This is a genomic window from Rhizobium sp. PDO1-076 (assembly GCF_000247475.1).
Taxonomy (GTDB): Bacteria; Pseudomonadota; Alphaproteobacteria; order Rhizobiales; family Rhizobiaceae; genus Allorhizobium.
The window spans coordinates 56,682-112,422 of sequence record NZ_AHZC01000111.1 but is presented as its reverse complement, the minus strand read 5'-3'; the positions used below and the strand labels follow the sequence as shown (position 1 = coordinate 112,422).

The following is a 55,741-nucleotide window of genomic DNA, read 5'->3' as shown; positions in this document are numbered from 1 at the left end:
CAGCACGACCGGCAGCGCTATCTTGGCGCGCCGATAAACGACAGGTGGAAGCAGGACATACGGCGCGCGATATCCTGATCGATATCGACGATAGTCGCATGCCGCTGAACTTTACCCGTAGGTCTGCGGCAGTCATCATGCGCCGGATCAGTCGGGGGAGACAAATGCAGGAGAACCGGATCGAACTGCTTTGCGCCGACGGCGTTCGGCTCGCCGGGGACTGGTGGTTGCCGGTGGCCGACGCACCGGTCGCGACGGTCGTGATCAATCCTGCAACCGGCGTGCCTGCCCGTTACTACCACTACTATGCGCGCTTTCTGGCCAGGCACGGCTTTAACGTCTTTACCTACGACTATCGCGGCATCGGTCAGTCGCGACCGGCCGATCTCCGCCGCGTATCCTATACATGGCGCCAATGGGGGCAGCAGGATTTCGACGCAGCGCTTCGCCATGTATTGGATCGTGACGAGACCGGGCGCGTGCTGGTCGTTGGTCACAGCATAGGCGGCTTCCTTCCCGGCTACGCGTCCAAGGCCAATTGCATAGCCGGTCTTCTCTCCGTTGGCGGACAGTATGGCTATTGGGGTGACTATCAGTTGAGTAAGCGCCTGCCCATGGCGATCAAGTGGCATCTGTTGATGCCCGCAATCACCGCGGCACTGGGTTATTTCCCCGGAAAACGGCTAGGCTGGCTGGAGGACCTGCCAAAGGGCGTGGCGCTGGGATGGGGTTTTCAACAGGGCAGAGCTGAGCAGGGGCTGATGACTGACGAATCGATCGAGATGCGCAGAGGTTTCGCCGCTCTCACAGCACCAATTCTCGCCGTCTCGATATCGGATGATCCGATTGCAACGCCCAAGGCCATCAATAGGGCCATGGCCTACTACACGGGTGCGTCAATCGCCAAAGTGCACCTGTCGCCTGCGGATCTTGGCTTCGATCGCGTTGGCCATTTCAATCTATTTCATGCCCGCCACGAACAAGGCTTCTGGAAGAGCAGTCTCGACTGGCTGCGCGAAGGGAGCAACCCCTGGCCACAGCGGATCTACCTTTAGTAGACCCGCCAAGGCTTGGCCTTGGATCAGGCCATCGGATCAGAAAGGAAACTTCATGCCAGGCGGCAGGGGGATGCCGGCCGTGATGGAAGCCATCTTTTCCTGGGCCTGGACCTCGCCCTTGTCCTTGGCGTCCTTGTGCGCGGCGACGATCAGGTCTTCGAGGATTTCAGAATCCTCTTCCTTGAAAAGCGATGGATCGATCTTGATGCTCTTCATCTCGCCCTTGCCGTTCAGGACGATGGTCACCAGGCCGCCACCGGATTTGCCCTCGATTTCAAGCGCGGCGATTTCCGCCTGCGTCTTTTCCATCTTGGCCTGCATTTCCTTGACCTTGCCCATCATGCCCATGATGTCGCGCATCGTCATCTCCTTGGTTTGTTGTCTTCTTGTCTGGCTCCGGTTCGACTGTTCTGCACAGTCCACCGTGCTTGAAAGCGGTCTTGCGTCCGGAATTGGCGGTAAACTCAGGCGTTCTAGAATTCGATATCGTCGCCCGGCAGGATATCGCCTTCGTCGTTCTCGACAATCGCCGGCGGTGGACGCGTATCTTCATCCTCTTCCATTGTTCCGGCCTTGATGCGGACGTCGGTGATCTTGGCGCCGGGAAAACGCGCAAGGATCGCTGCAACATCCGGGTCTTGCCGGGCATCGCGCAGCCGCGTCTCGCGCGTGGTGTTTTCCACCTCGACAAGGGTAGGCGCCCCTTCCTCGCGGCTCAGAATGACCATCCAGCGGATTTCGGTCCATTCCTCCAGTCGTTTCTGCAGATCGCCGACCAGTGTCTTCGGCGCGTCTGGCGGCAGATTGATCTCCAGCCGGCCCGGCTCCAGTCGCACAAGACGGACGAAGCCACGCATCAACGCCTTCAGGCGCGGATCGCGGTTTTTGCTGCAAAGCTCGGCAATGTCTTCCAGCGACTTGATCTGGACCTTGGGTGTCGGTGCTTCTTGTACCTTCGGCTGCGCCCGCTCCATGGCGATAGGCAGCGCGTCGCCGGCCGGCACGCTTTGAAGATGGGCAACAGGTTGGCTGGATGCAATCCGCGGCGCACTGTCTGCTGACGGCTGGGCAACCGCCTGAACCCGCATCGCCATCGACGCACCACCACCGCCGCCGCCGCCGCCATTCGGGCGTGGCGCAGACGCTCCGCGCTCCGCCGGCTGGCCGTCGGACATCTCGAGCAGACGGCGGGCCGCATCTTCCGGCGATGGCAGATGCGCCGCGTGCGCCAGGCGGATGATGACCATTTCGGCAGCACCTGCAGGACGCGACGAGCCTTCTGCCTCCGGGATCCCCTTCAGGAGCATCTGCCACATGCGCGAAAGTGTCGTTACGGCCACGCTTTCGGCCAGCGATGCGCCGCGCACGCGCTCGACTTCGCTCAGCGAAGCATCCTGTGCGGCCGATGGAATATATTTGAGCCGGGTCACCAGATGGGTAAAATCGGCCAGATCCGTCAGCACTACGGTCGGGTTGGCACCCGCCTCATACTGGCCGCCGAATTCTTCAAGCGCCGCCGCGACATCGCCGCGCACAATATGGTCGAAAAGATCGACAATGCGAGCCCGGTCGGCAAGTCCGAGCATGGAGCGCACGGCATCGGCATGCACCGCGCCGCTGCCATGGGCAATGGCCTGGTCGAGCAGCGAAAGACCGTCGCGCGCCGAACCTTCGGCAGCGCGTGCGATCATCGCCAGCGCATCCTCGTCAGCCTGGATGCCCTCTTTGGATGCGATGGTCGAGAACAGCCCCACCAGATCGCTGGCGCTGATCCGGCGCAAGTCAAAGCGCTGGCAGCGTGACAGAACGGTAATCGGAACCTTGCGGATTTCCGTCGTGGCGAAAATGAACTTCACATGTTCCGGCGGCTCTTCGAGCGTCTTCAGGAGGCCGTTGAAGGCCGCCGTCGACAGCATGTGCACTTCGTCGATGATGTAAACTTTGTAGCGCGCCGAAACCGGGCGGTAGCGCACCTGCTCGATGATCTCGCGGATATCGTCGATCCCGGTATGCGATGCTGCGTCCATCTCGATGACGTCGACATGGCGACCTTCCATGATTGCCTGGCAATGCTCGCCGGGAATGCGAAGGTCGATCGTTGGCTTGTCGATTTCGGCTGTCTTGTAGTTGAGCGCGCGTGCCAGAATACGGGCCGTGGTCGTCTTGCCGACTCCACGGACACCGGTCAGCATATAGGCCTGGGCAATGCGGCCGGTCTCGAACGCATTGGTCAGCGTGCGAACCATCGGCTCCTGGCCGACCATCAGGTCGGAGAAATCCTTGGGGCGATATTTGCGGGCAAGCACGCGGTATCCGCCGGGGGCGGTTTTGGCCTCTGCAGTGGGCTCCAAATCGCTCATCGCGTTGCCAGCTTCCCCGTCCGCCCGGCTCGGGCATGGCGCGGCCCATGGTTTTGGATCACGGGCCGGAAATGATGATGAGGTGGGAGGCTGGCACGATGACCCGTGCCGCGCTCGTTAGGGCTGCTTCCTTCCGGATCTGACCCGGTTGGCGAGTGGCTCGTCCACCACCAACCTCCCGAGGTGACATATCGGCAATAACGACGGCAAATGCAAGCCAAGCCCGTAAAAAACTGCTACAGCATGGAAAAACAACAGCGGAGAAACACCTTGGAGCCATTTCTTCTCGATGAGCGTATTGCGCGCGACAGTCAGTCCATCCTGAAGCTGGGGCTTTGCGATCTGAGGCTTGCCCACGATAGCCGCTGGCCATGGTTGATCCTGGTGCCGCAGAGATCGGGCATGATCGAAGTTTTCGACCTGACTCCGCTCGATCAGGCCATGCTCACCTTCGAACAGGTGACGGTTGCCGCAGCCTTGAAGAAAGTGACCGGTGCGACCAAGATCAACATCGCGGCAATTGGCAATGTCGTGCGACAACTCCATGTCCATGTCGTTGCCCGCTTCGAGGATGATCCGAACTGGCCGGGTCCGATCTGGGGCCATGGATCGCCAATTGCCCATTCCGACGATACATTCAACGCGCTCAAGTCCCGGATTCTCGAAGCCCTGCAATGAAAAAACGATCCATTTTTGACACATCCGCGCCTCATCCAGAGGCCAGCGCACTCACCGCCTTTTCCGGCAATGGTCTTGATCGCAATGCCGAGCATCGCACGGAGGATAGCCTTGCCCACGCCATGGCGGTGGAAGGCACGCACCTTCTGGCCTTTGCTGGCAATCGCCTGGTGTTCAAACACGACGGCCAGATCCTCGATCCGCTCTTTGCACCATACGAATTGGTCGGGCTTGAGCCTGATCTCGACGGTGCGGTCCTGCTGGGCCACAAGCCGAATGGCGAGCCGCGCATTGCCGTGCCGGTGAATGCCGGCGAAGAACAGCTGGCTATGAATTACAAGGCGCTGACCGCGCGCGAACTGTTCCGGGAATCAGGCGTTGACGAGGAACTCGTCGGCGAAGCGGCGCAAGGATTCAGCCTGCTGCACTGGAATGCCGAGAACCGCTTCTGCGGCAGCTGTGGTCACACGATGGAAATGCGCATCGGCGGTTACAAGCGCGAATGCCTCTCCTGTGGCCGTGTCGCCTTTCCCCGCACCGATCCGGTTGTCATTATGATGACCGTGGATGAGGTGAATGACCGCTGTCTTCTGGGACGCGGCGCCCATTTCCCCGAAGGCATGTATTCCTGCCTGGCCGGCTTCATCGAGCCTGCGGAAACGATTGAGAATGCCGTACGCCGGGAGACCTTCGAAGAATCGGGCATCACCATAGGTCGGGTCCGCTATCACGCCACCCAGCCCTGGCCGATGCCGCATCAGTTGATGATCGGCTGCTATGCCGAGGCCCTGTCGCTTGATGTGACGCGCGATGAGGCCGAACTGGTCGATTGCCGCTGGTTCTCGCGTGCGGAAGTGCAATCGATGATCGATCTCACCAATGAAACCGCCAAAGCGCCTGCCAATGGGACTATCGCCCATCGGCTGATGAGCGATTGGCTTGACTGGGCGCGCTGAGCGCCCGGTCGTGTTTGGCGTCAAAGCTTGCCGCGCATCGCATGCGCCTTGTAGACGCCGAGAATGCGAACCTTTTCCGAGAAGAACCGCAGTTCTTCCAGAGCCCGCTTTACCGGCGCGTCGTCCGGATGCCCCTCGATATCGGCATAGAATTGGGTGGCGATGAACTTGCCGCCGATCTGGTAGCTTTCCAGCTTCGTCATGTTGACGCCATTGGTGGCAAAGCCGCCCATCGCCTTGTACAGAGCCGCCGGCAGGTTGCGCACATTGAACACGAAGGTGGTGATGAAAATCTCGTCGTCGCTCTTGCGCTTGGGCTCGTGCTCGTCGCGGGACAGGACAACGAAACGGGTGACGTTGTTGTCGGAATCTTCGACATTTTCCGCGATGATATCGAGACCGTAGAGCGAAGACGCCAGCCGCGGCGCGAGAGCCGCCATGCTGCGGTCTCCCTGTTCCGACACCTGCTTGGCGGCCCCGGCGGTATCGCCGGCGACGACGGCCTTCCAGCCATGGCTGCGGATGATCTTGCGGCACTGGCCCAGCGCATGGATATGGCTGTGCACGGTGCGGATCTCGTCAAGCTTCACCCCCGGCAGGACCATCAACTGGAAGCGGATCGGCATGAAATATTCGCCGCTGATATGCAGTCGCGACAGCGGCAGCAGATAATGGATGTCTGCGACGCGGCCGGCCAGCGTGTTTTCGATCGGGATCATCGCCAGATCGACGTCGCCGGTCTCCAGCGCCACGAAGGCATCCTCGAAGGTCGGGCAGGGCAGCGGCTCCATCGAGGGAAACATGTCCCGGCAGGCCATGTCGGAATTGGCGCCAAAGTCGCCCTGGAAGGAAATCTTGTTGGTCGGGGCCAAGGGTATGCGTCCTTAAATGGAGTGGGCCGAAAGAATGCGGCGGGCTTTTTCGAGGTCGGCCGGCGTATCGACGCCGAGCGGCACGGTTTTCACGATCTCAACATCGATACGCATCCCCGCCTCGAGCGCTCTCAGTTGCTCCAGCGACTCGCGCTTTTCCAGCGTCGAGGGCGATAGCTTGACGAACCGCTCCAGCGCGCTTCGGCGATAGGCATAAAGGCCGATATGGTGGTAAAGCGGTCCGGCGCCATGCGGCGCAGTCGTGCGGGTGAAGTATAGTGCCCGCAGTCGCGTATCGCTGAGCGGCGACCCAACCACCTTCACCACGTTGGGATTGGTCTTTTCGGCCTCGTCCTCGATTTCCACCGTCAGCGTTGCGATGTCGACGGCATCGTTGTCCAGCGGGCGGAGTGCGGCGCGGATGGTCTGCGGATCGATGGTCGGCAGGTCGCCCTGCACGTTGATGACGATTTCGGCTTTACCATCGGGATCGACCTTGCTCAAAGCTTCGAAGATCCGGTCCGAGCCGGATTGATGATCGACCCTCGTCATCACGACTTCGAAACCGGCTGCGGCAACCGCATCGAATGTCCGCTGGTCGTCGACCGCAACAATGATTCGTCCGACATCGGCCTCCTGTGCCCGCTTGGCCACCTGGACGATCATCGGCAGGCCGCAAATGTCCGCCAAAGGCTTGCCGGGAAGGCGGGTCGAGGCCATGCGGGCGGGAATTAGCACCACGGTTTTCCCGCTATCGTCTTTATTCATGCCTAACCCCTTCAAATCGCCGCGCAGAAGTGTCAATAAGTCCCAGTTGCGGGGACCATAATCGTGTTGCATGTGTTATGCAAAAGACATAGGTTCCGCGCGATTTCAAGATCGCTCGGTTGCTGATCGGCCGGCTGCATGGGGAGCTTTGCAGATGAATTCTTACGTGAATATGGGCGTGGGTGCCTTTCTGGGCACCGTCTTCGTCCTGATGTCTGTGTCCATCGCCTCGGAAGGGATTTTCCATTCGGAACATCCCGAGAAGGAAGGCTTCGCCATCGTGGCTGAGGCTGCTGAAGGCGAAGCTGCGCCGGAAGCCGCAGCGGCTGTGCCGATCGCGGTTCTGCTGGCCAGCGCCGATGCAACCGCTGGCGAAGGCGTCTTCAAGAAATGCGCGAGCTGTCACACCGATACCAAGGGCGGCGCCAACAAGGTTGGCCCGAATCTCTTTGGCCTTGTCGACCGTCCGATCGCAACGCATGAAGGCTTCAGCTATTCGGCTGCCATGAAGGATTTCTCCAAGGGTGGCACCGAACTCTGGACCTGGGATCACCTGAACGCCTTCCTGACGGCGCCGAAAAAGCATATCCCAGGCACCGCCATGGGCTTTGCCGGCATCAAGAAGGATGAAGAGCGCGCAAACCTAATCCTGTATCTGCACACCATGGCAGATGCTCCGGTCGCTCTGCCGGCGCCGCCGGTGACCAACTGATCATTCAGATCATTCCATTTGATGCCCGGCCTCGCGCCGGGCATTTTTGTTTGGGTCGGAGAGTGGGTTCGGATCAGGCTCTTCCTCAGAGCAGCAGCAGGGCCCAGAGCGAGACGCTGATCACGCCGATCGCCGTCGATTGAGTGATGATCGAGGCCGCAAGTCCCTGGCCCACGCCAAAGCGGCTGGCAATCAGCCAGGCATTGATCCCGGTCGGAACGGATGATGTGAGGACGAGCGCGGCGGTCCATTGCGGACTGAGGCCGAGCATTGTGGCGACCAGCCACACGGTTGCCGGCATGACGACCAGCTTGATCGCGGTCATGACGCTCGCGAACCGCACATTGCCCGCCATGCCATATTTTGTCAGCGTCATGCCAAGCGAGATCAAGGCCGCAGGTGCTGCCATCCCGGCCACCTGGCCGACGATACCGTCCAGCATCTGCGGCATCTTGAGACCGATGATCTGCAGCACCAGCCCCGCCATCAGGCCGATGATCAGCGGGTTGCGGATGAGATTTGCTCCGACCTGGCGCGAGACGGCCAGAATACCTTCCGATGGGCGGCCCGTAGTCTTCTGCTCCGCCCTTTCCATCGCCACGGTACCGGCGATCATCATCAGCGGCAGGTGCACGGCCAGCAGGATCGACATGGCGACGATCCCGTCCGGGCCAACCGTGCGGTCGACCAGTGGCAGGCCGATGAAGACATTGTTGGCGAAAGCGCCCGAAAGCCCCGCCAGAACGCCGATGCGCTGATCGCGACCGAAAAACCGCGTTGCGATGATGTGGCCCAGCGTCCAGGCGACCGCAACGCCGGCAAAATAGGCAATCCACAACCGGAATGGCGAGGCGCCATGGAAATCTGCATTGGCGATGGTGCGGAACATCAGCATCGGTACCGCCACCCTGAACACGAAGTCGCCGAGTCCGTCTCCAATGTCTGCCTTGAGGATTTTCAGCCTTACCAGCGACCAGCCGAACAGGATGAGAATGAAGATGGGCAAGACGTCTTGGGCAACGGATGACATGAAATGGGCGACTCGCAGGAAAAAGACAGGCTCTTTCTTAGACCCTGAAATCGCCGGCGACCAGCCTCGGAAGGCATGGCTTGGAACGACAAAAAGCAGGCAATGCCTGCTTTTACGCCCGGTTGAGCCGGGACCTGTATCCGCGCCGCCAGTACATCCGTGGTCGGCTTGGCCAGGTTGTGGAACCTGTCATGGTTCTTCGGATCGGCGCTGGGGAGCTTATGCCGTCCGCACAGGCATCCACTAGCCCGCCAAGGTAACAGCCGAATGACAACGAAGGTTTTCACCGCCCCCTTTCAAACCCGGGAAAAAAGGCTATGACCGTTCGGCCAAGACAACGGAGCCCAAGACCATCATGAGCCGATTCGACGTCCTCACTGTCGGTAATGCCATCGTCGACATCATTTCCCGCTGCGATGACCACTTTCTAATCGACAACGAGATCACCAAGGGTGCGATGAACCTCATTGATGCCGATCGTGCCGAGCGGCTCTACAGTCTGATGGGTCCAGCCGTCGAGGCATCTGGCGGCAGCGCCGGCAATACGGCCGCCGGCATCGCCAATTTCGGTGGCAGGGCCGCTTATTTCGGCAAGGTCGCCGAAGACCAGTTGGGTGAGATCTTCACCCATGACATCCGTGCCCAGGGCGTGCATTTCGAAACCCGCCCGCTGGGCAGCCAGCCGCCGACCGCGCGCAGCATGATCTTCGTCACCGAGGACGGCGAGCGTTCGATGAACACCTATCTCGGTGCCTGCGTCGAGCTTGGTCCGGAAGATGTCGAGCCGGAGGTTGTTGCCCAGTCCAAGGTCACCTATTTCGAAGGTTATCTCTGGGATCCGCCGCGTGCCAAGCAGGCGATCCTCGAATGCGCCCGCATTGCCCATGACAATGGCCGCGAAATGTCGATGACCTTGTCGGACAGTTTCTGCGTCGGCCGCTACCGCGAGGAATTCCTCGATCTGATGCGCTCCGGCACCGTCGACATTGTCTTTGCCAATGAGCAGGAAGCGCTGTCGCTCTATGAAACGGATGATTTCGCCGTTGCGCTCGACCGGATTGCTGCCGACTGCAAGCTTGCCGCTGTCACCATGGGCGAAAATGGCGCGGTCGTGGTCAAGGGCGACCAGCGAATCCGTGTTCCGGCGACCGTGGTTACCAATCTCCTGGATACGACTGGGGCCGGCGACCTTTTCGCTTCAGGTTTCCTGTTCGGCTACACCAATGATCGTTCGCTTGAGGATTGCGCCCATCTGGGCTGCTATGCCGCCGGCGTTGTCATCCAGCAGATCGGACCGCGTCCGATGAGCTCGCTGGACAAGGGCGCGCGCGCCGCAGGCCTGCTCTAAGGCAGGCCTTATTTGAAGGCCTCGCCGGGATAGGCACCCCAGATTTCCGCCTGCGCCACCCAGCCGGAAACCCCCTTGGTCTCGGCCTTGCACCAGTTGCCGTTGCATTCGTCGATCTTCAGCACGACGCCGGGCTCGAGTTTCGCGATGACGGCAGCCGACGACATGGAATCGCGCCGCATCATGACATAGACATTGTCGCCATTGGCGCGCATCCAGGGTGCGGCGACGGCGGTACGCTCGCCCGAAAGCAGCGTCTGGTTGACCCAGCCCTCGGTCCCGTCGGCATCGCGGATCTGCCGCCAGTTTTCGTATTCGCGGATGATCTCGACCGGCAGTCCCGATTTGAGATAGCGCCAGGAGACGGCGTAGTCGGTGCTCGGTCCGATACGCAGGTTGACCTTTTCCGCCTTCAGGCTGACAAAGCGAGGCAGAGGCAGTCCACTGGATCCCTTGGTCATCGCCTGGGCCACGGCACTCTCGGCCGCAGTCAGCAGCGACAGGAGCAGGATGCAGGAAGCAAAACTGATTCGGAGCGCGTTCTGGTTCATACTGGATCCGACTATGCGATGATGGAAGGGCATTCCGCGACTCCTGAACCTGTTCCGGCAGGCATTGAGACAAATCCGGAGTGGCGAGCGAGTTTTGTTTGTCTTCGCCAGCGGGTTTGGTAGAAATTGCTCTTTGGGGGAGTATCCCCCGTCTTGGTTAACGAGTTCTGAATAAGGCATTGATCCGTCCCATGACGAACAGGAAAAGACCCAAGGTCTATATTACCCGAAAATTGCCTGACGCTGTGGAAACGCGCATGCGCGAACTGTTCGACGCGGAGCTCAATATAGACGATGCACCGCGCAGCCGCGAAGAGCTGATTGCCGCGATGAAAGGCGCCGACGTTCTGGTGCCGACCGTCACCGATCGCATTGATGCGGCACTGATCGCAGAAGCCGGCCCGCAACTCAAGCTGATCGCCAGTTTCTCCAACGGTACGGATCACATCGACATAGATGCGGCGGCCCGCAAAGGCATCACCGTTACCAACACGCCGAATGTCCTGACCGAGGACACGGCCGATATGACCATGGCGCTGATTCTCGCCGTGCCGCGCCGGCTCGTCCAGGGTGCGCGCGTGCTGATGGACAAGCCGGGCGATTGGGCTGGTTGGTCTCCGACCTGGATGCTCGGCCGCCGGATCTCGGGCAAGCGCATCGGTATCATCGGCATGGGGCGCATTGGAACGGCCGTTGCCCGCCGTGCTAAGGCCTTTGGCCTGTCGATCCACTATCACAACCGCAAGCGGGTAAGCCCGCAGACCGAAGACGAACTGGAGGCGACCTATTGGGACAGCCTCGATCAGATGCTGGCAAGGGTTGATATCGTCTCGGTCAATTGCCCCTCGACGCCGGCCACATTCCATCTGTTGTCGGCGCGTCGTCTGGCGCTGCTGCAGCCGACGAGCTACATCGTCAACACGGCGCGTGGCGATATTATCGACGAGGATGCGCTGATCCAGTGCCTGAAGACCGGCAAGATCGCCGGCGCCGGGCTGGACGTTTTCGAGAACGAGCCTGCCGTCAATCCGAAACTGGTCAAGCTCGCCAATGAAGGCAAGGTCGTGCTTTTGCCGCATACCGGATCGGCGACGATCGAGGGCCGGATCGACATGGGCGACAAGGTGATCATCAATATACGCACTTATTTCGACGGTCACCGTCCGCCGAACAGGGTGCTGCCCAATCGTCCCTGAACGTTCAGGGCAGCCGTTTGCACATTTCAATCGAGGTCGTCCGGGTGAAGCCCGGATGGCTGTTTTCGGCCGTCTTGACGAACCCCCATGCGGCAAAGCGCCGGTGATTGCCGGCAAGCTCGATACGTGTCTCCAGTCGCAGCATGTCGCGCCCGAGATTCCTGGCGATCGTTTCGGCCTCGGTCAGCAGCCGATAGCCGATTCCGTGACCTTGCATATCGGCGGCCACAGCAAGCTTGCCGACATAGAGTGCCCTGGCTTCCGGTTTGACGAAAGCGCAGCCGACTAGCCTGCCGTCGAGGAACGCGGCCAGTCCGATCTCGTCCAGCGCCTTCTGCTTCAGCCCCTCCAGGCTCAACCGATGTGCCGAAGACGGCGGATCGATCACGCCATCCATATAGGCGAACGATCGGACGATCAGGTCGAAAAGCGCTTCGTAGTCGTGATATCCGGCTGCCCCGACCCGCCGGATTTCGACGCTGCCGTCCTCGCTCTCGTTCCCGTTCCCGTTCAAGGACGCGGCTCCCGACGGCGATAGCGGATAGTGTCGAATTTCGCCGTCAGCGCATCGTAGAGCAGCAGGCGCCCGATCAGTGGCTCGCCGGTGCCGGTCACCAGCTTGATTGCTTCCATCGCCATCAGCGTTCCGATGACGCCGGTCAGGGCGCCGATGATCCCGGCTTCGGCGCAGGACGGAATGAGGCCTTCCGGCGGTGCCTCGGGAAACAGATCGCGGTAGCGCGGGTTCTGCCGCCCCTCGGCATCGGTCAGGTGTGGAGCCAGCACCGTGACTGAGCCGTCGAAGCGGCCGACTGCCCCCGTCACCAGCGGAATGGCGCGTATCTCGGCCGCGTCCGCTGCGGCGTAGCGCGTTGCGAAATTGTCCGATCCGTCGATCAGAAGGTCGAAGCGTCCCAGATGGTCGCGGGCGAAGTGAGCGTCGAAGCGCGCCTCGTATTGCACCACACGGCAATGCGGATTGAGCCGGGCGATCGCCCGCGCAGCACTTTCGGTCTTCTTTTCCCCGATAGTACCGGTGTCGTGGATCACCTGTCGTTGCAGGTTGGAGAGGGAGACCCCGTCGTCATCGACAATCCCCATCGTGCCGATACCTGCGGCTGCGAGATACTGCAGCACGGGCGCGCCCAGCCCGCCGGCACCAATCACCAGCACGCGGGCGGATTTCAGTAATTGCTGTCCATGGCCGCCGATTTCCGGCAGCAGGATATGGCGGTGATAGCGGGAAAGTTCTTCGGGGAGCAACGGATCCATCAGGCGATCATGCCATGGGGGAGGCGGGCGGGGAAGAGCGCTCAGCCATCAAGGGTACCATCTTGGACGGTGATGACCTCGGCACGCTCGCCGAGTGCGGAAAACATCGACCTGTCCGTGCCGGTCATGAAGGCCTGCCCGCCCAGTGCGTCGATCCGGTCGAACAGCGCGGCCCGCCGGCCCTCGTCCAGGTGGGCGGCAATCTCGTCGAGCAGCAGAACCGGAGCAAATCCGGTCATCGTTCCGACAAGCCGGGCATGCGCAAGCACCAGCCCGATCAGCAAAGCCTTCTGCTCCCCCGTCGAACAGCGTTCGGCATTCATGTCCTTCTCGATATGGCGGATCTGCAGATCGACACGATGCGGGCCGTCCAGTGTCCGTCCGGCTGCCGCATCCCGGTGACGCGAAGACGCCAGCATCTGGATGTAGCGATCTTCCAGTTCGTAAGCCGGCCTGTCCGCTTCGTCGTCCATGAAGCCGCTGAGCGCAAGATGGGCCGAGGGAAAGCGCGATGTCTGCCGATCCCCCTCGATCAATCCGGCCAGTAGTCCCAGCATTTCCCGTCGCGCCGCCGCCATGGCAACGCCGAGCGCCGCCATCTGCTGTTCGATGCCCGACAGCCAAGCGGGGTCGAAGCGTCCGTCGGACAAAAGCCTGTTGCGGCTGCGCATGGCGCGTTCGAAATCGCCCGCGCGACGCCCATGGGCCGGATCCAGCGAAAGCACCAGCCGGTCGAGGAAACGCCGGCGATCGGCTGAAGGTCCGGTGAAAAGTCCATCCATCGCCGGTGTCAGCCAGAGGACGCGCAGGTGATCGGTCAGTTCGTCCACCGACTTGACCGGCGTGCCGTTGATCCTCAGTCGGCGAACGAGCGCTTCGTCATCGCTGCCGCCCTCGGTGCCGGTTCCGATCTGAACCTCGCCTGCCATGCCTTCGATCTCGGCAAAGATTGAGAAACCCGCAGGCGCGCCGACCCGGGCGATATCGGAAAGGACCGCACGTCTCAGGCCGCGACCGGGCGAGAGGAAGGAAACGGCTTCCATCAGATTGGTCTTGCCAGCGCCGTTTTCGCCGATCAGCACGACATGACGGCCGCCGAGGCTCAAGGAAGCCTGCGCATAGTTGCGGAAGTCGGTCAGCTTCAGTCGTTGGATATGGGTCTTCTGGATCATCGTTCGGATTCGCTCTTGCCTTGAGCTAGGCCGAACCAGACGCCATGGCAAGGGAGCAGCGATGGTTTCTCGTGGCCATCCCGCCTCTGCGACGTCATGCGACATGGCAAGAGGCTGGCGTTGCAGTAATGTGGACCATCTTGAAAGGCGAGGAACACTCCGCGATGAGGCCGGATCCCGACGAACTGACGCCCGAAGAGGCCCGCCGCGATCATTGGGACATGCTGCGCTTCCTGGCGCTCAATGCCGCCTTCGGTGCAATGCTTGGTCTTGTGACATCAGGCGCGATCCTCTGGCTCGATTTCGGAGGTGTGGGCACCTCACTTGCGCGCGCCAGTCATCCGGTCCTGCCGGCCTTGATGATGACTGTACCGCTCGCGCTCACCTTCGCGGCCGCGGTGACAGCGTCAGCCGTGATGTTGATGCCCTACAAGAAAAAGAAGCAAAGATAGCGCCTCCGGTTTGACGCTCCGGCATTCTTTCGGCATGAAGCCGCAGTTCAAACAGTCGGCGGAGAGAGCCATGAGCGACCAGGACGAACGCATCATGCGGCTGGAGGAGATGCTGGCCCACCAGGCGCGGGTGATCGATGATTTGTCCGATCAGCTTGCCGAGCAGTGGAAAGTGGTCGAGCAGACCCGAACCAAGCTTGAGCGGTTGTCGGAACGCTTTTCAAATATCGAGGAGCAGTCGCTCGACGCTCCGGCCATCACCAGGCCACCGCATTACTGATCCATTCTTGTCAGGTGTGCCGAGGCGGTGGACAATTGCGGATGCGATCCGCGCAAGCGGCGCACAAAAAACGGGCCGGAAAAATCCGACCCGTTTTGTCTCGCATGCAATAACCAGCACAGGATCAGTCGCTGAGCGTGTCGAAGAAATCCTTCATCCGGGAAAAGAAGCCCGTCGATTCCGGATTGTTTTCCTTCGACGACAACTGCTCGAATTCCTGCAGCAACTCGCGTTGGCGCTTGGAGAGCTTCTGCGGTGTCTCGATCTGGATCTGGATATAGAGATCACCCGTCTGCGTTGACCGCAGCACCGGCATGCCCTTGCCCTTGAGACGGAACTGCTTGCCCGGCTGCGTGCCTTCCGGCACGGTCACCCGCGATTTCGTCCCGTCCAGCGTCGCGACGTCAAAAGTGCCGCCAAGCGCTGCCGTCGTCATCGAAATCGGCACCGAGCAATAGAGATCGGCCCCGTCGCGCTGGAAGAATTCATGCGGCCTGACCGACAGGAATATGTAGAGGTCGCCTGACGGACCGCCTCTGAGACCGGCCTCGCCTTCGCCTTGCAGACGAATGCGCGTGCCGTCCTCGATGCCCGACGGAATGTTGACCGACAGCGAACGCTCTTCCGTCACGCGGCCCTGGCCATTGCACTTGCCGCACGGGTCCGAGATGGTCTGGCCCCATCCATGACAGGTGGGGCAGGTCCGCTCGATCGAGAAGAAGCCCTGCGCGGCACGAATGCGGCCGGAACCCTGACAGGTCGCGCAGGTGGTCGGCTTGGTGCCGGGCTTGGCGCCGCTGCCGGTGCAGACTTCGCAGGTGATCGAGGTTGGAACCCGGATCTGCGCGGTCTTGCCGGTAAAGGCTTCTTCCAGCGAGATTTCCATGTTGTAGCGCAGGTCCGCACCGCGCTCGCGTCCATTGGTGGACCGGGCGCGTCCACCGCGGGCGCCACCCATCATCTCGCCGAAGATGTCCTCGAAAATATCCGAGAAACCACCGCCGCCGGCAAAGCCTCCGCCTCCGCCGCCACCGCCGCCGTTTTCGAATGCAGCATGGCCGAACCGATCATAGGCCGCGCGCTTCTGCGGATCCTTCAAGGTCTCATAGGCCTCGTTGATCTCCTTGAACTTGCGTTCGGCGTCCTTGTCTTCGGGATTCTTGTCGGGATGGTAGACCATCGCAAGCTTGCGGAAGGCGCTTTTCAGCTCCTTCTCGTCTGCCGTTCGGCCAACCCCGAGGGTTTCGTAGAAATCTGCTTTTGCCATGATATTACAGAGCTCTCAAAGCTTTCTCCACGCTGGTGTGGCTGCCAGTTTTCTTGCCTGCCTGCTTGTCGCAAGTCAGCATGTCTTTCCGGAAATCTGATGAAGCGGAAACGGCGTCGTCCAGCAGGGCCTTGCGCGGTTCGCCCTTGCTGGCCAGCCCGTCGGATGCCGAGACTGCGGCGAAGGCCAGGGAATGAGCCGCCATGTCGCATGCCGAAACCTCACCCCCGCTTTCGCGTTTCTCCAGGGCAGCTTCGATGATCCGTCCGAGTTCGGTGCCGATACGAAACAGGCTGTTGCTGTCGCCTGCAGTAATGGCCTTGGCAATGGTCGACTCAGCGGTACTCACCTGGCGGTGAACGGCGCTGAGCTGAGCCTTGTCCTGTGCCTGGACGGCACCCGTCGCGACGACCAAAGAAAATGCGGCTGGCCCGAGGGCCAGCCACCTTGGAGACAAACGCCGCGTCGAGGCCCGCATTAGGCAGACTTCTTCGTGTCTTCGTCCTTCACTTCTTCATAATCGGCATCAACGATATCGCTATCCGGGCCATTCTGCGCATTGTCCGCGCCACCTTCAGCCTGCTGGGCTTCATAGATGGCCTGGCCAAGCTTCATGGACACTTCCATGAGGGTCTGCGTCTTTGCCTGGATGTCGTCTGCCGAAGGTTCGGAGACTTCGAGTGAGCCCTTCAGGGCAGCAATCGCATCTTCGATCGCCTTGCGATCGGTCTCGGAAACCTTGTCGCCAAACTCGCTGACCGACTTTTCGGTCGAGTGGATCAGGCTTTCGGCGCTGTTCTTGGCTTCGACGACGGCACGACGCTGCTTGTCCGCATCGGCATTGGCCTCGGCATCCTTGACCATCTTTTCGATGTCGGCATCAGACAGACCACCAGAAGCCTGGATGCGGATCTGCTGTTCCTTGCCGGTGCCCTTGTCCTTGGCCGAAACCTGCACGATGCCGTTGGCATCGATGTCGAAGGTCACTTCGATCTGCGGAACGCCACGGGGTGCCGGCGGCAGGCCGACGAGGTCGAACTGGCCAAGCAGTTTGTTGTCCTGGGCCATTTCGCGTTCGCCCTGCGATACTCGGATGGTCACGGCCGACTGGCTGTCTTCGGCGGTCGAGAAGGTCTGGCTCTTCTTGGTAGGGATCGTTGTGTTGCGATCGATCAGACGGGTGAAGACACCACCGAGCGTTTCGATGCCGAGCGACAGCGGGGTCACGTCCAGCAGCAGAACGTCCTTGACGTCACCCTGCAGAACGCCGGCCTGGATCGCGGCGCCCATGGCAACCACTTCATCCGGGTTGACGCCCTTGTGCGGCTCCTTGCCGAACAACTGCTTGACGATTTCCTGCACCTTCGGCATGCGGCTCATGCCGCCGACGAGAACAACTTCCTCGATTTCGGCAGCCGTGACGCCAGCATCCTTCAGCGCTGCCTTGCAAGGCGCAACGGTGCGCTGGATCAGGTCGTCGACCAGGTTTTCGAACTTGGCGCGGGTCAGCTTCATCGTCAGGTGCTTCGGACCGGTCGCATCCGCCGTGATGAACGGCAGGTTGATTTCGGTCTGCTGCGACGAGGACAGCTCGATTTTGGCCTTTTCAGCAGCTTCCTTCAGGCGCTGCAGGGCCAGCTTGTCGCCCTTCAGGTCGATGCCCTGGTCCTTCTTGAATTCCGCAGCAAGATATTCGACCAGACGCATGTCGAAGTCTTCACCACCGAGGAAGGTGTCGCCATTGGTCGACTTCACTTCGAAGACGCCGTCGCCGATTTCCAGAACCGAGATGTCGAAGGTACCGCCACCCAAGTCATAGACGGCAATCGTCTTACCTTCGCGCTTGTCCATGCCATAGGCAAGGGCAGCTGCGGTCGGCTCGTTGATGATGCGCAGCACTTCGAGACCAGCGATGCGGCCGGCATCCTTGGTGGCCTGGCGCTGGGCGTCGTTGAAGTAAGCGGGAACGGTAATGACGGCCTTTTCGACCTTCTCGCCGAGATAGGCTTCTGCCGTTTCCTTCATCTTCTGCAGGATCATGGCCGAGATCTGCGAAGGCGAATAGGCCTTGCCCTGCGCTTCGACCCAGGCGTCGCCATTGTCACCCTTGACGATATGGAACGGCACGAGGCTCTTGTCCTTCTCGACCGTCGGGTCTTCGTAGCGGCGGCCGATCAGGCGCTTGACGGCGAAGAGCGTGTTGGTCGGGTTGGTCACAGCCTGACGCTTGGCCGGCTGGCCGACAAGGCGTTCGCCATCATCGGAAAATGCCACCATCGACGGCGTGGTGCGTGCGCCTTCAGAATTCTCGATGACCTTCGCGTCCTTGCCGTCCATGACGGAGACGCAGGAGTTGGTCGTTCCAAGGTCGATACCGATTACTTTAGCCATTTCATTCTCTCCTTGAAGCAGGCTGTCGGAACCCCGATCAGGCATTCCCTGACAGCCCCTCGACGTGGACGGTCTGTGATATTCGCAGCCACGCTGCGGTTATGTCGCGTATATAAGAAGCAGTTTTTCGGACTGCAAGGCTGGAATTCCGCTGTAATCCAGTAAATAGAACAGATTGGCGGCGGTTTTCTCCACCAGAAATGGGATGCCGCTCCCGCTTTGCCAAGCAGATTTCCTAGAGAGGCAGGCTTGCGTCTGGCATGCCGCCCGGGAACTATGCTTTTTCGGTGAAGATCATTGCCCCAGAATGAGGTCGAGCAGGGTGGTGCGACGCCGTTCGCCACCTGCGGACTGGGCCGGTCCGACATCGCCCGGCGGGGTCGGGCCGGTGGCGCCGGTCATCCCGGGTTCTCCGCCTTGAGCCTGCGGCGGCGCCTCGGGTTGCGCGGGATAGCGCTCCTCGCCACCACCCGTGAACACGTCGGAAATGATTGTGCCGATCGTCATGTCCTCCTGCTGCGGTGCCGGTTCATAGTAATCGCCGCCGGGCAAGGGTGCCGGAGAAAGCCCCTGATGGGCGGCGGTCATGAAGTCATGCCAGGCCACGGCCGGAAGACCGCCGCCGGTGACTTTTTTCATCGACTGGCCATCGTCATTGCCGAACCAGACGCCGGTGGTCAGGTTGCTGGTATAGCCGACAAACAGCGCATCGCGGAATGACTGCGTCGTGCCGCTCTTGCCGGCCGCCTCCCAGCCCTTCAGGCGGGCCTTGCGGCCGGTGCCGTTGTTGATCACGCCCATCATCATCTTGTTCATCGACGACACGACGCCGTCACTGAGGACACGCGGCGGCTCGAGATAATTGTTCTCGTAGATCACCGTGCCGTCGGTCTTCAGGATCCGCCGGATCACATGCGGCGTCGCCTTGTAGCCGCCGTTCATGAACGGTGCATAGGCAGCTGTCAGTTCGAGCAGCGAAACTTCCGAGGTGCCGAGCGCGATCGAGGCATTGTTTTGCAGATCCGAATCGATGCCCATCCGATGCGCGAGCTTGATCACCTGGTCGGGGCCGACCTCCATCACCATCTGCGCCGCAATCGTATTCAGCGAATCCTCCATCGCCTGGGTCAGCGTGACCGGGCCGCGAAATTTCTGGTCGTAGTTTTCCGGCGTCCAGGCGCCGATCCGGATCGGTGCGTCGTTGCGGATCGAATCCGGCCGCAGGCCGATTTCCATGGCGGCCGCGTAGACGAAGGGCTTGAATGCCGAGCCCGGCTGCCGCTTGGCCTTGACCGCGCGGTTGAACTGGCTTTCGGCATAGTCGCGCCCGCCGACCAGCGCCCGGATCGCGCCGGTGCCATCGATCGACACCAGCGCCGCTTGGGACGCATTGAGCTTGGCGCCATCGGCCGCCAGTGTCTCTGTGAGCGCCGCTTCCGCCTTTTTCTCCAACGTCATGTCGATGGTCGTCTCGACCACCAGATCCTCGGTCACCGTGCCGATCAGGCCCGTGACTTCATCCTTGACCATGTCGGCGACATATTGCCCGGCACCGCTCCAGTACCGCTTCGCCCGCGTCGGCGATTGCGACATCGCGGTCTTGATTTCGTCGTCGGTAATATAGCCTTCTTCGCGCATCGCCCCGAGGACCACCTGGGCGCGGGCCTCCGCGGCTTCAGGATCGCGGGCAGGCGAGAGCCGTGACGGCGCCTTGAGCAGTCCGGCCAGAAGGGCTGCCTCGCCAAGGTTCACGTCGCGTGCCGACTTGTTGAAATAGCGCCTTGCCGCCGCCTCGACGCCGTAGGCGTTCGAACCGAAATAGACCCGGTTCAGATACATCGCCAGGATCTGGTCCTTGGTGAATTTCTGCTCCAGCCAGAAGGACAGGAGCACTTCCTGGACCTTGCGCTCGATCGTGCGCTCCGGCGACAGGAACAGGTTCTTGGCCAGCTGCTGGGTCAGTGTCGAGCCACCCTGCAGACTGCCGCTTCCGGTCAGGTTGTTGACCACGGCGCGCGCCAGGCCGAGCGGATCCACGCCGAAATGCGAATAGAAGCGCCTGTCCTCGATCGCCATGACCGCTTGCGGGATATAAGGCGACATTTCCTCCAGCGGCAGTGCCTCGCCGCCGGTTGCGCCGCGATTGGCGATGACGGTTCCCTCGACCGAAACGATCTTCATGTTCGGCGGGCGTTCGGGAATAGACCAGCTGCTCGCACTGGGCATCTGCATCCCGTAGTAGAAGATGAGCCCGCCGACGGCGATCCCGCCCCAGATCGACAGAACGAAGCACCAGTAGATCAGCTTGCCAATGCCAAAGCCGCTTCTGGGCGCAGGCTTCGCCTTGCGGCCACGCGCCGACGGTTTCGCCTTCGCCTTCGTCTGGGATTTGGCCCCCTTGGTTCCCGTCTTCGCCTGACTGCTTCGCCCGCCGAGCCGATCGTTGGCATCAAGGCGAAAATCCTCCTCCTCTCGATCTTCCTCGAAAGTCGGTTCGACACGGTCGCGGGATTTGCCTCTGGTCACCATCGAGGACGGTCTGCTCCGGATAGGTCTCGGACGCCGCGGCATGGGTGCCGCGCCAGCGTCAGGTTGATGTCGAGGGCAGGCTTCATTCGACGATGGTTAGCCTGCTTCCGATCTGAACACTAAATGCGGCGATTTAAGGGGTGGTTAAGAGGCCGTAAACAGGCCGTTTTCCCGATGTCTGGCGTTTGATCTACTGGCAGAGATCAGCCCATTCGGCACCGGTCAGTTCGGCCATCCGCTGCGGTGAGATCCGAACCGCTGCATTCGTCGCGCCGGCGGCCGGAACCACTTCATCGAAGCCTTGCAGCGACAGATCGCAATAGACCTTCAGCGGCGACGGCAGGCCGAAAGGGCAGACGCCGCCGACCGGATGGCTGGTTGCCTCAATGACGCCATCGGCATCGAGCATGCGCGGCTTGACCCCGAATAGATCCTTGAACTTGCGATTGTCGAGCCGCTTCGTGCCGGCGGTCACCACGAGCACCACGTCCTCGCCGATCCTGAGGCAGATCGTCTTGGCGATCTGGTCGGGCTCGACGCCATGGGCTTCGGCGGCCAGTGGTACGGTTGCCGAACTGGCTTCCGTGACGATCACGGAAATCCCAGGCGCATGGGTGAGGAAAAAGCTGCGGACGGTCTCAAGGCTCATGCGCCAAGGTTACGCTGACGCCGGCAAGTTGCGCAAGGCGCGACCGACATGAAGTGCATCGCCTTGAAAAATGCAGCCGAGATCCCATCTATACTTGAGCCAAGCGAAGAGTCTGGCATGCAGAACCCTTCAAGCGTTCTCGTCGGAGTTAACCCGGTGTTAAGCATCAGGCCCCATTCTGGGCGTCAGGGTGTGAGTGCGCAGAGCGCGCGGACACTGCAGATCGCATGGCACGTTTCCGTTTTTGACCACGGATGTACTGGCAGGGATGTAGAAACGTAAAGGAAAGGCCGGTTTTCACCGGCCTTTTTGCTTTTCTGGGTTCAGTTTTTCGCAAGCGCGTCGAGAATGCGGATCCAGGACCGGATCCCCTTGTGGAACGAATTCAGGTCATATTTCTCGTTCGGAGAATGGATGCGGTCATCCACCTGACCAAAACCGACCAGCAGCGAATCCATGCCCAGCATCTTCTGGAAGTCGCCGACGATCGGGATCGAGCCGCCCATGCCGATGACAACCGCAGCCTTTGGCCACTCATCCGACAGCGCGTTCTTCGCCTTGGTCAGAACCGGGGAATCGTAGGACAGCTGGATGGCCGGTGAGCCGCCATGTTCATGGAAATCGACAGAGCAATCGGCGGGAATGCGGGACTTCACATAGGTGCGGAAACTGTCGCGAATTTTCGTCGGGTCCTGGTCGCCGACGAGGCGGAATGACACCTTGGCGGAGGCCTTGGCCGCGATCACCGTCTTGAAACCTTCGCCGGTATAGCCGCCGATGATGCCGTTGACCTCGGCAGTCGGCCGCGCCCAGGTCAATTCCAGCACCGAGCGACCCTTTTCGCCGGATGGGATTGAAAGGCCGACCTCGCCGAGGAAACTTTCAGCCGTGCGGCCGAGGCTGTCCCACGATGCCTTGATGTTCGACGGTGTTTCCTCGACGCCCTCGTAGAAGCCGGGCAGCGTCACATTGCCGGTCTCGTCATGCAGGTCGGCCAGGATCCGCGTCAGGATATGCACCGGGTTGGCGGCCGCGCCACCGAACAGGCCGGAATGCAGGTCGCGGTCGGCGGCAGTGATGGTGATTTCCTCGCCGACAAGACCCCGCAGGGCGGCCGCAATCGCCGGTGTCTCGCGGTCCCACATGCTGGTGTCGCAGACCAGGGCGAAATCGGCCTTCAGTTCGGCTTCATTGGCGCTGAGGAAAGGTTTCAGCGACGGCGAACCGGATTCTTCCTCGCCTTCGAACAGGATCGTGATGCGCACCGGCAGGCTGCCGTTCACGGCCTTGTAGGCGCGGCAGGCTTCGAGGAAGGTCAATAGCTGCCCCTTGTCGTCGGACGTGCCGCGACCGGTGATCACCTTGCGGCCGTCCTTTTCCTTGATCGCCGGTGCAAACGGATCGTCTTCCCAAAGGTTCAGCGGATCGACTGGCTGTACGTCATAGTGGCCATAGAACAGGGCATGCGGCGCGTCTTCGCTGGCCGCAGTATGATGGGCAACAACCATTGGATGGCCGGGCGTCTCGCGCACTGAGGCCGTAAAGCCAAGGTCGTTCAGTTCCTTGACCAGCCATTCGGCGGCCCGCTGGCAATCTGCCTTGAAGGCCGGATCGGTCGAGATCGACGGAATGCGCACGAGCTCGAAAAGGCGCTCGAGGCTCTGCGGCAAGGTCTCGTCGGCCTTGGCAAGGAGAGGGGAAAGATCGGTCATGGCAATATCCTGCGCGATTGAAATCGGCGGGACGATAGAGCAAAGCGTTGGCGGTTTCGAGGTTGTCGGGGCGTGATTTTTTCTTCAAGCGCGAGATTTCTCTGATTCACAGCTTGCGCGTGTTGGCGATTGCCCAGCGAATGTATTCTTTCAGCAATTCCTTCTCGAAGCGTCGGAATCCGGCAAAGACAGCCTGCTCCGCGTCCTCCGCTGCCGCCATGGCTTCACCCCGCATCGACCTTGCCTTTTCGGTCAGGAAAACCTGTTGTGCGCGCTTGTCCTTGGGGTGGATGCGCCGCTCGATCAGCCCGTCGCGCTCCATCCGTGCCAGCGTGTTGGCAATGGTCGCCTGCTCGACATCGACCCGGTCGAGCAATTGTCGCTGCGTCAGGCCTTCTTCCTCCCACAGTTCCAGCAGGATCGGAAACTGGCCTGGTGAAAAGCCAAGCCGCGCCGCCCGGCTTTGCAGGGCACGGGTAAAGCCGCGCGCCAGCTGGGTCGCAAGGGAAGTGGCCGATTCTGAGCGTTCATGGGCCATGGGACTGAACATGTCGCTGTTTGCCTTCACGGGAATATCGCATGCGATCCATTCCCGGGGCTGACCATTTTTTGGATGAGGCATTCCGAATAAATAAAGCCGTCGTGGCGGGCGGGGGGGACTGCCACGACGGCTTCAGAATATAGGGACAAAGGCCCGGAGAGGGGGATAAGGCCTTTGTCCAAGTCTGAAGCGGCGGGGGACGAGCCTCAATCAGACTACGACGTGATCAGGCGTCGATGAGTATCAAATGTGCGGTGGAATGTGGTTTTTCAAGGGAAGCGCTTATTACAAATCGGTAAGCTTTTCGTGATTGCCGGTTTGCCGTCGGATGCTCCCCTCCAGCTGCCCCGGCGCATTTCAATCACACGGTGAATTTGCGGTTGGGCAGTCAAACCGCAATGGACCTTTTCGCCGCCTCGCGCTATCCATGCCGACATGAAAAAAGGCGATCATCTCTTTCTCGTTGACGGCTCCGGATTCATCTTCCGGGCGTTCCACGCCATTCCGCCGCTGAACCGCAAATCCGACGGCCTGCCCGTCAATGCGGTCTCCGGCTTCTGCAACATGTTGTGGAAACTGCTGCGCGATGCGCGCAATACCGATGTCGGCGTGACGCCCACCCATTTCGCGGTCATCTTCGACTATTCCTCAAAGACCTTCCGCAATGCGCTTTACGATCAGTACAAGGCCAACCGTTCGGCACCGCCGGAGGACCTGATCCCGCAATTCGGTCTTATCCGTCATGCCACGCGCGCCTTCAACCTGCCCTGCATCGAGACCGAAGGCTTCGAAGCCGACGATATCATCGCGACCTATGCCCGGGCTGCGGAAGCCATCGGCGCTGATGTCACGATCATCTCTTCCGACAAGGACCTGATGCAGCTCGTCACGCCGAACGTGCATATGTACGACGCGATGAAGGACAAGCAGATCGGTATCCCGGACGTTGTCGAGAAATGGGGCGTGCCACCGGAAAAGATGATCGACCTGCAGGCGATGACCGGCGATTCCACCGATAATGTTCCGGGCATCCCCGGTATCGGTCCGAAGACGGCCGCCCAATTGCTTGAGGAATTCGGCGATCTGGAAACGCTGCTCGCCCGTGCGGGCGAGATCAAGCAGCAGAAGCGCCGCGAAAACATCATCGCCAATGCCGATCTCGCCCGTATCTCGCGCCAGTTGGTTGAACTGCGCACCGATGTGCCCCTCGACATGGCGCTCGAAGACCTGACTCTGGAGCCGCAGGATGGCCCCAGGCTGATCGCCTTTCTCAAGGCGATGGAATTCACCACCCTTACCCGTCGTGTTGCCGAGGCAACGGGCGCCGATGCCGCTGTCATCGATGCCGCCGACGTTCCGGTCGAGCGCGATGGCCGAGCCCATGGCCCGGATCTTGATGTCCAGCCCGCGGCGGCTTTGGAGCCTGCCTCCGCATCCGCCGAAGCGCCGGCTGCATCTGCCGGTGCCGCCGATCCGGATGGTTCAAGGCCGGCAACCCTTGCCAAGGCCCGCGCCGATGCATTTGCATCGCTGCCGATTGATCGTTCCGGCTATGTGACAATCCGCGATCTGCCATCGCTGCGCCAATGGATTGCCGATGCCCGCGAAACCGGCCTTGTCGCCTTTGATACGGAAACCACGTCGATCGATCCGATGCAGGCGGATCTGGTCGGCCTGTCGCTGGCAATCCAGGACAATCGCACCACGCCGGGCTCTGCCAGTATCCGCGCTTGCTATGTGCCGCTGGCGCACAAGACTGGCCGCGATGACCTGTTCAGCGATGGCGTCAAGCTCACCGAAGGCCAGATCCCGATGGCCGACGCGCTGGCGGCACTGAAGGACATGCTGGAAGATCCAGCCGTGCTCAAGGTCGCGCAGAACCTGAAATACGACTACCTGGTGATGAAACGCCACGGCGTCGTCATCGAAGGTTTCGATGACACGATGCTGATGTCCTATGTGCTGGATGCCGGAAGAGGCAATCACGGCATGGACACCCTGTCGGAAAAATGGCTCGGCCACACGCCGATCGCCTTCAAGGAGGTCGCCGGCTCCGGCAAGTCGCTGGTCACCTTCGATCAGGTCGATATCGACAAGGCGACCGCCTATGCCGCCGAAGATGCCGACGTGACGCTGCGCCTCTGGCTGGTACTGAAACCACGCCTTGCCGCCGAAGGCCTGACCCGTATATATGAACGCCTCGAACGGCCGCTCGTGCCGGTGCTGGCGGACATGGAAGAGCGCGGCATCACGGTCGATCGCCAGATCCTGTCGCGTCTCTCCGGTGAACTCGCCCAGAAGGCGGCCGCCACCGAAGACGAGGTCTATGAACTCGCCGGCGAACGTTTCAACATCGGCTCGCCCAAGCAGCTCGGCGACATCCTGTTCGGCCGCATGGGCCTGCCCGGTGGTTCCAAGACCAAGACCGGCCAATGGTCGACGTCAGCGCAGGTGCTCGAAGATCTCGCGGCCGAAGGCGCGCCATTGCCGCGCAAGATCGTCGACTGGCGCCAGCTGACCAAGCTGAAATCCACCTATACCGATGCGCTTCCGGGTTATGTGCATCCGCAGACCAAACGTGTGCACACCAGCTACTCGCTGGCCTCAACCACGACCGGGCGCCTGTCCTCGTCGGAACCGAACCTGCAGAACATTCCGGTGCGCACGGCAGAAGGCCGCAAGATCCGCACCGCCTTCATCTCGACGCCGGGCCACAAGCTGCTGTCGGCCGACTATAGCCAGATCGAACTGCGCGTGCTTGCCCATGTCGCTGATATTCCGCAGTTGCGCCAGGCCTTTGCCGATGGCATCGACATTCATGCGATGACCGCGTCGGAAATGTTCGGTGTGCCGGTCGAGGGCATGCCGTCGGAGGTCCGCCGCCGCGCCAAGGCGATCAACTTCGGCATCATCTACGGCATTTCCGCCTTCGGCCTCGCCAACCAGCTGTCGATCGAACGCTCCGAGGCGGGCGACTACATCAAGAAATATTTCGAGCGCTTCCCGGGCATCAAGGACTATATGGAGAGCACCAAGGCCTTCGCCCGCGAAAATGGTTATGTCGAAACGATCTTCGGTCGCCGGGCCTATTATCCCGAAATCCGCTCGTCCAACCCGTCGATGCGCGCCTTCAACGAACGCGCCGCGATCAACGCCCCGATCCAGGGCTCGGCCGCCGACGTCATCCGCCGCGCCATGATCAAGATCGAGCCGGTACTGGCCAAGGCCGGTCTTGGCGAACGCGCACGCATGCTCTTGCAGGTGCATGACGAACTGATCTTCGAAGTCGAGGACGATGCGATCAAGGCTGCCATGCCGCTCATCGTCGATACGATGGAAAATGCCGCCATGCCGGCCGTCTCCATGCGGGTGCCGCTGAAGGTCGATGCCCGCGCCGCACACAACTGGGACGAAGCGCACTGAGCGCGCGTTCCGATCACACAGGAGAACAGGGCTTTGGCCTTTAAAACAATCAACGGCAACGTCGTCCACTATGAGCTGATCGGCGAAGCCAAGGCCAAGAACCTGATCGTCTTTTCCAACGGGCTTGGCACCGATTTCCGCATCTGGCTGCCGCTGTTCGACGAACTCGGTGAAGACGTTTCGGTCCTGCTCTATGACAGCCGCGGCCATGGCCTGTCCGGCGGTGCCGACCAGCCTTTCGGCATGGATGACCTCGTCGCGGATCTTGCCGCGCTCTGCGATGAGCTCGAGATCAAGAAGGCAACCTTCTGCGGTCTCTCGGTCGGTGGCCTGATCTGCCAGGGCCTCTGGAAGGCGCGGCCCGATCTCTTCCGCAAGCTCGTCCTCTGCGACACCGCCCCCAGGATCGGCACAACGGATATCTGGGCCGAGCGCATCAAGGGAATTCGTGCCAAGGGCCTCGAAAGTGCGGCCGACAATGCCATGCAGCGCTGGTTCACGCCGGCTTTCCATGAAGACCGTGCCGATGAACTGGCAGGTTACAGACTGATGATGGTGCGGCAATCAACAGCCGGCTATCTTTTGACCTGCGAAGCTTTGCGCGATACCGATTTTTCCGATGTATTGCCGACCATAACAGTCCCGACAATGCTTATCGTCGGTGATCAGGATGGCTCGACGCCGCCGGAATTGGTCGAGGCTGCCGCCAGCCTCATTCCGGGTGCCCGGTTCGAAGTCATCGAGGATTGCGCGCATATTCCAAGCGTCGAGCAGCCGGAGGCCTTGGCCGAACTGCTGCAAGGTTTCATGCGCAAATAACAGACTGGATTGGATCAGGACTGCTGCGCGGCTCTGTCCGCCAGCAGTTCCTCCAGCGCCGCGACCAGCTTGCGCCCACCCTCTTCCAGGGGGCCGCTATTGTCGATGGTCAGGCAATTGTATTGGGCCGGAATGGACAGCGATCCGCCACGCTTCAGCCTTGCCTCGATATCTGCCACACTTTCGCGACCTCGTGCCTCAAGCCGTTTGGCCAGCACCTCCGGTCTTGCGGTCACGTTGACCACGAGCAGCGTCGGAAATGCCCGATGGAAAAGGTCGAGCACCGAACGGGAACCATTGGCAAGAACCAGATGCCCCTGGGCCAGCTGGTCTTGAACACTCGCCGGAATGCCATAGCGCAATCCATGCGCATCCCAGTGCACGGCGAAGTCGCCGGCTGCCTGCTGCGCCTCGAAACCGGCCGCCGAGACGGCAACATGATCTTCGCCGCCGGCATCTGCAGCCCGGGTGATCACCCGTTGAACCAGATGAACCTCAGGCCGTCCGGAAAAATGCGCCATCGCAAACTGGATCAGGCTGTCCTTGCCGGCACCGCTCGGCCCGACCACGGCGACCAGGGTGCCTGAAGGGACCAAGGTGCCTGAAGGTTGTGTCGATCCGGTCTGTCTTGCACGCTCTGCCATCAGGCAACCCTTTGTCCTGCGCGCCAGACCGAGCGCACGACCGGAACGCCGTCCGCGCGGCGGACGCGAACGAAATCTGCGCGTAATCCTGTCGCGATGCGACCGCGATCGTCAAGGCCGACAGTCCTTGCCGGTGTCGACGTCACCATGGCCAGCGCCTTCGGCAGAGACAGGCCATCCATCTCGTCGGCCAGCACGAACGGCGCATGCAACAGGCTGAGCGGCACGTAGTCTGAAGACAGAACATCGAGCACGCCCTGCGCCGCCAGATCACGTGCGGCAATGTTGCCCGAATGCGACTTGCCGCGCACGACGTTCGGCGCGCCCATAAGAACGCTCATCCCCGCCGTGTGGGAGGCCTTGGCCGCCTCGAAGCTGGTCGGGAATTCCGCCAGCTTCACCCCGTGAACCTGCGCTTCCTCGACATGCGCCAGCGTCGCGTCGTCATGACTGGCAACCGTAATCCCGCGCTCGGCACAGATCGCCGCAAGCGTGTCGCGATGCACCGAGGAATAGCGTTCCGACATACGCAAGCGCCCCTCGACGAAACGGGCGAAAGCTTCCTCGGAAAGGCCGCGCTTGGTTTTGTAGTACAGCGTATACTGCTCCATCGTCTGGAACTGGCGTTGGCCTGGGGAATGGTCCATCAGCGAGACGAGGCGGACATGCGGATCGGTGGCGAAATCGGAAAAATGGTCGAGCACGTTGTCGGATGCCACTTCGCAGCGCAGGTGGATCAGGTGCTCCGCGCGCAACCGGTCTTCGCGCTCGGCCGCCTGGATGGCGTCCGCCATTTCGCGCATCTCGCCCTTGGCAAAGCCGCCGTCTTCGTCCGAGCCCATGCGCAGGCAGTCGAACACCGTGGTGATGCCAGAGGTCGCGACTTGCGCGTCATGCGCCTGGATCGCCGACATCTTGTTCCAGCGCACGCCCGGCCGCGGCGAATAATGCGCTTCGAGATGGTCGGTATGCAACTCGACCAGGCCGGCGACCAGATAGTCGCCACCAAAATCTTCGCCGGCCTGTGACGGACCTTGCGAGATATCGGCAATCTTTCCGTCCCGCACGAGAACCGAGCCGGAAACAACCTCGTCCTCCAGCACGATACGGGCATTGGTGAGGGCAAATTCGATCGACATGGGAAGTCCCTGCTACTGTGTCAGGCCCCGATCAACGGGTGCCAGGAATGAACGGTAAACGGCGCACCGCGCTGGGTCTCGACGAAGAGACCCAGCCCCGAGATGGCCAGCGGTTTTTGGTTGAAAGCGGAAAAACGCCGATCGAGAACGCCAGCGATCGTTGCGCTACGTTCAGGTACAATCGGCCCGGTCAGTGTCATGTGGAAGCGGAAGGCATCGAAGACATGCGGGTAACCCCAGCGCAGGAGGTTCTCCCGTTGCGTGGCACCAAGCCTGTCTGGATTGCGCCTCGCGATATCGGCATCTGACAGCGGCGCCCGGAACGGTTCGAACTCTTCGACCACCCGGGCGGCAAAATCCTGCAGGGGCGGATGTGTGGCGCCGGGAATGATGGCAAAGAAAGGACCCAACTGCCCGACAACCGCGCTTGGCAGGGCAAAGCTGAACTCCCGACCGCAGAAGGCTTGAAGCGCCGCGAGAAGGTCGGCCTCACTTTGCCCCGTGGCCAGTTCGAACGGTGCCTTCAACGTGGCATGAAAACCATAGCGCCTTGGTTCCTCGGTGATGAGATGCTGTTCGTCCTCATCGATGCCCTCGAGATCCCCGAGGTCTGCATTGCGCCCGCTAAAGGCATCCCGCTTCAGCCAGGTGGCCGCAGCCACGGTCAGCGGATCATCGGCGGGCGGCGTGAAGTAGATGGCGTATCGCAAGGACCTGTCCTGAAATTTCGAAACGTTGCAGCGATTGCGGCGCAATCAGTGCTTGGTACCCATCAGCCGCGATCGCAGGCTATTCGAGATTGCGTCAAACACGAAGACCACGATCAGGATCAACAGCACCATATAGGCAACGTTTTCCCAGTCGGAATTGGTTCGCATCGCTTCCCACAGCTTCAGACCGATGCCGCCGGCGCCAACGGCCCCGATGATGGTCGCCGAACGTGTGTTGCTTTCCCAGAAATACAGCGCCTGCGAAGCAAACACCGGCAGCACCTGCGGCACCACCCCGTAGCGCTGCACGGCGATCGCCGGCGCGCCCACCGATTTCACTCCCTCACGCTGCTTGTCGTCGATGTTCTCCAGCGCTTCCGAATAGAGTTTGCCAAGCGTGCCGGTGTCGGTGAAGAAGATCGCCGAGATGCCGGCCAGCGGTCCCGGACCGAAGGCGCGGGTGAAAAACAGCGCCCAGATCAGCATGTCGACCGAGCGAAGAAAGTCGAACAGCCGCTTGGTCACCTGATTGACCGGCCGGTTGCGCGTGATGTTGCGCGCCGCGATGAACGACAGCGGAAAGGCGACCAGCATGGCAAACAATGTGCCGACAAAAGCCATGACGATCGTCTGCAGCAGTTTGGTCCACACATCCAGATGCTGCCAGGAGGCATTGTAGAGGAAATTGTTCCAGGCCAGCGCCAGGTTGCTCATCTTCGGATCGATGCGATCGCCCGACATGATCGTGTCGGCCAGCTTGCTGATCGGCATGTCGAAGAACGGCGAATTGGTATCGAAGACGAAGTTTTCCCAGCCGAGGAAGCGCTTGCGGATTCGCACGCGGTCCGCGCTCACTTCGACCCAGCCGGCAAAGCCGAAATAGGCAACCACGCGGCCGCCGGCGCTGCGCTGGTCGATCCAGTCGGGCTTGGCACCGTTCAGGGTGACGGTATCGCCGCGGTGGTCAAGGGCCAGGTCGATGCTCTCGCCGCTGCGCACCAGGGTTATCCGGGTCGGGGTGATGTCGACACGAGCCGCAGAACCAAGCGTGACGGCGGCATGCGTGATCACGTCTTCGGTGACCGTCGTCGGCGCGGCCTGCGCCGCAACGGCTGCTGTGGGCGCATCCGCCGGCTTTGGCATGAAGCTGAAAGCCGAGGGCGCCTTGGCCGCAGGTACTGCCGCCTGTGTTGCCGGTTCTGCCGCGATGGTGCGCGTTACGCTCTGCCGTTCGGCGTTGATCCAATCGGGGTTGGGATTGGGGCCGATCGGGTCGAAACGGGAATAGACGATGTTGATCGCCCCATCGGCGGCAATCTCGAAATCCGGCCTGATCTCGAACGACACCCAGTCGGCGAGATAGTTGCCGGCAATCCCCCAGTTGGCTTCGGAGATCGTCTTTCCGAAGGCGAAGAACCACCAGCTGAAGCTCAGGTATAGGACAATCAATCCGACCGAGATCGGTACGTTGAAACGCTGCCATAGCGAGCGCTGCAGCACATGCGGATAACGCTCGGCAAGGCGGTTCAGTTCGGCGGCATTGGTCATCGACATGGGATCTATCCTCACTGAACCGACTGGAAGGCCTGCTCGCCGACCAGCTTGCGCCTCAGGGTGGCGGACAACTGGTCAACGCCGATGATGGTGAGCAGCAGCAGCAGCACGATGGCGAGCGTCTTGGCCTCGTGGCCCTGGCTGATCGACAGGCGCAGCAATTCGCCGATCCCGCCGCCGCCAACGGCGCCGATGATTGTCGATGCGCGCACATTGATCTCGAAGCGCAGCAGGAAATAGCTGACGAAATTCGGCATGACTTGCGGCGTGATTCCGAACCACACCCGCTCGAACCAGTTGGCCCCGACGGCGCGCAGACCTTCGTCGGCCCGCATGTCGGCATTTTCGATGACCTCGAAGAACAGTTTTCCGAGTGCACCGATCGTGTGAAGCGATACCGCGGCAATCGCCGGGATCGGACCGAGAGAGAGAATGGCAAGGAAGAAGCCCGCGATCACCACTTCGGGAAAGGCGCGCAGGATCTCCATCGTGCGGCGCACCGGCCAGCGGACCCAGGCGAGCGGCATCATGTTCTTGGCCGCGAGATACGCCAGGCCGAAGCCGAAGATCGCACCGATCACCGTGGAGAACAGCGCGATATTGATGGTCTCGACCATCTTGTAGATATATTCTGGAATGTAGAGCGTCTCGGTGATGTAGAGACGGCCTTCCGGATAGTTGTATTTCAGGCTGCCGTCGTCATAGGGCGAGGCAAGGTCGAACATCGCGCGCCAGATTTCGGTAGCGTCGCGCGGCACCAGTTCCTCGACGAAGTCGAAGAGATAGGGCAGGCGTTCGAAGAACTTGCCGGAATTGGTCTCGTTGGCAAACCACAGCGAACCACTGACGGCTAGAAGCAGAAGGACCACGCCGAAAAGCGTGTACATCCGCCGGCGTGAGGCAAGCTCCTGCCAGTGCCGCTCGACCAGAGCGCCACGTTCGCTGAGCTGCGGATGAGTTGCGGTCAGACGCATGAAACAATCCCCTCGAAAGCCGCGCGGCCATCGTCTTCATGACAAACAAACCGCCGGTCGACAGATCGACCGGCGGCGTTGATGTCGGTGTGGCGTATCAGCCGCCGATGGTTGCCTTGCGGGCGTCGATGATCGGCTTGTAGAAGTCGACATTGACTTCGGCGAAGCCGGTAAAATCGCCACCCTGCACGGCCGAGAAGCAGGCCGGGTCGGACTTCGGCAGGTCGATCATGAACTGCTTGAACTTCGTCTTCATGTCTTCGTTCATCGAGGTGCGAACGACGACCGGACCGTTCGGGATCAGCGGCGACTTCCACAGTTCGACCAGGTCGTCCATGTTCAGGATGCCTTTGTCGACCATCTTGCGCAGGTTGCCCGAGGTGTAACCGTCCTTGAAGTCGCCAACGCCGGAGCCGAAGGTCGTGCCGGCATCGAACGTGCCCTTGAGCACTTCGAGAACCAGGTTCTCGTGGCCGCCGCCGAAGCCGGTTTCAGCAACGAATTCCTTGACCGGGCCACCGATGGCTTCCGGAAGCGTCACGGTCGGGATCAGGTAGCCCGAAGTCGAATCCGGATCAGCAAAGCCGAGCTTCTTGCCCTTGATGTCTTCGACCTTGGTCATGCCGCTGTCCTTGCGGGCAACCATGATCGAGTAGTAGCCCATCGAGCCGTCGGTCTGGACGGTGGTCAGGATCGGCTCGACGGCGTCAGCCTTGGCGAGGTAGATCTTGGCATAACCGGAGGCGCCGAGTTCGGCATAGTCGAGCGTGCCGCCGAGCAGGCCCTGGATAACGCCGTCATAATCGGCGGCCGGGAACAGCGAGACCTTTTCCACGCCCAGAACGGCAGGCAGCTTGTCGGTCATGCACTGGTAATTGCGCAGGCGGTCGGCTTCGTTTTCGCCGCCGAGAATGCCGATGCGGAATTCCTTGAGGTCTTCGGCATGGACGGAGCCGGCGAGAGCGACGAGGGCTGCCGTGGCAAGCAAAGTCTTCTTCAACATGAGTTCATCTCCTGTTTGATAGGATGCGTGAGGTGGTTCTGGAACCGGTCGCCCTTGACGCGGGCTTGCGATCTTTGCGGGCGCTCAGGCCTCGGCTGATACCAAGGGGCGAAGGCCGGCGGATGGGGTTTGGATCGCCGCATTGTTCTGATGGGCGGAAATGTTGATGCTGGTCGAGGTCATCGTTTCGTCGATGCCGGCGCCATGCTGGTCCGCGCCGTAGATCTCCTGCACAGCTTCGGCGGTCAATTCGCTCGGCGTGCCGTCGAAGACGACGCGGCCGCGTGCCATGCCGATGATCCGTTCGCAATAGTTGCGCGCCGTATCCAGCGTATGCAGGTTGGTGACAACAGTGATGCCGTCCTGCTCGTTGATGTTTTTCAGGGCGTCCATGACGATCTTCGCGTTCAGCGGATCAAGCGAGGCGATCGGCTCGTCGGCCAGGACCATTTTCGGTGATTGCATCAGGGCGCGGGCGATCGCCACGCGCTGCTGCTGGCCACCTGAAAGCGTGCCGGCGGCCTGAAGCGCGGTCTGCTCGATGCCGAGGCGCTCAAGGGCGGCGATTGCCATCAGCCGCTCTTCGCGGGAAAAGATATTGAGCAGGCTGAGCGCCGTCGAACGGTGGTTGAGACGGCCGAGCAGAACATTGGTCAAGACATCGAGGCGTGGTACGAGATTGAACTGCTGGAAGATCATCGCGCAATCGCGTTGCCAGTTGCGCAGGGCGGCTCCACGCAGTGTCGAAATTTCCGTATCGCCGAAACGGATGCTGCCGGAGGTCGGATCGACGAGCCGGTTGATCATCCGCAGCAGCGTCGACTTGCCCGCTCCCGAGCGCCCGATCACGCCGACCATCTGGCCGGCCGGAATATCGAGCGTGACAGAATCAACAGCCTTGTTGCTGCCGAACTGGCGGTTGAGGTTTTCCAACTTGAAACGCATCTTGGGTCCTTCGCCGTCATGTCTACGGAACGTGCTCCGATCTAGTGGCTTTGCGTGAAGTCCCAATGTCAGATTCATGTCGGTTTTGTAAAATGAACTAACTCTATGATTTAACATAGAAATCAGCAGTATTTTGCAACGAATGCTTCGGCTTCGAGGTGGCGGAAATCCTCCAGTGCCGCAAAAAGCCGGTCATGCTCCCAGTCCCACCAGGCCAGCCGCTCCATGCCGTCCGCCACGGCCTTGGGAAACCGCTCGCGAATGAGCTTGGCCGGCACGCCTCCGACAATCGTGTAGGGTGCGACATTCTTGGACACGACGGCACCAGCGCCGATCACGGCGCCATTGCCGACCGTCACGCCGGGCAGAACCGTTGCCCCATGACCAATCCACACGTCATGGCCGATGCTGACGCGGTTCTCGCGCCGCCATTCGAAGAAGTCGTGGTCGTTTTCCGCACCTTCGAAATAGTCGGCCGCCCGGTAGGTGAAATGATGCAGCGTTGCCCGCCATGTCGGATGGTTTGTGGCGTTGATACGCACCGAGGCCGCGATATTGGCGAACTTGCCGATGGTTGCACACCACACCGCGCCATCATGCATGATGTAGGAATAATCGCCCATTTCGACTTCATCGAGCCGGCAGCGCTCCGACACTTCGATATAGCGACCGAGCGTCGAATTGCTCACGCGCGCGGTCTCGTGAATAAAGGGCTGTAGACCGAGTTGCTTGCTCATGCGGCCACTTTCCGGGGCGAAAATTGCGAAACGTCGAGAATGCGGTCGGCGACGAGTTCACGCACTTCCTCGTCGTGGAAGATGCCGAGCAGGGCGACGCCTTCTGCCTTCTTGGTGCGGATCATCTCGACCACCACGGCGCGGTTTGCCGCATCCAGCGAGGCCGTCGGCTCGTCGAGCAAAAGGACCGCATGGTCGGTGATGAAGCCGCGCGCGATGTTGACGCGCTGCTGCTCGCCACCGGAAAATGTCGATGGCGGCAGTTGCCAGAGATCGCGCGGCAGGTTGAGCTTTGCCAGCAGTTCGGCGGCGCGCGCGCGCGCGGCCTCGGCCGATGCCCCACGGGCGACCAGCGGCTCTGCCACGACATCGAGCGTCGATACGCGTGGCACCGTGCGCAGGAACTGGCTGACGTAACCGAGCGTACCACGCCGGACCTCCAGCACCTGGCGCGGGTCGGCACTGGCGATATCGACCATTCTGTCCTGGTGGCAAATCAGGATCTGGCCGGCATCCACGGCGTAGTTGCCGTAGAGCATCTTCAGGATCGAGCTTTTGCCGATGCCCGAAGGGCCGCCAAGGACGACGCATTCGCCGGCCGCAACGGAAAACGAGACATTGGCGACCACCGGCAGCTTGAGGCCGCCGCGCAGATGCATGGTGAAGCTCTTCGAGACTTCGGAGACGACGAGAGGCGTTGCCATGGTTTTTCTCCGTCAGACCTGCAGGATCGAGGATACGAGCAGCTGGGTATAGGGTTCGCGGGGATCGTCGAGCACGCGGTCGGTCAGTCCCTGCTCGATGACGTGACCGTCTTTCATCACCATCATCCGGTGTGACAGCAGGCGCGCAACGGCAAGGTCATGGGTGACGACGATGGCCGAGAGGCCGAGGTCGTTGACCAGACCGCGAACGAGATCGAGCAGGCGTGCCTGCACCGACACGTCGAGGCCGCCTGTCGGCTCGTCCATGAAAACCAGACGCGGGCCGGTCACCAGATTGCGGGCGATCTGCAGGCGCTGCCGCATGCCGCCGGAAAACGCGCGCGGCTGGTCGTCGATGCGGTCGGTGGAAATTTCCACCCGCTCCAGCCATTCGGTCGCGGTCTGGCGGATATTGCCATAGTGGCGATCGCCGATCGCCATGAGTCGCTCGCCGACATTGGCGCCGGCCGAGACCGTCATGCGCAGGCCGTCGGCCGGGTTCTGGTGCACGAAGCCCCAGTCCGTTCGCATCAGGAAACGGCGTTCCGCTTCGCTCATGTGATAGAGTTCTCGGTACTGGCCGTCACGCATGTGATAGTCGACGCTGCCGGTGGTCGGCATCAGCCGGGTCGACAGGCAGTTGAGCAGGGTCGTCTTGCCCGAGCCGCTTTCACCGACGATTGCCAGCACTTCGCCGGGCCACAGATCGAAGGACACCGTGTTGCAACCGATCCGGTTGCCGTAGAATTTCGACAGGTTGCGAACCTTGAGAAGCGGTTGGTCGCTCATTCCGCAGCCTCCTTGCTGGTCGCCAGCATCGCGCCGAAATGGCCTTCGGCCTGGCGGGTTTCGCAGTGATCGGTGTCCGAGCAAACGAACATCCGCCCGCCCTTGTCGTCGAGCACCACTTCGTCGAGATAGACATGCTCGGCGCCGCAGAGCGCACAGGGCTTGTCGAAAGTCTGGATCTCGAAGGGGTGATCCTCGAAATCCAGGCTGACCACCTCGGTGAATGGCGGAACCGCATAGATCCGCTTCTCGCGACCGGCGCCGAACAGCTGCAGTGCTTCCGACATGTGCATCTTCGGATTATCGAACTTCGGCGTCGGCGAAGGATCCATCACGTAGCGGCCATGCACCTTCACCGGATAGGCATAGGTGGTGGCGATGCGGCCGTGCTTGGCGATGTCCTCGTAGAGCTTCACATGCATCAGCCCGTATTCTTCCAGCGCATGCATCTTGCGTGTCTCGGTCTCGCGCGGCTCGAGGAAGCGCAAGGGTTCGGGGATCGGCACCTGATAGACCAGCACCTGGCCTTCCCGCAGCGTCTCTTCGGGAATGCGGTGGCGCGTCTGGATGATCGATGCCTCACCGGTATGGGTGGTGACGGCGACCTCGGCGACCTTCTGGAAGAAGGCGCGGATCGAGACCGCATTGGTCGTGTCGTCGGCGCCCTGGTCGATGACCTTCAGCACATCCTCCGGCCCGATGATCGAGGCCGTGACCTGCACGCCGCCGGTGCCCCAGCCATAGGGCATCGGCATTTCGCGCGAAGCAAACGGGACTTGATAGCCCGGAATGGCAATCGCCTTCAGGATGGCGCGGCGGATCATCCGCTTGGTCTGTTCGTCGAGATAGGCAAAGTTATAGGTGGCGAGATCGCTCATTCCGCAGCCTCCTTGATATCGTTCTGTTCCTGGCGTGCGGCTTCATGCTTGGCCCGCATGCGGCGGACGAGATCGAGCTCGGCCTGGAAGTCGACATAGTGCGGCAGCTTCAGATGCTCGACAAAGCCGGTCGCCTGCACATTGTCGCAATGGGAAATGACGAATTCCTCGTCCTGGGCCGGGGCGACGACATCCTCGCCGAATTCCTGCGTGCGCAGCGCCCGGTCAACCAGCGACATCGACATCGCCTTGCGTTCGCTCTGGCCGAACACCAGGCCATAGCCGCGGGTGAACTGCGGCGGTGCCTTGGCCGAGCCCTTGAACTGGTTGACCATTTGGCATTCGGTGACGCGGATTTCGCCGAGCGATACACAGAAGCCGAGTTCCGGCACATCGAATTCGATCTCGACCTGTCCCATGCGGATTTCGCCGACAAAGGGATGCGTGCGGCCGTAGCCGCGCTGCGTCGAATAACCGAGCGCCAGCAGAAAACCCTCGTCGCTGCGTGCCAGGGCCTGCAGCCGAAGATCGCGCGGCATCGGAAATTCCATCGGCTCGCGGGTGATGTCGCCGGCAATATGGTCCTGCGGCATCTCGCCATCCGGCTCGATCAGGCCTTCGCCATCGAGAATGTCGGAGACGCGCATGACATATTCGCCGCCATCTTCCCGCGTCATCGGCTCATCGACGCTCTCGTCCTCAAGCAGCGACGGGTCGAGAAGGCGGTGGGTATAGTCGAAGGTCGGTCCGAGCAACTGGCCGCCGGGCAGGTCCTTGTAGGTCGCCGACACGCGCCGCTCGACGCGCATCGCACCCGTTTCAACCGGCAGCGATGTGCCGAAGCGCGGTAGTGTGGTGCGATAGGCACGCAGCAGGAAGATCGCCTCGATCATGTCGCCGCGCGCCTGTTTCAAGGCAAGGGCGGCCAGCGAACGATCGTAGAGCGAGGCTTCCGCCATCACCCGGTCGACCGACAGGCCAAGCTGTTCGATGATCTGGTCGATGGAAATGCTCGGCAGGGTGCGGTCGCCGCGACGCTTGTCGGCGAGCAGGCGATGCGCATTGGCAATGGCGGTTTCGCCACCTTTGACAGCTACATACATGGCTCAGGCCTCCAGAGCGGTGATCTTGCAGGTGCGGGGCAAGGCAATCAGTTGGCGCCCGGCGGTCAGCACGACATCGCCGCCGCGCGGAAACAGCGCGCGATTGTCCGTCCATTGCCGGAGAAACATCTCCGGCAGACCTTTTGGCGCGATCTGCACCGTCTCGCGGATGCCGGGGCCGGACAGCTGCAGAAGCCTGCCGCCGTCCAGCGCCTCTACTTCAACGATGATGGTCGTAGAGCGGTCCGGATATTCCTGGCTGCCCAGGGCAAAATGCGCGAAGGAGGGCAGCATCGCCTTGACCTCGGCAAAGGCGAACCGCGCCTCGATCTTTTCCCGGGTCAAAGGCGCACCGGTGTGGAAGCCGATCCACTCGGGCAGGGCCGATTTGCTGAGGCCGGGCGTCAGCCACACGGGCGTGTCGTGATCGCAAAGCGTCAACAGCAGCGCACCCGCGGCAATGCCAAGCGGCGCCGGCGGCGCCACCGGCGGAAGCACGGCGCCCAGCGTCCCTGGCCGCGCCATGCAGTCCATCAGCACCCGAAAGACGTTCTGCGCGTTGAAAACGGCATCCGGAAAGCCGCCGATCAGGCTTTCATTTTTGTTGTCCATCAGTCCTCTCCCCGTACCATGGTGAAGAAATCCACCTTCGTGGCGGCCGTTTCCTGCTCGGTTCGCTTTTCTTCATCGGCGATCCGTGCGGCGACCTTGGCCAGCAGGCCCGTTTCCAGCACCTGCCGCTGAGCCTCGTCGTGGGCGATGGCGTCGAAGACGGCGGCCAGCGTCACCGCTGCCCGGTCGGTGCCGAGGCGGTATCCATGCCCGATCTCTCCGGTGGAAAGCCGGATGCTGGCGCGGCTGACGGTCGCTTCGCCGAGATTGAAGGCCGCCCCGCCGCCGCCGATCCTTCCACGCACCATCACCAGCCCGGTTTCCGGGCCACGCAGTGGTGCATAGGTCGGTACCGGAGACAGTGCTTCGAAAGCCGTCCGGAGTTCGGCCTTGGTCGCGCGTGCGAGCAGATCGACGATATGCTTTCGACCGGAGTGTTGCTCGGTCATCGTTTGTGTCACAGCGTCCATTGCAATTCCTCATAATGTCTAATAATATAGATAACCATACAAGTTAATGTATGAGTAAACGCAAGGCGTGACAAGCATATGACAGGCGTGGGGCAAGCGGTGGGCAGGCAGTGATCCAGAGACAGAAGGGCGTGGCCCTGTGGCGGCAGATTTCAGACCGCATCCGCGCCAATATCGCAAGTGGCGCCTATGACGCTTCCGGCATGGTGCCGGCCGAAACGGCTCTGGCGGAGGAATTCGGCGTCAATCGCCACACCGTCCGCGCAGCCCTGTCGGCCTTGGCGCAGGAAGGCATGGTCCGTGCAGTGCAGGGTCGCGGCACCATGATCGAACGGCGCGACAAGTTCGATTTCCCCATCGGCCGCCGCACCCGCTTCACCGAAGGCATTGGCGATCAGGCCCGCGACATCAAGGGATTGCTTTTGAGCGCCGCACGGGAGGGTGCAACGGCGGAACTCGCCCGCCATCTGAAGCTGCCGGCAGGTACGGAAGTCCTGCGCCTTGACGGCGTGCGCAAGGCCGATGGCCGTGCCGTTTCCTGCTCGACCATGTGGTTCCCGGCGGCCCGTTTCGAAGGCATAGACGAGGCATTCCGCCGGACGGGTTCGATCACCCAGGCACTCGCTACCTGTGGCGTGCGTGATTATCTGCGCGAAGTGACGGAAATCTCGGCCGTGCATGCCGAGCCGGACGATGTCGCGACGCTGGAACTGACGCCGGGCGCCATCATTCTCATCACCCGCGCCCTGAATACGGATGTCGACGGCGTGCCGATCCAGTATGCGGTGACCCGCTTCCCGGCCGACCGTGTCCAGTTCACAATCCGCAGCTGAAACGCAGGAAGCCGCCTTGCGGCGGCTTCCGAAAGCTTTGTTCCAGACGCGCTTAGTGGGCGCCGGACATGTCGCCGAGCACTTCCTTGGACGCGACGGTCGAATCGGCATTGAGCTTGTAGACCATCGGCACGCCTGTCGCGAGATTGACGTTCAGGATCTGCTCCTTGGTCAGCTTGTCGAGCACCATGACCAGCGAACGCAGCGAATTGCCGTGCGCGGCCACCAGAACCTTTTCGCCACGCAGCACGCGCGGCAGGATCTCGGTCAGGTAGTAGGGCCAGACGCGCGCGCCGGTGTCACGCAGGCTTTCGCCGCCCGGAGGCGGGATATCATAGGAACGGCGCCAGATATGCACCTGTTCCTCGCCCCACTTGGCCCGGGCATCATCCTTGTTGAGACCCGACAGGTCGCCGTAGTCGCGCTCGTTCAGCGCTTCGTCCTTGATCGTCGTCAGGCCGGTCTGGCCGACGTTTTGAAGGATGATGTCGCAGGTCTTCTGCGCCCGGCTCAGCACCGATGTGAAGGCCACGTCAAACTTGATGCCGTAGTCGGCGAGCGCCTTGCCGCCGGCATTGGCTTCCTGCACGCCGAGCTCCGTCAGGTCCGGATCGCGCCAGCCGGTAAACAGGTTCTTCAGATTCCAGTCGCTCTGGCCATGGCGGACGAGCACGAGTGTACCGGTCATCGGCAATTCCTCTCTTGACGATCAGTGGGTGGAAGAAAGCCCGAGAACATCGAGCATGGTATAACGTCCGGGCTTCTTGTCCCGGGCCCAGGTGGCGGCCTTGACGGCACCACGAGCAAAGATCGTCCGGTCCAGCGCGCTGTGCGACAGGGTCACCAACTCGCCTTCACCGGCCAGAATGACGGAATGTTCGCCAACGACGGAACCTCCGCGCAACGTGGCAAAGCCGATCGAGCCTTCTTCACGCGCGCCCGTATGCCCGTCGCGAACGCGGACCGAAGCGTCGGCCAGGTCGACGCCACGACCGGCCGCAGCAGCCTCGCCCAACAGGAGGGCGGTGCCCGAAGGCGCGTCGACCTTGTGCTTGTGGTGCATTTCCAGCACCTCGATGTCCCAGTCCGAGGCTTCCAGCGCTTTCGCTGCCTGCTGGACCAGAACCGACAGAAGATTGAGCCCGAGGCTCATATTGCCGGACTTGACCACGCGGGCATGCCGCGCGGCCGCATCGATTTTCGCTTCATGATCCGGGCCGCAACCGGTCGTGCCGATGATGTGCACGATACGCGCCTGGGCGGCGAGTGCCGCAAGTTCCGTCGTCGTCTCCGGGGCGCTGAAATCGATCACCCCATCGGCATGCAGGAAAGCCGCAAGCGGATCGTCGGTGATCGTTACACCAAGATGGCCTGCACCAGCGATTTCACCCGCATCGCTTCCAATCACCACCGATCCTGGCCGCCCGAGAGCGGCATGCAGAACCACGTTGTCGGCATCGGCAATCACCTGGATCAAGGCCTTGCCCATCCGGCCGGCAGCACCGACAACGACAAGCTTCATCGGGGTATCCATGGTCATCCGTCCCTAGAGCGTTTCTGGTTCGGCTGGCGCCGATTGCAGGCTGTTGAGGCGAGCGTAGAGCCCGCCCGGCTGCTTCGCAAGGCTCTCATGCGTGCCTTCTTCGACCACAAGCCCGTCCTGCATCGCAATGATCTTGTCGGCATTCATCACGGTCGAAAGCCGGTGCGCGATCACGACAACGGTCCGGCCGTTCATCGCCTCGTCCAGGGCCTTCTGCACCGCGGCTTCCGATTCGGTGTCGAGCGACGACGTCGCCTCGTCGAGCAGCAGGATCGGCGCATTGCGCACCAGGGCGCGGGCAATGGACAGCCGCTGGCGCTGGCCACCCGACAGCGTCACGCCGTTCTCGCCGACCGGCGTATCATAGCCCATCGGCTGGGCCAGGATGAAGTCGTGCGCATAGGCGAGCCTGGCCGCCACTTCGATCTCGGCATCCGTGGCCTCCGGCCGACCATAGCGGATATTGTCGCGGATCGTGCCTTCGAACAGGTAGGGCTGCTGCGAGACATAGGCGATGTGCTGGCGAAGCGATGCCTTGGTCACGTTGGCAATGTCCTGGCCATCGATCAGGATCTGGCCCGCCATCGGATCGTAAAATCGCGGAATGAGCGTGATCACGGTGGATTTGCCGGCGCCCGAAGGGCCAACCAGCGCCGTCGTCTTGCCGCCCTCGGCTGTAAAGCTCAGGCCCTTCAGCGTCTTTTCGTTGCTGCCATAGGCAAAGTGCACATCGCGGAACTCGATTTTCGCCTCGCTGACCGACAGCGGCTTTGCCCCGTCCTTGTCGCGCTGGTGCGGCTGCATGTCGAGAAGGTCGTAGATCATCCGCGCATTGACCACGGCGCGTTCCATATGCACCTGCAGGCGCGCCAGGCGCCGGGCGGGTTCATAGGCGAGCAGCAGAGCCGTGACGAAGGAGAAGAAGGCGCCCGGCAGCATGCCGCCATAGATCGACTGATAGGCGGCATAGGCAAGCACGCTGGAGATGGCGACGCCGGCAAAGGTCTCCGTCAGCGGCGAGGTGCGCTCGCTCAGGCGGGCAATCCGGTTGGAGCGATGTTCGGCCGCGTCGATCGTGCCCTGGATCTTGCGCGAGAGTTCGGCCTCCATGGTGAAGGCCTTGACGATCGCGATCCCCTGGATCGTCTCCTGCATCGCGCCCATCACATGCGCGTTGTAGAGCACGGATTCGCGCGTCGCGCTGCGCAACCGCTTCGAGATATAGCGCAGCGCCAGAAGCAGCGGCGGTGCGATGACGAAGACCATCAGCGTCAGCAGCGCATCCTGGTAGATCATCACGCCCACCAGCGCGATCAACGTCAGCAGGTCTCTCGCCAGCGAGGTAATCGTCAGGTTCAGCACATCGCGGATCCCGTCGATGTTCTGGCTGATCTGCGCTGCCAGATGCGACGACCGCGCGTCGGAGAAAAAGCCGATCGACAGCGTCATCAGATGGGCAAAAAGTCGGCGCTGGTAACGCGCCACGATATTGTTGCCGATCTTCGACAGCGTCACGGCCTGTCCGTAGCTGGCAAACCCGCGCAACACGAACGAGCCAAGAATGGCGCCGCAGATCAGCCAGATCAGATCGGCGCGGCGATTGGCAAAGGTTTCATTAATCACAGATTCCATGATCCAGGCTGTGAATGCCGTGGTCAGGGCAACCGTGACCAGACAGATCACGGCAAAGACATAGCCGCCGATATGATCGCGGCCGTTCTCCGACATGATGCGTTTCAGCATGGCTGTGACGCTGCCTGAATCTGCTACTGTTTTATTGGTGCCGCTGGCGTCCAAGAAAAGACTTCCCGTGCGATTTCGCTCAATGCGCCCTTCTGGACACCGCCGCTCTATAGCCAGTCGCGCCGCGTTTGGCCATAGCTGCCCAATTTTGGGCACATGCGCCGGCTCAGCGGTGCCAGTGCCGTCCTTCTGTGGCAAGCCCGAAGCCGCCGGGATTGCAGGCATAGGCCGCAAGACCCGAAAGTGCCGCCTGCGGATGGGTGACCACGAAGGTCGGAATGCTTTTCATCAGCGCCGTATGCGGAGCCTTGTCCTCGAAGGCCGCGCGAAACTCCGGCTTTTCCAGCGCCGGCAGGATCTTCGGCGAGATGCCGCCGGCGAGGAAAACCCCACCGCGCGCCATGAAGATCAGCGCCAGATCGCCGGCAACCCGGCCGAGATAGGTAGCAAACAGGCTGAGGGCTTCGGCCGCCAGCGGATCGGAACCATTGAGCCCGGCAACGGAGATATCGGCAGGCTCACTATATCGCGGCGCTTGATCGCCTTCGGCTCGGCAGAGCGCCTGATATATGTTCATCAGGCCGCGGCCGGAGAGAAGCTCCTCGGCCGAAATGCGCCCGAGTGTTGCGGTCGGATCCTTCACCGGCACCAGAAACGGCCAGATCTGCTGATCGCGCGGAGTGCGCGGTCCGACATCCACATGGCCGCCTTCACCCGGCACCGGGAACCAGGTGTCGCGGGCATGCACCAGACCGGCAACGCCGAGACCGGTGCCGGGGCCGAGAACGGCGCGCGATGCAACGGGCGCATCGATGACCGGTCCCAGCGGATGCCGGTATTGCGGCGCAAGCGTCGCCGCCGCCAGCGCCTGTGCCTCGAAATCATTGAGCAGCAGCACGGATTCGAAGCCCAATTCCGCCATCAGCGTCTTCGGCTTCACCACCCAGGGATAGTTGGTCAACGGCACTTCGTCGCCATCGATTGGCCCGGCCATGGCGATGATCAGCGTGCGCGGCTTGTGCGTGCTCTTTGCCAGGACGCTCTGCCGGATTGCATCGTCGATCGTGGCGAAATCCTTGTTCACCACATTCGGAAACGGCACGGTTTCTCCGCTGTTGTCGACCAGGATGGAAAAGCGCGCATTGGTGCCGCCGATATCACCGATCAGGATCGGGAAGCTGAGTTGGTCTTCGCTGGGTGTCTGGGCCATGGTCTATCCGTTTCGAGCCGCGTGAAGCGATTGTTTCAGGCGACCGGCGTGGTCATCAGGATTTCGGCAGTCGCAAGGTTGAGCGCCATGGGAATATCGTAAACCGTGGCAAGCCGCATCAATGCCTTCACATCGACATCATGCGGCATTGAGGTCAGCGGATCGACGAAAAACACCAGCACATCCACTTCGCCGGTCGCGATCAGTGCGCCGATCTGCTGGTCGCCGCCCAGCGGGCCGCTTTTCAGCGGCGTGACATCGAGATCCGGACAGGCATCCTTCACCCGGCCGCCGGTCGTGCCGGTCGCAACGATCCGCCAGCCGCTGAGGCGAGCCTGGTGACGCCGGGCGAACTCCGCCATGTCGTCTTTCTTCTGGTCATGGGCAATCAGGGCGATGCATTTTGCGCGGGTCATGATGAGGATCTGCGGCTCTTTTAAATCGATTTGACTTAGATCCTGTAGCTGAGGAATGGCGGCTTGAAAAGCCACCGGCCCCAAGCCGCGTTTCTCTTACTGACCCGCCGGCCGCGGCAGCGGAACGGGAACGAAGGCGGGCAATGCAAACATCGCCGTTCCATCCGCTGTAGGCGTGCTTGGCGCCGAAAACGCCGATGCTGTCGACGGCATCCGGCCGTTGCCGCGATAGGTTGCCTCAAGTTCGCTATCCGGCGATGGTGCATTGAGGATCATCGCGCAGGCCTTCGGCAAGGCCGACAGTTGCATCGGCTTTGGTTTCGGCGCCGGCTTGGCGTTCGGATCCTTCTTCGGCGGCGCCCACGGCTCATCTGTAAACCACCAGGCCAGCGATTTGTCGCATCCGTCGCCACGACCGATCGGATCCTGCGACTTGCAGCCGACGGAATCCGCCGGGCATTTGATCCGCACATGGAAATGGTAGTCGTGGCCGTAATAGGGGCGAACCTTACCCAGATCGCTGCGGTCGCCGGTCCAGGTTTCGCACAGCTTCTTCTTGATCGCCGGATTGACGAAGATGCGCTCGACCTGCGGATAGCTGGCTGCCCGCATGATCACGGCCGCATGCGCCGGTGTCCAGACCTTCGGATCGACGGTCAAGAACGCCTTCGGCTTCAGCATGGTCGTGGCTGAAATGTTTTCCCGCTCGCTGGTGGTCAATGTGCGCGACGGCATCGGCGTCAGCCAGATATCGGCGTCGAGCCCGATCTGGTGCGAGGCATGGCCAGTCAGCATCGGTCCACCACGCGGCTGTGAAATGTCGCCGAGAAGAAGCCCGGGCCAGTTGTCATAGCGTGCCGCATCCTGCGACAATTGCTCCAGCGTCGCGATCATCTGCGGATGGCCCCAGCGCCGGTTGCGCGACAGCCGCATCGCCTGCCACGTCGGCCCGTCGGTCGGGATGGCCACGCCACCGGCAAGGCAACCCTTGGAATAGAAGCCATAGGCAGTCGGTTCGGCCCGCGCGGGAAGTTTCATGCCGCCAAACAATTCCTTGGCCGGCGGCCCATCGGCGGCGATTGCCTCGGGCGCGGCGGCGGCGGCAAGAGAAGCCACCAGCATCATGGCCTTGGCAATCCTGCCGGAGCGTTTCACCGATCTCATCGTCATCCATCCTCATTCATCACGGCATCCGGGATTGCGGCCCCGAACGATTCACCTGAGTCTATCCTGAATGGCGATTTTGGTGAATCTGCGAATGTGCACCCGCTCACTTCTGTGTCAGCCGTCTGTATTTTGCCGTCATTTGCCCTATTCTGCATGCAAGCGAAAACAAAAGGGGTTGGCGGATGGCATTGGCAAGGCGGATTGGGGCATCGTTTCTCGGACTATTGCTCTGCAGCCCGGCTCTGGGCGTTCAGGCACAGGAACCGGAATGGCGTCATGCACTCGCCGTCATCGAGGCGCCAAAGTACCCCAAGGACTTCGAGCGCTTTGCCTATGTGAACCCCGATGCGCCGAAGGCTGGAAACATCAACCTCTCGGCGTCCGGCACCTTCGATAGCTTCAATCCGGTTCTCGACAAGGGTGAACTGGCCGCAGGCCTTGCACCACGGCTGTCGCTGGTCACGGAAACGCTGTTGAAGCCATCCATGGACGAAGTCGATGCCGTCTACGGCCTGCTGGCCGAAGCCGTCTCCTATCCGGAGGACTACGCTTACGCCAGGTTCCGCCTGCGGCCGGAAGCCAAATGGGCCGACGGCGTGCCGGTGACACCCGAGGATGTCATTTTCAGCTTCGACAAGTTCAAGGAACTCAATCCGCTATACTCGACCTACTACAATCACGTCGTGAAAGCGGAAAAGACTGGCGATCGTGAGGTCACCTTCACCTTCGACGAGAAGAACAATCGCGAACTGCCGGTGATTGTCGGCGAACTGGATATCGTCCCGAAGCACTGGTGGACCGCCATCGGCCCGGATGGAAAGCCACGCGACATTTCCAGAACCACGCTGGAGCCGATCCTGGGATCGGGCCCTTACAAGATCGCCGCGTTCACCCCCGGCGCCAAGATCCAGTATGAACTGCGCGATGACTATTGGGGCAAGGATCTCAACGTCAACATCGGCTATAACAACTTCAAGAGCCAGACCTACACCTATTTCGCCGACCTGGACGTCGAGTTCGAAGCCTTCCGTTCAGGAAGCGTCGATTTCTGGGCCGAGAATTCGGCCATGCGCTGGGCACGGTCCTATGATTTCCCCGCTGTCGCCGATGGCCGGGTCAAGCGCCAGGTCCTCGACAACGAATACAAGACCTCGGGTGTTCTCGTCGGCTTCGTTCCGAATATGCGCCGTGAAATGTTCAAGGATGCCCGCGTGCGAAAGGCCCTGAACTACGCGTTTGATTTCGAGGAATTGAACAGGACAATCTTCTTCGATCAATACAAGCGCATCGACAGCTATTTCTACGGCTCCGAACTGGCCTCCAAGGGTCTGCCCGAAGGCAAGGAACTGGAGATCCTCAAAGGTCTGGGCAGCGACGTCGCGCCGGAAGTCCTCACGCAGGAATACAAGAACCCGGTCGGCGGCGACGGCGCAAAGCTGCGCGATAATCTGCGCCAGGCGCTCGCATTGTTGAAGGAAGCCGGCTACGAATTGCGCAACGGCAAGATGGTGCTGGCCGCGACCGGTGCCCCGTTGCAGTTCGAGATCCTGTTGAATGGTCCGACCATCGAGCGTGTTGCCATTCCCTTCGCCGACAATCTTCGCAAGATCGGTATCCAGGCCAATGTCCGAACCGTCGATTCGGCCCAATATGCGAACCGCGTCCGCAGCTTCGACTATGACGTGATCTATCTCGGCTGGGCGCAGAGCCTCAATCCGGGCAACGAGCAGCGCGACTACTGGGGCTCGAAGTCCGTCGATCAGCCGGGATCGCGCAATTATGCCGGTATTTCCGACCCCGGGATCGACAAGCTGATCAACCAGATCATTTTCGCCAAGGATCGCGACACCCTGATCCCGACGGTCAAGGCGCTCGACCGTGTCTTGCTCGCCAGCAATTACACCTTGCCCACTTATACGCTGCGGTCCTCGCGCATCGCCTATTGGGACAAGTTCGATCACGCCGAATTGCCCACTTATGGCATCGGCTTTCCCTCCATCTGGTGGTCGAAGTCGCCATGATGTTAATCAGCGGGACTTGTGCGCCGAAGCTGGCTATCAAGGATGAATAGGGCGAATCGCTTTTGCAGGAGGGCCGACGGATTGGCTGACAGACAGGGACTGTGGTTTGACAGCGGCAGAAAGTCCGCGATGAGGCGCGTTCCATGACAGCCTATATTTTCCGCCGGCTTCTGCTGATGATCCCGACGATCATCGGCATTATGGGCATCTCCTTCGCCGTCATCCAGTTTGCCCCCGGAGGCCCGGTGGAACAGGTGATTGCCCAGCTCAGCGGCCAGGGCGACAGCGCCGATGCCAGGCTCTCCGGCGGCGGCGACATGCTGAACCAGCAGATGGGTGGAGACGAGGGCGGCGCGCGCTATCGTGGCGCTCAGGGTCTCGACCCGGAGCTGATCGCCAAGCTCGAGAAGCAGTTCGGTTTCGACAAGCCGCCGCTCGAGCGTTTCCTCGAAATGATGTGGAATTACATTCGCTTCGATTTCGGCGAAAGCTTCTTCCGCAACACCTCGGTGATCGACCTGATCATCGAAAAGATGCCGGTCTCGATCTCGCTCGGCGTCTGGGTCCTGCTGATCTCCTATGCGATTTCGATACCGCTCGGCATCAAGAAGGCCGTTCAGGATGGCTCGACTTTCGACGTCTGGACCTCGGGCGTCATCGTCATCGGTTATGCGGTCCCAAGCTTCCTCTTCGGCATCCTGCTAATCGTCGTCTTTGCCGGCGGATCGTTTTTCGACTGGTTCCCCTTGCGCGGCCTGACCTCGGACAATTTCTCCGAACTCAGTTGGTGGCAGAAGATCCTTGACTACTTTTGGCATTTGACCCTGCCCTTGATCGCGCTGCTTCTGTCGGCCTTTGCCACGACGACGCTGCTGACCAAGAATTCCTTTATCGACGAGATCAAGAAGCAATATGTCGTCACCGCCCGCGCCAAGGGACTGGGCGAGCGTCAGGTGCTCTACGGCCATGTCTTCCGCAACGCCATGCTGATCGTCATTGCCGGCATTCCGGCCGCCTTCATCTCGGCCTTCTTCACCGGTTCGCTGCTGATCGAAAACATCTTCTCGCTCGATGGCCTCGGCCGTCTCGGTTACCTCGCCGTGGTCAATCGCGACTATCCGATCGTCTTTGCCACACTCTATATCTTCTCGCTGATGGGCCTTGTCGTCGGCCTGATCTCCGACCTGATCTATACCTGGATCGATCCGCGCATCGATTTCGACCGGAGGGATGTCTGATGTCCGCCGTCGAACCCGCCATCTCCGTTGCCGTGCCGCCGCGCAAGCCCTTTCTGTCGCCGACCAATCGCCGCCGCCTGGAAAATTTCAAGGCCAATCGCCGCGGTCTATGGTCGTTCTGGATCTTCATGATCCTGTTCCTGCTCAGTCTGTTCGCCGAATTCATCGCCAACGACCGGCCGGTCATCGCCTCCTACAAGGGCGAGATCCTGTTTCCGGTGGTCGTCGACTATCCGGAGGAAAAGTTCGGCGGCTTCCTCGCCGTCACCGACTATCGCTCGCCGTTCATCGCCGACGAGATCAATGCCAATGGCTGGATGCTCTGGCCGCCGATCCGCTATTCCTACCGCACGGTCAATTCCGAGATCCCGCATTCGGCCCCCACGCCGCCTTTCTGGCTGATGGACAAGGAAACCCGTTGCGCGGCCTATCCGCTGAAGGCCGAAGATCCGGGCTGCGTGCTCGGCAATATGAACTGGCTCGGCACCGACGACCAGGCGCGCGACGTCACGGCCCGGATGATCTACGGTTTTCGCATTTCGATCCTGTTCGGTCTGGCACTCACCATCGCGTCCGCGCTGATCGGGGTCACAGCCGGCGCCGTGCAGGGTTATTTCGGCGGCTGGACCGACCTGTTGATGCAGCGCTTCATCGAGATCTGGTCGTCGATGCCGGTGCTCTACATCCTGCTGATCATCGCGGCCATCCTGCCGCCCGGCTTCTTCGTCCTGCTCGGCATCATGCTGCTGTTTTCCTGGGTGGGTTTCGTCGGCATCGTCCGGGCCGAATTCCTGCGGGCGCGAAACTTCGAATATGTGAATGCGGCGCGCGCACTCGGCGTCGGCAACTGGACCATCATGTTCCGACACCTGCTGCCCAATGCCATGGTGGCAACCTTGACCTTCCTGCCCTTCATCCTGTCAGGCTCGATCACCACGCTGACCTCGCTCGACTTCCTCGGCTTCGGCATGCCGCCCGGCTCACCATCGCTCGGCGAACTGATCGCACAGGGCAAGCGCAATCTCCAAGCGCCGTGGCTCGGCCTCACCGCCTTCTTCACCATGTCGATCATGCTGTCGCTGCTGATCTTTGTCGGCGAAGCTGTGCGCGACGCCTTCGATCCGCGGAAGACGTTCCGATGACGGGCGGTTCGTCTTTTCAGCGATCCTGTGGCAGGATGAACGCAGGTTGTCCGACGAGGCCACTGCGATGAACAAGATCGTGCGCGATCACTACCCGGTTGAGAACCTGCCCGCCGACCTGCGAGAAGGGTTAGACGATCAGGCGACGGTGCGTGTCGTGATCGAGGTGGAAGCCGCGGCAAAGCCTGAGGAACCTCTCAAGAAACGTTCGATTCAAGAGACACTTGACGATCTCGAGCAATTCCGCCGCGGACGGACGACTGACCCGAATATTGGCGAAGCTGTATCGCGCATTCGCGCCCTTCGTGACGAATGGGACGACGAATGACAGCTGTTAAACGTGTCTATCTGGACACGAACGTGTTCATCATGTTGGCCGAAAAGACCCATGAGACGCAGCAACGGCTCGTCGCACTTTTGGCGGGTCAACCTTCTGATTCACAGCCTCGTTTTGCGACGAGTGAATTGACCCTCTCCGAACTGCTGGTAAAGCCCTATCGGGAACAGGACGAGTCTCTTATCCTCAAGTACGATTCACTGACACAACCCAGTGAATGGCTGGATCTGCGGCCGGTAGACCGAGATGTCCTATACCACGCTGCAGTTCTTCGGGCGCAATACGGACATCTCAAACTTCCCGACGCCATTCACCTGTCGAGTGCGATTGGGCAGGGCTGCTCGCATTTTCTAACCGACGATCGAGGGATACGTGACAGCTATGAGGTGCGGCACCATCGGCACGATTCGCTACCTGGCATCGCCACACTCTCCGTTGTTCACCCCGATGAACCGACACTCACATCCCTGATCGAAAGCCTGTCCGCATGACCGATCCCCTTCTCTCCGTTCGCGATCTCTCCGTCGCTTTCCACCAGGGTGGCCAACAGAGCCTGGCCGTCGATCACATCTCCTTCGATATTGGCAAGGGCGAAGTCGTGGCGCTTGTCGGCGAATCCGGTTCCGGCAAGTCGGTGTCCGCAGCATCGATCCTCAAGCTCCTGCCCTATCCGTCCGCCAGCCATCCGTCGGGATCGATCCTGTTCGAGGGGCGCGATCTGATGACTGCATCCGTGGCCGAGCTCAGGGCGGTGCGCGGCAACGATATCACCATGATCTTTCAGGAGCCGATGACCTCGCTCAATCCGCTGCACACGATTGAGCGGCAGATCGGCGAAATACTGGAATTGCACCAGGCCATGACGGGTAGCGCGGCCCGCGCCCGCATTCTGGAATTGCTCAACCAGGTCGGCATCCGTGAGCCGGAGAAACGCCTGAATGCCTTTCCACATGAACTGTCCGGCGGCCAGCGCCAGCGCGTGATGATCGCCATGGCGCTGGCCAACCGACCGAAGCTGCTGATCGCCGACGAGCCGACCACCGCGCTTGATGTCACTGTGCAGGCGCAGATCCTCGAGCTTCTCGGCCGGCTGAAGACGGAACACGGCATGTCCATGCTGTTCATCACCCATGACCTCGGCATCGTGCGCAAATTCGCCGATCGTGTCTGCGTCATGACCAAGGGAAAGATCGTCGAGACCGGCCCGGTCGAGGAAATCTTCGAGCGTCCGCAGCACGACTACACGAAGAAATTGCTTGGCTCGGAGCCGCGTGGCGAGCCGCCGGCGATTGATGCCGAAAAGCCGGTGATCATGCAGGGGGACGACATCCGCGTCTGGTTCCCGATCAAGTCGGGCTTCCTGCGCAAGACGGTCGACCATGTCAAAGCCGTGGACGGCATCGATCTTACCCTGCGCGCCGGCCAGACCCTCGGCGTCGTCGGCGAATCCGGCTCCGGCAAGACCACGCTCGGTCTGGCGCTGGCGCGCCTGATTTCCTCCAAGGGGCGCATCAGCTTTATCGGCCATGACATCGACGGCTTCTCCTATCGCGAGATGCGGCCGTTCAGGGATCGGCTCCAGGTCGTTTTCCAGGATCCGTTCGGCTCGCTCAGCCCGCGCATGTCGGTTGGCGAGATCATTGCCGAGGGGCTGAAGGTGCATGAACGCGCGCTCTCGGCCGATGAGCGCGATGCCCGTGTCTGCTGGGCGCTGGACGAGGTCGGGCTCGATCCCCAAACCCGCTGGCGTTACCCGCACGAATTCTCCGGCGGTCAGCGCCAGCGTATCGCCATTGCCCGCGCCATGGTGCTGAAGCCACGGTTTGTCATGCTCGACGAGCCAACCTCGGCGCTCGACATGACGGTGCAGGCCCAGGTCGTCGATCTGCTGCGTGACCTGCAGAAGAAACATGATCTCGCCTATCTCTTCATTAGCCACGATCTGCGGGTGGTGAAGGCGCTGGCCAATGAAATCATTGTCATGCGCGCCGGAAAGGTTGTCGAAAAGGGACCGGCCGCCGAAGTCTTTGCCGCGCCCAAGGCCGATTACACCACAGCCTTGATGGCCGCTGCCTTCAATCTCGAAGCCGTCGAAATCGGCGGCATCCGCCAGTAGTGGGAATCGCATGTCTTCCAAGAACCCCGTATCTTCCAAGTGCCCTGTCATCATCGATCTGAAGTTCCAGCGTGAAAGCGTCGTCAAGGCATTGCGCAACGCCTTTGCCGATCGCGAGATCATCGACATGGCCGATCCGGCCAATGCAGAGCGTGATCTGGGCACGGCCGCCTATGCCGTCGTCTGGAAGCCGGATCCTGCCCTTTTCGAAAAGGCAAAGGGCCTGAAGGCGATCTTCTCCGGTGGCGCCGGCGTCGACCACATCCTGACCACCTATGAACTGCCGGACCTGCCCATCGTCCGCTTCGTCGATCGCAGCCTCACCGATCGCATGAGCGAATGGGTCGTGCTGCAATGCCTCAGCCATCTTCGCCAGACACTGACCTATGCGCGCCAACAGCGCGACCATCACTGGAATGAACTCGCCGGCCAGCCGGAAGCCTGCGACGTCACCGTGGGCGTCATGGGGCTGGGCGTGCTCGGTCAGGATTCCGTCGCCAAGTTGAAGGTGATGGGCTTCAATGTCATCGGCTGGTCGCGTCGGCCAAAGCAGATCGCCGGGATCGAAACCTATGACGCTGACGGCCTGGATGACTTTCTGGGACGCACCGATATCCTCGTCGGCCTTCTACCTCTGACCGCCGAGACCCGCGGCGTCTATGGCCGCGCGCTGTTTTCGAAACTCAATCGTAATGGTGCCCTCGGCGGTCCGGTGTTTCTGAACGCAGGGCGAGGTGGCAGCCAGGTCGAGACGGATCTTGTCGCCTGCCTCAAGGATGGAACGTTGAAGGCAGCCTCCCTTGATGTCTTCGAGCAGGAGCCCCTGTCCGGCGATAACCCGCTCTGGGATATGGGCAATGTCATCGTTACCCCGCATGCCGCCGCATCCTCGGAAGTCAGTGCGCTTTTCCGCCATGTCGAAAGCCAGATTGCCCGTTTTGAAGACGGTCTGCCGCTGCAGAATGTCGTCGACCGCCTGACGGGCTACTGAGCCGTCATCAGCGCCATGTCGGAACCTTAAGGACATTCCCGCCGTTACTCTGGTCAATGCGGTGCTCTGCAAGCACCGCCTCGGAACGTCAACGGAGAATGATCATGAGCAGCCGAACCGATCTGCCAGGCGATACAGATCGCCGAACGCGCGGCCTTCAGCCGGAACCCTTGACCGCAACGGAAGCGCGGCAGGGCAATCGCGGCCTTCCGGTCCTGATCGTATTGCTCGGTGGTCTGATCCTCGCCATGCTGGTCTGGGTTCCCGCCGAATGGTGGGGCAACTCGATTGAATCGGAGACCATCCCCAACCCGGCTCAAACGGAAACGGCGCCGCAGTCGCCCGACGACAGCCCGGCGCAGACCTTACCGCAGGCCAATCAGACGCCCAGTCAGTAATCGGCAGCGGGAGGCGTGTCGTTGTCTGGACATTCCGACATAGTTTGCCGATAACTTGAGACGGAAACGGCCGAAGCGATTTTCGGCCGTTCAGCCGTGTCCGGAGCGTCGCGGCAAATAGGGCAGTGGCTTCCATGACGAAGACTGATATTGCAACCAGGGTTTTCAATCATGCCTGGAAGCTCGATCCGATTATCCGCAGCCTGATCGACACCGATTTCTACAAGTTGCTGATGCTCCAGATGATCTGGAAGCTCTATCCCACGGTCAATGCCACCTTCACGCTGA

57 protein-coding genes and 1 other RNA gene (2 of these 58 only partly in view) are annotated in these 55,741 nt (G+C 61.2%); 21 read left to right on the top strand and 37 right to left on the bottom strand.

The features are described from left to right. Together PDO_RS08770 and PDO_RS08765 are read left to right on the top strand one after the other, a co-directional pair. Window positions 1-78 carry the final stretch of an MOSC domain-containing protein gene (locus PDO_RS08770; protein WP_007600512.1) on the top strand. 543 nt of this gene lie to the left of the window's left edge, so only the last 78 of its 621 coding nucleotides appear in the window; its start codon lies beyond the left edge, outside the window; it ends in the stop codon at window positions 76-78. Beyond that, a complete protein-coding gene (locus tag PDO_RS08765) occupies window positions 45-1,055 on the top strand; it encodes an alpha/beta hydrolase family protein (RefSeq protein ID WP_244426391.1) in 1,011 nt (336 codons plus the stop codon). The genes PDO_RS08770 and PDO_RS08765 overlap by 34 nt, the downstream gene beginning before the upstream one ends. A 39-nt stretch (window positions 1,056-1,094) precedes the next feature. Here PDO_RS08765 and PDO_RS08760 read toward each other — a convergent pair whose 3' ends face one another. The 3 genes from PDO_RS08760 to ffs all read right to left on the bottom strand — a co-directional run bounded on the left by PDO_RS08760 (window position 1,095) and on the right by ffs (window position 3,597). Then, complete coding sequence (locus PDO_RS08760) at window positions 1,095-1,418, bottom strand: YbaB/EbfC family nucleoid-associated protein (RefSeq protein ID WP_007600510.1); 324 nt, start codon at window positions 1,416-1,418, stop codon at window positions 1,095-1,097. A 113-nt stretch (window positions 1,419-1,531) separates the two neighbouring features. Next, entirely contained in the window at window positions 1,532-3,418 is a 1,887-nt protein-coding gene (locus PDO_RS08755) for a DNA polymerase III subunit gamma/tau (protein WP_007600509.1), read from the bottom strand. An 82-nt stretch (window positions 3,419-3,500) separates the two neighbouring features. Then, an RNA gene (gene ffs, locus PDO_RS27045) (signal recognition particle sRNA small type) lies at window positions 3,501-3,597 on the bottom strand. 91 nt (window positions 3,598-3,688) lie between these two features. Between ffs and PDO_RS08750 the strand changes: the two genes are divergently transcribed. Beyond that, window positions 3,689-4,096 (top strand): HIT family protein, encoded by a 408-nt coding sequence (locus PDO_RS08750; RefSeq protein ID WP_007600508.1) that lies wholly within the window; start codon window positions 3,689-3,691, stop codon window positions 4,094-4,096. Next, complete coding sequence (gene nudC, locus PDO_RS08745) at window positions 4,093-5,052, top strand: NAD(+) diphosphatase (protein WP_007600507.1); 960 nt, start codon at window positions 4,093-4,095, stop codon at window positions 5,050-5,052. The genes PDO_RS08750 and nudC overlap by 4 nt, the downstream gene beginning before the upstream one ends. Window positions 5,053-5,072: 20 nt before the next feature. Here the strand turns inward: nudC and PDO_RS08740 are convergent, their stop codons facing one another. Next, window positions 5,073-5,870 (bottom strand): prephenate dehydratase, encoded by a 798-nt coding sequence (locus PDO_RS08740; protein WP_244426395.1) that lies wholly within the window; start codon window positions 5,868-5,870, stop codon window positions 5,073-5,075. 66 nt (window positions 5,871-5,936) lie between these two features. Next, window positions 5,937-6,692, bottom strand: a complete 756-nt coding sequence (locus PDO_RS08735) for a 3-deoxy-manno-octulosonate cytidylyltransferase (RefSeq protein WP_037073031.1) — start codon at window positions 6,690-6,692, stop codon at window positions 5,937-5,939. Window positions 6,693-6,846: 154 nt separating this feature from the next. On the opposite strand from PDO_RS08735, the gene PDO_RS08730 reads away from it, so the two are divergent. Continuing rightward, window positions 6,847-7,404 (top strand): c-type cytochrome, encoded by a 558-nt coding sequence (locus tag PDO_RS08730; protein WP_007600503.1) that lies wholly within the window; start codon window positions 6,847-6,849, stop codon window positions 7,402-7,404. Window positions 7,405-7,489: 85 nt separating this feature from the next. Here PDO_RS08730 and PDO_RS08725 read toward each other — a convergent pair whose 3' ends face one another. After that, window positions 7,490-8,434 carry an AEC family transporter gene (locus PDO_RS08725; RefSeq protein ID WP_007600501.1) on the bottom strand — a complete coding sequence of 315 codons (945 nt, stop codon included), beginning with the start codon at window positions 8,432-8,434 and terminating at the stop codon, window positions 7,490-7,492. A gap of 355 nt (window positions 8,435-8,789) precedes the next feature. On the opposite strand from PDO_RS08725, the gene PDO_RS08720 reads away from it, so the two are divergent. Then, window positions 8,790-9,782, top strand: a complete 993-nt coding sequence (locus PDO_RS08720; protein WP_007600499.1) for an adenosine kinase — start codon at window positions 8,790-8,792, stop codon at window positions 9,780-9,782. 8 nt (window positions 9,783-9,790) lie between these two features. Here the strand turns inward: PDO_RS08720 and PDO_RS08715 are convergent, their stop codons facing one another. Then, entirely contained in the window at window positions 9,791-10,333 is a 543-nt protein-coding gene (locus PDO_RS08715) for an SH3 domain-containing protein (RefSeq protein ID WP_037073028.1), read from the bottom strand. A gap of 191 nt (window positions 10,334-10,524) precedes the next feature. On the opposite strand from PDO_RS08715, the gene PDO_RS08710 reads away from it, so the two are divergent. After that, window positions 10,525-11,529, top strand: coding sequence for a 2-hydroxyacid dehydrogenase (locus PDO_RS08710; RefSeq protein WP_037073025.1), 1,005 nt, complete (start codon window positions 10,525-10,527; stop codon window positions 11,527-11,529). Between the two features lie 4 nt (window positions 11,530-11,533). On the opposite strand, the gene PDO_RS08705 is transcribed toward PDO_RS08710, so the two are convergent. From PDO_RS08705 to recF, 3 genes are read right to left on the bottom strand one after another with little or no spacing between them, the layout of a single operon-like run. Continuing rightward, window positions 11,534-12,001 carry a GNAT family N-acetyltransferase gene (locus tag PDO_RS08705; RefSeq protein ID WP_037073072.1) on the bottom strand — a complete coding sequence of 156 codons (468 nt, stop codon included), beginning with the start codon at window positions 11,999-12,001 and terminating at the stop codon, window positions 11,534-11,536. Between the two features lie 38 nt (window positions 12,002-12,039). Beyond that, window positions 12,040-12,801: a molybdopterin-synthase adenylyltransferase MoeB gene (locus PDO_RS08700; protein ID WP_007600494.1), complete on the bottom strand. Its 762-nt coding sequence runs from the start codon at window positions 12,799-12,801 to the stop codon at window positions 12,040-12,042. 41 nt (window positions 12,802-12,842) lie between these two features. Further along, on the bottom strand, window positions 12,843-13,973 hold the full coding sequence (gene recF, locus PDO_RS08695; RefSeq protein WP_007600488.1) for a DNA replication/repair protein RecF: 1,131 nt from the start codon (window positions 13,971-13,973) through the stop codon (window positions 12,843-12,845). Window positions 13,974-14,137: 164 nt separating this feature from the next. Here recF and PDO_RS08690 point away from each other — a divergent pair, with 164 nt between their 5' ends. Both PDO_RS08690 and PDO_RS08685 read left to right on the top strand, forming a co-directional pair. Next, window positions 14,138-14,425 carry a hypothetical protein gene (locus tag PDO_RS08690; protein WP_007600486.1) on the top strand — a complete coding sequence of 96 codons (288 nt, stop codon included), beginning with the start codon at window positions 14,138-14,140 and terminating at the stop codon, window positions 14,423-14,425. A gap of 70 nt (window positions 14,426-14,495) precedes the next feature. Then, window positions 14,496-14,705: a SlyX family protein gene (locus PDO_RS08685; RefSeq protein ID WP_007600484.1), complete on the top strand. Its 210-nt coding sequence runs from the start codon at window positions 14,496-14,498 to the stop codon at window positions 14,703-14,705. A 124-nt stretch (window positions 14,706-14,829) separates the two neighbouring features. Here the strand turns inward: PDO_RS08685 and dnaJ are convergent, their stop codons facing one another. The 7 genes from dnaJ to PDO_RS08650 all read right to left on the bottom strand — a co-directional run bounded on the left by dnaJ (window position 14,830) and on the right by PDO_RS08650 (window position 23,791). After that, entirely contained in the window at window positions 14,830-15,972 is a 1,143-nt protein-coding gene (gene dnaJ / locus PDO_RS08680; RefSeq protein ID WP_007600481.1) for a molecular chaperone DnaJ, read from the bottom strand. Between the two features lie 4 nt (window positions 15,973-15,976). Beyond that, window positions 15,977-16,387 (bottom strand): hypothetical protein, encoded by a 411-nt coding sequence (locus PDO_RS08675; protein WP_244426389.1) that lies wholly within the window; start codon window positions 16,385-16,387, stop codon window positions 15,977-15,979. A 62-nt stretch (window positions 16,388-16,449) separates the two neighbouring features. Next, a complete protein-coding gene (gene dnaK / locus PDO_RS08670) occupies window positions 16,450-18,363 on the bottom strand; it encodes a molecular chaperone DnaK (protein WP_007600479.1) in 1,914 nt (637 codons plus the stop codon). Between the two features lie 294 nt (window positions 18,364-18,657). Further along, a complete protein-coding gene (locus tag PDO_RS08665) occupies window positions 18,658-20,892 on the bottom strand; it encodes a transglycosylase domain-containing protein (protein ID WP_007600477.1) in 2,235 nt (744 codons plus the stop codon). 190 nt (window positions 20,893-21,082) lie between these two features. Continuing rightward, window positions 21,083-21,541 (bottom strand): YbaK/EbsC family protein, encoded by a 459-nt coding sequence (locus PDO_RS08660; protein ID WP_007600476.1) that lies wholly within the window; start codon window positions 21,539-21,541, stop codon window positions 21,083-21,085. Between the two features lie 323 nt (window positions 21,542-21,864). After that, on the bottom strand, window positions 21,865-23,253 hold the full coding sequence (locus PDO_RS08655; protein ID WP_007600475.1) for a dipeptidase: 1,389 nt from the start codon (window positions 23,251-23,253) through the stop codon (window positions 21,865-21,867). A 106-nt stretch (window positions 23,254-23,359) separates the two neighbouring features. Continuing rightward, complete coding sequence (locus tag PDO_RS08650; RefSeq protein WP_037073067.1) at window positions 23,360-23,791, bottom strand: MarR family winged helix-turn-helix transcriptional regulator; 432 nt, start codon at window positions 23,789-23,791, stop codon at window positions 23,360-23,362. Between the two features lie 438 nt (window positions 23,792-24,229). On the opposite strand from PDO_RS08650, the gene polA reads away from it, so the two are divergent. Continuing rightward, complete coding sequence (polA, locus tag PDO_RS08645; protein ID WP_007600471.1) at window positions 24,230-27,217, top strand: DNA polymerase I; 2,988 nt, start codon at window positions 24,230-24,232, stop codon at window positions 27,215-27,217. Window positions 27,218-27,250: 33 nt separating this feature from the next. Further along, window positions 27,251-28,036: a 3-oxoadipate enol-lactonase gene (gene pcaD, locus PDO_RS08640; RefSeq protein ID WP_007600469.1), complete on the top strand. Its 786-nt coding sequence runs from the start codon at window positions 27,251-27,253 to the stop codon at window positions 28,034-28,036. A gap of 14 nt (window positions 28,037-28,050) precedes the next feature. Here pcaD and phnN read toward each other — a convergent pair whose 3' ends face one another. The 14 genes from phnN to phnG all read right to left on the bottom strand — a co-directional run bounded on the left by phnN (window position 28,051) and on the right by phnG (window position 40,298). Beyond that, window positions 28,051-28,680 carry a phosphonate metabolism protein/1,5-bisphosphokinase (PRPP-forming) PhnN gene (phnN, locus tag PDO_RS08635; protein WP_007600468.1) on the bottom strand — a complete coding sequence of 210 codons (630 nt, stop codon included), beginning with the start codon at window positions 28,678-28,680 and terminating at the stop codon, window positions 28,051-28,053. Then, window positions 28,680-29,819: an alpha-D-ribose 1-methylphosphonate 5-triphosphate diphosphatase gene (locus PDO_RS08630; protein ID WP_007600467.1), complete on the bottom strand. Its 1,140-nt coding sequence runs from the start codon at window positions 29,817-29,819 to the stop codon at window positions 28,680-28,682. Before PDO_RS08630 ends, phnN begins: the two co-directional genes overlap by 1 nt. A 20-nt stretch (window positions 29,820-29,839) precedes the next feature. Next, complete coding sequence (locus tag PDO_RS08625; protein WP_007600466.1) at window positions 29,840-30,529, bottom strand: DUF1045 domain-containing protein; 690 nt, start codon at window positions 30,527-30,529, stop codon at window positions 29,840-29,842. A 45-nt stretch (window positions 30,530-30,574) separates the two neighbouring features. Then, complete coding sequence (gene phnE, locus PDO_RS08620; RefSeq protein WP_007600465.1) at window positions 30,575-32,083, bottom strand: phosphonate ABC transporter, permease protein PhnE; 1,509 nt, start codon at window positions 32,081-32,083, stop codon at window positions 30,575-30,577. Between the two features lie 11 nt (window positions 32,084-32,094). Beyond that, window positions 32,095-33,057 (bottom strand): phosphonate ABC transporter, permease protein PhnE, encoded by a 963-nt coding sequence (gene phnE, locus PDO_RS08615; RefSeq protein ID WP_007600464.1) that lies wholly within the window; start codon window positions 33,055-33,057, stop codon window positions 32,095-32,097. A gap of 97 nt (window positions 33,058-33,154) precedes the next feature. Beyond that, window positions 33,155-34,060, bottom strand: coding sequence for a phosphonate ABC transporter substrate-binding protein (phnD, locus tag PDO_RS08610; RefSeq protein ID WP_007600463.1), 906 nt, complete (start codon window positions 34,058-34,060; stop codon window positions 33,155-33,157). A gap of 84 nt (window positions 34,061-34,144) precedes the next feature. Beyond that, window positions 34,145-35,005: a phosphonate ABC transporter ATP-binding protein gene (gene phnC, locus PDO_RS08605; protein WP_007600462.1), complete on the bottom strand. Its 861-nt coding sequence runs from the start codon at window positions 35,003-35,005 to the stop codon at window positions 34,145-34,147. 122 nt (window positions 35,006-35,127) lie between these two features. Next, window positions 35,128-35,742 (bottom strand): DapH/DapD/GlmU-related protein, encoded by a 615-nt coding sequence (locus PDO_RS08600; RefSeq protein ID WP_007600460.1) that lies wholly within the window; start codon window positions 35,740-35,742, stop codon window positions 35,128-35,130. Beyond that, window positions 35,739-36,446, bottom strand: coding sequence for a phosphonate C-P lyase system protein PhnL (phnL, locus tag PDO_RS08595; RefSeq protein WP_007600458.1), 708 nt, complete (start codon window positions 36,444-36,446; stop codon window positions 35,739-35,741). Before phnL ends, PDO_RS08600 begins: the two co-directional genes overlap by 4 nt. 12 nt (window positions 36,447-36,458) lie before the next feature. Further along, window positions 36,459-37,235: a phosphonate C-P lyase system protein PhnK gene (phnK, locus tag PDO_RS08590; RefSeq protein WP_007600451.1), complete on the bottom strand. Its 777-nt coding sequence runs from the start codon at window positions 37,233-37,235 to the stop codon at window positions 36,459-36,461. After that, on the bottom strand, window positions 37,232-38,113 hold the full coding sequence (locus PDO_RS08585; RefSeq protein ID WP_007600448.1) for an alpha-D-ribose 1-methylphosphonate 5-phosphate C-P-lyase PhnJ: 882 nt from the start codon (window positions 38,111-38,113) through the stop codon (window positions 37,232-37,234). The genes phnK and PDO_RS08585 overlap by 4 nt, the downstream gene beginning before the upstream one ends. Further along, complete coding sequence (locus PDO_RS08580; protein ID WP_007600446.1) at window positions 38,110-39,216, bottom strand: carbon-phosphorus lyase complex subunit PhnI; 1,107 nt, start codon at window positions 39,214-39,216, stop codon at window positions 38,110-38,112. Before PDO_RS08580 ends, PDO_RS08585 begins: the two co-directional genes overlap by 4 nt. Window positions 39,217-39,219: 3 nt before the next feature. Further along, a complete protein-coding gene (phnH, locus tag PDO_RS08575) occupies window positions 39,220-39,828 on the bottom strand; it encodes a phosphonate C-P lyase system protein PhnH (protein ID WP_007600442.1) in 609 nt (202 codons plus the stop codon). Continuing rightward, window positions 39,828-40,298, bottom strand: a complete 471-nt coding sequence (gene phnG / locus PDO_RS08570) for a phosphonate C-P lyase system protein PhnG (RefSeq protein ID WP_007600441.1) — start codon at window positions 40,296-40,298, stop codon at window positions 39,828-39,830. The genes phnH and phnG overlap by 1 nt, the downstream gene beginning before the upstream one ends. Before the next feature lie 110 nt (window positions 40,299-40,408). On the opposite strand from phnG, the gene phnF reads away from it, so the two are divergent. Beyond that, window positions 40,409-41,131, top strand: coding sequence for a phosphonate metabolism transcriptional regulator PhnF (gene phnF / locus PDO_RS08565; RefSeq protein WP_007600439.1), 723 nt, complete (start codon window positions 40,409-40,411; stop codon window positions 41,129-41,131). Window positions 41,132-41,183: 52 nt separating this feature from the next. On the opposite strand, the gene PDO_RS08560 is transcribed toward phnF, so the two are convergent. From PDO_RS08560 to mepA, 6 genes are all read right to left on the bottom strand, one after another. Further along, window positions 41,184-41,819 carry a 2,3-bisphosphoglycerate-dependent phosphoglycerate mutase gene (locus PDO_RS08560; protein WP_007600437.1) on the bottom strand — a complete coding sequence of 212 codons (636 nt, stop codon included), beginning with the start codon at window positions 41,817-41,819 and terminating at the stop codon, window positions 41,184-41,186. 21 nt (window positions 41,820-41,840) lie between these two features. Continuing rightward, window positions 41,841-42,653: a 4-hydroxy-tetrahydrodipicolinate reductase gene (gene dapB / locus PDO_RS08555; protein WP_037073062.1), complete on the bottom strand. Its 813-nt coding sequence runs from the start codon at window positions 42,651-42,653 to the stop codon at window positions 41,841-41,843. 24 nt (window positions 42,654-42,677) lie between these two features. Further along, window positions 42,678-44,417 carry an ABC transporter ATP-binding protein gene (locus PDO_RS08550; protein WP_007600431.1) on the bottom strand — a complete coding sequence of 580 codons (1,740 nt, stop codon included), beginning with the start codon at window positions 44,415-44,417 and terminating at the stop codon, window positions 42,678-42,680. 166 nt (window positions 44,418-44,583) lie between these two features. Continuing rightward, window positions 44,584-45,627, bottom strand: a complete 1,044-nt coding sequence (locus PDO_RS08545; protein ID WP_007600428.1) for a glucokinase — start codon at window positions 45,625-45,627, stop codon at window positions 44,584-44,586. Window positions 45,628-45,662: 35 nt separating this feature from the next. Next, entirely contained in the window at window positions 45,663-46,043 is a 381-nt protein-coding gene (locus PDO_RS08540) for a methylglyoxal synthase (protein ID WP_007600427.1), read from the bottom strand. Between the two features lie 96 nt (window positions 46,044-46,139). Continuing rightward, window positions 46,140-47,207, bottom strand: a complete 1,068-nt coding sequence (gene mepA, locus PDO_RS08535) for a penicillin-insensitive murein endopeptidase (protein ID WP_007600425.1) — start codon at window positions 47,205-47,207, stop codon at window positions 46,140-46,142. 185 nt (window positions 47,208-47,392) lie between these two features. On the opposite strand from mepA, the gene PDO_RS08530 reads away from it, so the two are divergent. The 9 genes from PDO_RS08530 to pncB all read left to right on the top strand — a co-directional run. Next, entirely contained in the window at window positions 47,393-49,231 is a 1,839-nt protein-coding gene (locus PDO_RS08530; RefSeq protein WP_007600411.1) for an extracellular solute-binding protein, read from the top strand. A 143-nt stretch (window positions 49,232-49,374) separates the two neighbouring features. Then, on the top strand, window positions 49,375-50,469 hold the full coding sequence (locus tag PDO_RS08525) for a microcin C ABC transporter permease YejB (RefSeq protein WP_007600410.1): 1,095 nt from the start codon (window positions 49,375-49,377) through the stop codon (window positions 50,467-50,469). Next, window positions 50,469-51,611: an ABC transporter permease gene (locus PDO_RS08520; RefSeq protein WP_007600408.1), complete on the top strand. Its 1,143-nt coding sequence runs from the start codon at window positions 50,469-50,471 to the stop codon at window positions 51,609-51,611. Before PDO_RS08525 ends, PDO_RS08520 begins: the two co-directional genes overlap by 1 nt. A gap of 67 nt (window positions 51,612-51,678) precedes the next feature. Further along, window positions 51,679-51,939, top strand: a complete 261-nt coding sequence (locus PDO_RS08515) for a hypothetical protein (RefSeq protein ID WP_007600406.1) — start codon at window positions 51,679-51,681, stop codon at window positions 51,937-51,939. Next, window positions 51,936-52,439, top strand: coding sequence for a type II toxin-antitoxin system VapC family toxin (locus tag PDO_RS08510; RefSeq protein WP_007600404.1), 504 nt, complete (start codon window positions 51,936-51,938; stop codon window positions 52,437-52,439). The genes PDO_RS08515 and PDO_RS08510 overlap by 4 nt, the downstream gene beginning before the upstream one ends. Further along, window positions 52,436-54,064: an ABC transporter ATP-binding protein gene (locus tag PDO_RS08505; protein WP_007600397.1), complete on the top strand. Its 1,629-nt coding sequence runs from the start codon at window positions 52,436-52,438 to the stop codon at window positions 54,062-54,064. Before PDO_RS08510 ends, PDO_RS08505 begins: the two co-directional genes overlap by 4 nt. A gap of 10 nt (window positions 54,065-54,074) precedes the next feature. Next, window positions 54,075-55,055, top strand: coding sequence for a 2-hydroxyacid dehydrogenase (locus tag PDO_RS08500; protein ID WP_007600395.1), 981 nt, complete (start codon window positions 54,075-54,077; stop codon window positions 55,053-55,055). Between the two features lie 104 nt (window positions 55,056-55,159). After that, a complete protein-coding gene (locus tag PDO_RS08495; protein WP_007600392.1) occupies window positions 55,160-55,453 on the top strand; it encodes a hypothetical protein in 294 nt (97 codons plus the stop codon). A 134-nt stretch (window positions 55,454-55,587) separates the two neighbouring features. Next, on the top strand, window positions 55,588-55,741 hold the start of the coding sequence (gene pncB / locus PDO_RS08490) for a nicotinate phosphoribosyltransferase (RefSeq protein ID WP_007600390.1). It continues 1,151 nt past the right edge of the window; the window shows 154 of its 1,305 coding nt (coding positions 1-154); its start codon is at window positions 55,588-55,590; its stop codon lies beyond the right edge, outside the window.

What these genes read in the sequence shown, in the direction of transcription:
- PDO_RS08760 (WP_007600510.1), bottom strand. Translation starts at nt 1,418, where the DNA reads ATGCGCGACATCATGGGCATGATGGGCAAGGTCAAGGAAATGCAGGCC.
- PDO_RS08755 (WP_007600509.1), bottom strand. Translation starts at nt 3,418, where the DNA reads ATGAGCGATTTGGAGCCCACTGCAGAGGCCAAAACCGCCCCCGGCGGA.
- nudC (WP_007600507.1), top strand. Translation starts at nt 4,093, where the DNA reads ATGAAAAAACGATCCATTTTTGACACATCCGCGCCTCATCCAGAGGCC.
- PDO_RS08740 (WP_244426395.1), bottom strand. Translation starts at nt 5,870, where the DNA reads ATGGCCTGCCGGGACATGTTTCCCTCGATGGAGCCGCTGCCCTGCCCG.
- PDO_RS08735 (WP_037073031.1), bottom strand. Translation starts at nt 6,692, where the DNA reads ATGAATAAAGACGATAGCGGGAAAACCGTGGTGCTAATTCCCGCCCGC.
- PDO_RS08730 (WP_007600503.1), top strand. Translation starts at nt 6,847, where the DNA reads ATGAATTCTTACGTGAATATGGGCGTGGGTGCCTTTCTGGGCACCGTC.
- PDO_RS08725 (WP_007600501.1), bottom strand. Translation starts at nt 8,434, where the DNA reads ATGTCATCCGTTGCCCAAGACGTCTTGCCCATCTTCATTCTCATCCTG.
- PDO_RS08720 (WP_007600499.1), top strand. Translation starts at nt 8,790, where the DNA reads ATGAGCCGATTCGACGTCCTCACTGTCGGTAATGCCATCGTCGACATC.
- PDO_RS08715 (WP_037073028.1), bottom strand. Translation starts at nt 10,333, where the DNA reads ATGAACCAGAACGCGCTCCGAATCAGTTTTGCTTCCTGCATCCTGCTC.
- PDO_RS08710 (WP_037073025.1), top strand. Translation starts at nt 10,525, where the DNA reads ATGACGAACAGGAAAAGACCCAAGGTCTATATTACCCGAAAATTGCCT.
- PDO_RS08700 (WP_007600494.1), bottom strand. Translation starts at nt 12,801, where the DNA reads ATGGATCCGTTGCTCCCCGAAGAACTTTCCCGCTATCACCGCCATATC.
- recF (WP_007600488.1), bottom strand. Translation starts at nt 13,973, where the DNA reads ATGATCCAGAAGACCCATATCCAACGACTGAAGCTGACCGACTTCCGC.
- PDO_RS08690 (WP_007600486.1), top strand. Translation starts at nt 14,138, where the DNA reads ATGAGGCCGGATCCCGACGAACTGACGCCCGAAGAGGCCCGCCGCGAT.
- PDO_RS08685 (WP_007600484.1), top strand. Translation starts at nt 14,496, where the DNA reads ATGAGCGACCAGGACGAACGCATCATGCGGCTGGAGGAGATGCTGGCC.
- dnaJ (WP_007600481.1), bottom strand. Translation starts at nt 15,972, where the DNA reads ATGGCAAAAGCAGATTTCTACGAAACCCTCGGGGTTGGCCGAACGGCA.
- dnaK (WP_007600479.1), bottom strand. Translation starts at nt 18,363, where the DNA reads ATGGCTAAAGTAATCGGTATCGACCTTGGAACGACCAACTCCTGCGTC.
- PDO_RS08665 (WP_007600477.1), bottom strand. Translation starts at nt 20,892, where the DNA reads ATGGTGACCAGAGGCAAATCCCGCGACCGTGTCGAACCGACTTTCGAG.
- PDO_RS08660 (WP_007600476.1), bottom strand. Translation starts at nt 21,541, where the DNA reads ATGAGCCTTGAGACCGTCCGCAGCTTTTTCCTCACCCATGCGCCTGGG.
- PDO_RS08655 (WP_007600475.1), bottom strand. Translation starts at nt 23,253, where the DNA reads ATGACCGATCTTTCCCCTCTCCTTGCCAAGGCCGACGAGACCTTGCCG.
- PDO_RS08650 (WP_037073067.1), bottom strand. Translation starts at nt 23,791, where the DNA reads ATGGCCCATGAACGCTCAGAATCGGCCACTTCCCTTGCGACCCAGCTG.
- polA (WP_007600471.1), top strand. Translation starts at nt 24,230, where the DNA reads ATGAAAAAAGGCGATCATCTCTTTCTCGTTGACGGCTCCGGATTCATC.
- phnN (WP_007600468.1), bottom strand. Translation starts at nt 28,680, where the DNA reads ATGGCAGAGCGTGCAAGACAGACCGGATCGACACAACCTTCAGGCACC.
- PDO_RS08630 (WP_007600467.1), bottom strand. Translation starts at nt 29,819, where the DNA reads ATGTCGATCGAATTTGCCCTCACCAATGCCCGTATCGTGCTGGAGGAC.
- phnE (WP_007600465.1), bottom strand. Translation starts at nt 32,083, where the DNA reads ATGTCGATGACCAATGCCGCCGAACTGAACCGCCTTGCCGAGCGTTAT.
- phnE (WP_007600464.1), bottom strand. Translation starts at nt 33,057, where the DNA reads ATGCGTCTGACCGCAACTCATCCGCAGCTCAGCGAACGTGGCGCTCTG.
- phnD (WP_007600463.1), bottom strand. Translation starts at nt 34,060, where the DNA reads ATGTTGAAGAAGACTTTGCTTGCCACGGCAGCCCTCGTCGCTCTCGCC.
- phnC (WP_007600462.1), bottom strand. Translation starts at nt 35,005, where the DNA reads ATGCGTTTCAAGTTGGAAAACCTCAACCGCCAGTTCGGCAGCAACAAG.
- PDO_RS08600 (WP_007600460.1), bottom strand. Translation starts at nt 35,742, where the DNA reads ATGAGCAAGCAACTCGGTCTACAGCCCTTTATTCACGAGACCGCGCGC.
- phnL (WP_007600458.1), bottom strand. Translation starts at nt 36,446, where the DNA reads ATGGCAACGCCTCTCGTCGTCTCCGAAGTCTCGAAGAGCTTCACCATG.
- phnK (WP_007600451.1), bottom strand. Translation starts at nt 37,235, where the DNA reads ATGAGCGACCAACCGCTTCTCAAGGTTCGCAACCTGTCGAAATTCTAC.
- PDO_RS08585 (WP_007600448.1), bottom strand. Translation starts at nt 38,113, where the DNA reads ATGAGCGATCTCGCCACCTATAACTTTGCCTATCTCGACGAACAGACC.
- PDO_RS08580 (WP_007600446.1), bottom strand. Translation starts at nt 39,216, where the DNA reads ATGTATGTAGCTGTCAAAGGTGGCGAAACCGCCATTGCCAATGCGCAT.
- phnH (WP_007600442.1), bottom strand. Translation starts at nt 39,828, where the DNA reads ATGGACAACAAAAATGAAAGCCTGATCGGCGGCTTTCCGGATGCCGTT.
- phnG (WP_007600441.1), bottom strand. Translation starts at nt 40,298, where the DNA reads ATGGACGCTGTGACACAAACGATGACCGAGCAACACTCCGGTCGAAAG.
- PDO_RS08560 (WP_007600437.1), bottom strand. Translation starts at nt 41,819, where the DNA reads ATGACCGGTACACTCGTGCTCGTCCGCCATGGCCAGAGCGACTGGAAT.
- dapB (WP_037073062.1), bottom strand. Translation starts at nt 42,653, where the DNA reads ATGAAGCTTGTCGTTGTCGGTGCTGCCGGCCGGATGGGCAAGGCCTTG.
- PDO_RS08550 (WP_007600431.1), bottom strand. Translation starts at nt 44,417, where the DNA reads ATGCTGAAACGCATCATGTCGGAGAACGGCCGCGATCATATCGGCGGC.
- PDO_RS08545 (WP_007600428.1), bottom strand. Translation starts at nt 45,627, where the DNA reads ATGGCCCAGACACCCAGCGAAGACCAACTCAGCTTCCCGATCCTGATC.
- PDO_RS08540 (WP_007600427.1), bottom strand. Translation starts at nt 46,043, where the DNA reads ATGACCCGCGCAAAATGCATCGCCCTGATTGCCCATGACCAGAAGAAA.
- mepA (WP_007600425.1), bottom strand. Translation starts at nt 47,207, where the DNA reads ATGAGATCGGTGAAACGCTCCGGCAGGATTGCCAAGGCCATGATGCTG.
- PDO_RS08530 (WP_007600411.1), top strand. Translation starts at nt 47,393, where the DNA reads ATGGCATTGGCAAGGCGGATTGGGGCATCGTTTCTCGGACTATTGCTC.
- PDO_RS08525 (WP_007600410.1), top strand. Translation starts at nt 49,375, where the DNA reads ATGACAGCCTATATTTTCCGCCGGCTTCTGCTGATGATCCCGACGATC.
- PDO_RS08520 (WP_007600408.1), top strand. Translation starts at nt 50,469, where the DNA reads ATGTCCGCCGTCGAACCCGCCATCTCCGTTGCCGTGCCGCCGCGCAAG.
- PDO_RS08515 (WP_007600406.1), top strand. Translation starts at nt 51,679, where the DNA reads ATGAACAAGATCGTGCGCGATCACTACCCGGTTGAGAACCTGCCCGCC.
- PDO_RS08510 (WP_007600404.1), top strand. Translation starts at nt 51,936, where the DNA reads ATGACAGCTGTTAAACGTGTCTATCTGGACACGAACGTGTTCATCATG.
- PDO_RS08505 (WP_007600397.1), top strand. Translation starts at nt 52,436, where the DNA reads ATGACCGATCCCCTTCTCTCCGTTCGCGATCTCTCCGTCGCTTTCCAC.
- PDO_RS08500 (WP_007600395.1), top strand. Translation starts at nt 54,075, where the DNA reads ATGTCTTCCAAGAACCCCGTATCTTCCAAGTGCCCTGTCATCATCGAT.
- PDO_RS08495 (WP_007600392.1), top strand. Translation starts at nt 55,160, where the DNA reads ATGAGCAGCCGAACCGATCTGCCAGGCGATACAGATCGCCGAACGCGC.